The organism is Undibacterium sp. GW821-FHT11B02, assembly GCF_058808955.1.
The window spans coordinates 173,015-230,685 of record NZ_JBXASD010000009.1; the positions used below are offsets into that span (position 1 = coordinate 173,015).

53 protein-coding genes and 1 pseudogene (2 of these 54 running past the window's edge) are annotated in these 57,671 nt (G+C 48.5%); 33 read left to right on the forward strand and 21 right to left on the reverse strand.

The features are described 5' to 3' along the window. Positions 1 to 680: the 5' end (the start) of a hypothetical protein gene (locus AC1RVX_RS19950; RefSeq protein ID WP_493218352.1), read on the reverse strand. It extends 1,126 nt beyond the left edge of the window; the window shows 680 of its 1,806 coding nt (coding positions 1–680); it begins with the start codon at positions 678 to 680; the stop codon falls past the left edge of the window. Between the two features lie 670 nt (positions 681 to 1,350). On the opposite strand from AC1RVX_RS19950, the gene AC1RVX_RS19955 reads away from it, so the two are divergent. Continuing rightward, positions 1,351 to 3,513: a S46 family peptidase gene (locus AC1RVX_RS19955; protein WP_493218353.1), complete on the forward strand. Its 2,163-nt coding sequence runs from the start codon at positions 1,351 to 1,353 to the stop codon at positions 3,511 to 3,513. 155 nt (positions 3,514 to 3,668) lie between these two features. On the opposite strand, the gene AC1RVX_RS19960 is transcribed toward AC1RVX_RS19955, so the two are convergent. Beyond that, positions 3,669 to 4,196: a nuclear transport factor 2 family protein gene (locus AC1RVX_RS19960; protein WP_493218354.1), complete on the reverse strand. Its 528-nt coding sequence runs from the start codon at positions 4,194 to 4,196 to the stop codon at positions 3,669 to 3,671. 276 nt (positions 4,197 to 4,472) lie between these two features. Here AC1RVX_RS19960 and AC1RVX_RS19965 point away from each other — a divergent pair, with 276 nt between their 5' ends. After that, positions 4,473 to 4,601 (forward strand): hypothetical protein, encoded by a 129-nt coding sequence (locus AC1RVX_RS19965; RefSeq protein ID WP_493218479.1) that lies wholly within the window; start codon positions 4,473 to 4,475, stop codon positions 4,599 to 4,601. Here the strand turns inward: AC1RVX_RS19965 and AC1RVX_RS19970 are convergent. The 6 genes from AC1RVX_RS19970 to AC1RVX_RS19995 all read right to left on the reverse strand — a co-directional run bounded on the left by AC1RVX_RS19970 (position 4,570) and on the right by AC1RVX_RS19995 (position 9,720). Further along, entirely contained in the window at positions 4,570 to 4,815 is a 246-nt protein-coding gene (locus AC1RVX_RS19970; RefSeq protein ID WP_493218355.1) for a hypothetical protein, read from the reverse strand. The two genes, AC1RVX_RS19965 and AC1RVX_RS19970, sit on opposite strands and share 32 nt — an antisense overlap. 177 nt (positions 4,816 to 4,992) lie before the next feature. Continuing rightward, complete coding sequence (locus tag AC1RVX_RS19975) at positions 4,993 to 5,628, reverse strand: DsbA family protein (protein WP_493218356.1); 636 nt, start codon at positions 5,626 to 5,628, stop codon at positions 4,993 to 4,995. A gap of 11 nt (positions 5,629 to 5,639) precedes the next feature. Further along, complete coding sequence (locus tag AC1RVX_RS19980; RefSeq protein ID WP_493218357.1) at positions 5,640 to 6,119, reverse strand: GlcG/HbpS family heme-binding protein; 480 nt, start codon at positions 6,117 to 6,119, stop codon at positions 5,640 to 5,642. 110 nt (positions 6,120 to 6,229) lie between these two features. Beyond that, on the reverse strand, positions 6,230 to 7,096 hold the full coding sequence (locus AC1RVX_RS19985; RefSeq protein WP_493218358.1) for an MBL fold metallo-hydrolase: 867 nt from the start codon (positions 7,094 to 7,096) through the stop codon (positions 6,230 to 6,232). Positions 7,097 to 7,664: 568 nt separating this feature from the next. Further along, on the reverse strand, positions 7,665 to 9,062 hold the full coding sequence (locus tag AC1RVX_RS19990) for a sensor histidine kinase (protein WP_493218359.1): 1,398 nt from the start codon (positions 9,060 to 9,062) through the stop codon (positions 7,665 to 7,667). Beyond that, the gene (locus AC1RVX_RS19995) at positions 9,043 to 9,720 is read right to left on the reverse strand and encodes a response regulator (protein ID WP_493218360.1); all 678 of its coding nucleotides are present in this window, start codon (positions 9,718 to 9,720) and stop codon (positions 9,043 to 9,045) included. The genes AC1RVX_RS19990 and AC1RVX_RS19995 overlap by 20 nt, the downstream gene beginning before the upstream one ends. Positions 9,721 to 9,915: 195 nt before the next feature. Here AC1RVX_RS19995 and AC1RVX_RS20000 point away from each other — a divergent pair, with 195 nt between their 5' ends. From AC1RVX_RS20000 to AC1RVX_RS20020, 5 genes are all read left to right on the forward strand, one after another. Further along, positions 9,916 to 11,232, forward strand: coding sequence for a porin (locus AC1RVX_RS20000; protein WP_493218361.1), 1,317 nt, complete (start codon positions 9,916 to 9,918; stop codon positions 11,230 to 11,232). 462 nt (positions 11,233 to 11,694) lie between these two features. Further along, complete coding sequence (locus AC1RVX_RS20005; protein ID WP_493218480.1) at positions 11,695 to 12,690, forward strand: ABC transporter substrate-binding protein; 996 nt, start codon at positions 11,695 to 11,697, stop codon at positions 12,688 to 12,690. Continuing rightward, positions 12,690 to 13,466, forward strand: coding sequence for an ABC transporter ATP-binding protein (locus AC1RVX_RS20010; RefSeq protein ID WP_493218362.1), 777 nt, complete (start codon positions 12,690 to 12,692; stop codon positions 13,464 to 13,466). The genes AC1RVX_RS20005 and AC1RVX_RS20010 overlap by 1 nt, the downstream gene beginning before the upstream one ends. A gap of 31 nt (positions 13,467 to 13,497) precedes the next feature. After that, positions 13,498 to 14,352 (forward strand): ABC transporter permease, encoded by an 855-nt coding sequence (locus AC1RVX_RS20015; RefSeq protein WP_493218363.1) that lies wholly within the window; start codon positions 13,498 to 13,500, stop codon positions 14,350 to 14,352. Between the two features lie 198 nt (positions 14,353 to 14,550). Continuing rightward, entirely contained in the window at positions 14,551 to 15,672 is a 1,122-nt protein-coding gene (locus AC1RVX_RS20020; protein ID WP_493218364.1) for an ABC transporter substrate-binding protein, read from the forward strand. Between the two features lie 115 nt (positions 15,673 to 15,787). Here AC1RVX_RS20020 and AC1RVX_RS20025 read toward each other — a convergent pair whose 3' ends face one another. The 3 genes from AC1RVX_RS20025 to AC1RVX_RS20035 all read right to left on the reverse strand — a co-directional run bounded on the left by AC1RVX_RS20025 (position 15,788) and on the right by AC1RVX_RS20035 (position 17,548). After that, the gene (locus AC1RVX_RS20025; RefSeq protein WP_493218365.1) at positions 15,788 to 16,222 is read right to left on the reverse strand and encodes an EamA family transporter; all 435 of its coding nucleotides are present in this window, start codon (positions 16,220 to 16,222) and stop codon (positions 15,788 to 15,790) included. 94 nt (positions 16,223 to 16,316) lie between these two features. Further along, positions 16,317 to 16,727: a histidine kinase gene (locus AC1RVX_RS20030; RefSeq protein WP_493218366.1), complete on the reverse strand. Its 411-nt coding sequence runs from the start codon at positions 16,725 to 16,727 to the stop codon at positions 16,317 to 16,319. Positions 16,728 to 16,798: 71 nt separating this feature from the next. Then, a complete protein-coding gene (locus tag AC1RVX_RS20035; protein WP_493218481.1) occupies positions 16,799 to 17,548 on the reverse strand; it encodes a COG4705 family protein in 750 nt (249 codons plus the stop codon). Between the two features lie 497 nt (positions 17,549 to 18,045). On the opposite strand from AC1RVX_RS20035, the gene AC1RVX_RS20040 reads away from it, so the two are divergent. The 4 genes from AC1RVX_RS20040 to AC1RVX_RS20055 all read left to right on the forward strand — a co-directional run bounded on the left by AC1RVX_RS20040 (position 18,046) and on the right by AC1RVX_RS20055 (position 24,366). Next, on the forward strand, positions 18,046 to 18,708 hold the full coding sequence (locus AC1RVX_RS20040; RefSeq protein ID WP_493218367.1) for a response regulator: 663 nt from the start codon (positions 18,046 to 18,048) through the stop codon (positions 18,706 to 18,708). After that, positions 18,705 to 20,012, forward strand: coding sequence for an ATP-binding protein (locus AC1RVX_RS20045; protein WP_493218368.1), 1,308 nt, complete (start codon positions 18,705 to 18,707; stop codon positions 20,010 to 20,012). The genes AC1RVX_RS20040 and AC1RVX_RS20045 overlap by 4 nt, the downstream gene beginning before the upstream one ends. Before the next feature lie 74 nt (positions 20,013 to 20,086). Continuing rightward, positions 20,087 to 21,286, forward strand: a complete 1,200-nt coding sequence (locus tag AC1RVX_RS20050; protein WP_493218369.1) for an efflux RND transporter periplasmic adaptor subunit — start codon at positions 20,087 to 20,089, stop codon at positions 21,284 to 21,286. After that, a complete protein-coding gene (locus tag AC1RVX_RS20055; RefSeq protein ID WP_493218370.1) occupies positions 21,283 to 24,366 on the forward strand; it encodes an efflux RND transporter permease subunit in 3,084 nt (1,027 codons plus the stop codon). Before AC1RVX_RS20050 ends, AC1RVX_RS20055 begins: the two co-directional genes overlap by 4 nt. 30 nt (positions 24,367 to 24,396) lie before the next feature. On the opposite strand, the gene AC1RVX_RS20060 is transcribed toward AC1RVX_RS20055, so the two are convergent. Continuing rightward, positions 24,397 to 25,506: a TatD family hydrolase gene (locus AC1RVX_RS20060; protein ID WP_493218371.1), complete on the reverse strand. Its 1,110-nt coding sequence runs from the start codon at positions 25,504 to 25,506 to the stop codon at positions 24,397 to 24,399. An 18-nt stretch (positions 25,507 to 25,524) separates the two neighbouring features. Next, positions 25,525 to 26,913, reverse strand: coding sequence for an alkaline phosphatase family protein (locus AC1RVX_RS20065; protein ID WP_493218372.1), 1,389 nt, complete (start codon positions 26,911 to 26,913; stop codon positions 25,525 to 25,527). Between the two features lie 621 nt (positions 26,914 to 27,534). Here AC1RVX_RS20065 and AC1RVX_RS20070 point away from each other — a divergent pair. From AC1RVX_RS20070 to AC1RVX_RS20090, 5 genes are read left to right on the forward strand one after another with little or no spacing between them, the layout of a single operon-like run. Further along, on the forward strand, positions 27,535 to 28,794 hold the full coding sequence (locus AC1RVX_RS20070; RefSeq protein ID WP_493218373.1) for a 3-dehydroquinate synthase: 1,260 nt from the start codon (positions 27,535 to 27,537) through the stop codon (positions 28,792 to 28,794). A 7-nt stretch (positions 28,795 to 28,801) separates the two neighbouring features. After that, positions 28,802 to 30,010, forward strand: a complete 1,209-nt coding sequence (gene eboE, locus AC1RVX_RS20075; protein ID WP_493218374.1) for a metabolite traffic protein EboE — start codon at positions 28,802 to 28,804, stop codon at positions 30,008 to 30,010. Further along, the gene (locus AC1RVX_RS20080; protein ID WP_493218375.1) at positions 30,007 to 30,978 is read left to right on the forward strand and encodes a UbiA family prenyltransferase; all 972 of its coding nucleotides are present in this window, start codon (positions 30,007 to 30,009) and stop codon (positions 30,976 to 30,978) included. The genes eboE and AC1RVX_RS20080 overlap by 4 nt, the downstream gene beginning before the upstream one ends. 11 nt (positions 30,979 to 30,989) lie before the next feature. Beyond that, positions 30,990 to 31,892 (forward strand): EboA domain-containing protein, encoded by a 903-nt coding sequence (locus AC1RVX_RS20085; RefSeq protein WP_493218376.1) that lies wholly within the window; start codon positions 30,990 to 30,992, stop codon positions 31,890 to 31,892. A gap of 16 nt (positions 31,893 to 31,908) precedes the next feature. Continuing rightward, a complete protein-coding gene (locus AC1RVX_RS20090) occupies positions 31,909 to 32,343 on the forward strand; it encodes a GAF domain-containing protein (RefSeq protein ID WP_493218377.1) in 435 nt (144 codons plus the stop codon). Between the two features lie 33 nt (positions 32,344 to 32,376). On the opposite strand, the gene AC1RVX_RS20095 is transcribed toward AC1RVX_RS20090, so the two are convergent. After that, positions 32,377 to 33,474 carry a hypothetical protein gene (locus tag AC1RVX_RS20095; protein WP_493218378.1) on the reverse strand — a complete coding sequence of 366 codons (1,098 nt, stop codon included), beginning with the start codon at positions 33,472 to 33,474 and terminating at the stop codon, positions 32,377 to 32,379. 382 nt (positions 33,475 to 33,856) lie between these two features. Between AC1RVX_RS20095 and AC1RVX_RS20100 the strand changes: the two genes are divergently transcribed. Further along, entirely contained in the window at positions 33,857 to 34,477 is a 621-nt protein-coding gene (locus AC1RVX_RS20100) for a hypothetical protein (protein ID WP_493218379.1), read from the forward strand. Between the two features lie 48 nt (positions 34,478 to 34,525). Beyond that, the gene (gene aroQ, locus AC1RVX_RS20105) at positions 34,526 to 35,182 is read left to right on the forward strand and encodes a gamma subclass chorismate mutase AroQ (protein ID WP_493218380.1); all 657 of its coding nucleotides are present in this window, start codon (positions 34,526 to 34,528) and stop codon (positions 35,180 to 35,182) included. On the opposite strand, the gene AC1RVX_RS20110 is transcribed toward aroQ, so the two are convergent. Both AC1RVX_RS20110 and AC1RVX_RS20115 read right to left on the reverse strand, forming a co-directional pair. Further along, complete coding sequence (locus AC1RVX_RS20110) at positions 35,163 to 36,773, reverse strand: sensor domain-containing diguanylate cyclase (protein WP_493218381.1); 1,611 nt, start codon at positions 36,771 to 36,773, stop codon at positions 35,163 to 35,165. The genes aroQ and AC1RVX_RS20110 overlap by 20 nt on opposite strands. Positions 36,774 to 37,380: 607 nt before the next feature. Beyond that, the gene (locus AC1RVX_RS20115) at positions 37,381 to 38,316 is read right to left on the reverse strand and encodes a cation diffusion facilitator family transporter (RefSeq protein ID WP_493218382.1); all 936 of its coding nucleotides are present in this window, start codon (positions 38,314 to 38,316) and stop codon (positions 37,381 to 37,383) included. Between the two features lie 159 nt (positions 38,317 to 38,475). On the opposite strand from AC1RVX_RS20115, the gene AC1RVX_RS20120 reads away from it, so the two are divergent. Continuing rightward, entirely contained in the window at positions 38,476 to 38,625 is a 150-nt protein-coding gene (locus AC1RVX_RS20120) for a hypothetical protein (RefSeq protein WP_493218383.1), read from the forward strand. A 213-nt stretch (positions 38,626 to 38,838) separates the two neighbouring features. Here the strand turns inward: AC1RVX_RS20120 and AC1RVX_RS20125 are convergent, their stop codons facing one another. Next, the gene (locus AC1RVX_RS20125; RefSeq protein ID WP_493218384.1) at positions 38,839 to 39,141 is read right to left on the reverse strand and encodes a hypothetical protein; all 303 of its coding nucleotides are present in this window, start codon (positions 39,139 to 39,141) and stop codon (positions 38,839 to 38,841) included. Between the two features lie 269 nt (positions 39,142 to 39,410). Between AC1RVX_RS20125 and AC1RVX_RS20130 the strand changes: the two genes are divergently transcribed. Then, positions 39,411 to 39,776 carry an SHOCT domain-containing protein gene (locus tag AC1RVX_RS20130; protein ID WP_493218385.1) on the forward strand — a complete coding sequence of 122 codons (366 nt, stop codon included), beginning with the start codon at positions 39,411 to 39,413 and terminating at the stop codon, positions 39,774 to 39,776. Positions 39,777 to 39,788: 12 nt separating this feature from the next. Here AC1RVX_RS20130 and AC1RVX_RS20135 read toward each other — a convergent pair whose 3' ends face one another. Next, the gene (locus AC1RVX_RS20135; protein WP_493218386.1) at positions 39,789 to 40,850 is read right to left on the reverse strand and encodes a GlxA family transcriptional regulator; all 1,062 of its coding nucleotides are present in this window, start codon (positions 40,848 to 40,850) and stop codon (positions 39,789 to 39,791) included. Positions 40,851 to 40,889: 39 nt separating this feature from the next. Here AC1RVX_RS20135 and AC1RVX_RS20140 point away from each other — a divergent pair. After that, positions 40,890 to 41,448: pseudogene (locus AC1RVX_RS20140) on the forward strand (LysE family translocator). 82 nt (positions 41,449 to 41,530) lie between these two features. Here AC1RVX_RS20140 and AC1RVX_RS20145 read toward each other — a convergent pair. Both AC1RVX_RS20145 and AC1RVX_RS20150 read right to left on the reverse strand, forming a co-directional pair. Further along, positions 41,531 to 43,075 carry a methyl-accepting chemotaxis protein gene (locus AC1RVX_RS20145; RefSeq protein WP_493218387.1) on the reverse strand — a complete coding sequence of 515 codons (1,545 nt, stop codon included), beginning with the start codon at positions 43,073 to 43,075 and terminating at the stop codon, positions 41,531 to 41,533. 391 nt (positions 43,076 to 43,466) lie between these two features. Continuing rightward, complete coding sequence (locus tag AC1RVX_RS20150; RefSeq protein ID WP_493218388.1) at positions 43,467 to 45,809, reverse strand: putative bifunctional diguanylate cyclase/phosphodiesterase; 2,343 nt, start codon at positions 45,807 to 45,809, stop codon at positions 43,467 to 43,469. Positions 45,810 to 46,208: 399 nt separating this feature from the next. Between AC1RVX_RS20150 and gspG the strand changes: the two genes are divergently transcribed. The 12 genes from gspG (at position 46,209) to AC1RVX_RS20210 (ending at position 57,194) form a co-directional block, all read left to right on the forward strand. Next, entirely contained in the window at positions 46,209 to 46,655 is a 447-nt protein-coding gene (gene gspG / locus AC1RVX_RS20155) for a type II secretion system major pseudopilin GspG (protein WP_493218389.1), read from the forward strand. A 15-nt stretch (positions 46,656 to 46,670) separates the two neighbouring features. Then, positions 46,671 to 47,852 carry a type II secretion system F family protein gene (locus AC1RVX_RS20160; RefSeq protein ID WP_493218390.1) on the forward strand — a complete coding sequence of 394 codons (1,182 nt, stop codon included), beginning with the start codon at positions 46,671 to 46,673 and terminating at the stop codon, positions 47,850 to 47,852. Between the two features lie 86 nt (positions 47,853 to 47,938). Continuing rightward, complete coding sequence (locus tag AC1RVX_RS20165; protein WP_493218482.1) at positions 47,939 to 49,588, forward strand: GspE/PulE family protein; 1,650 nt, start codon at positions 47,939 to 47,941, stop codon at positions 49,586 to 49,588. 31 nt (positions 49,589 to 49,619) lie between these two features. Then, positions 49,620 to 50,231: a hypothetical protein gene (locus tag AC1RVX_RS20170; protein ID WP_493218391.1), complete on the forward strand. Its 612-nt coding sequence runs from the start codon at positions 49,620 to 49,622 to the stop codon at positions 50,229 to 50,231. Further along, positions 50,228 to 50,794 carry a hypothetical protein gene (locus AC1RVX_RS20175; protein WP_493218392.1) on the forward strand — a complete coding sequence of 189 codons (567 nt, stop codon included), beginning with the start codon at positions 50,228 to 50,230 and terminating at the stop codon, positions 50,792 to 50,794. Before AC1RVX_RS20170 ends, AC1RVX_RS20175 begins: the two co-directional genes overlap by 4 nt. Further along, positions 50,791 to 51,330: a hypothetical protein gene (locus tag AC1RVX_RS20180; RefSeq protein ID WP_493218393.1), complete on the forward strand. Its 540-nt coding sequence runs from the start codon at positions 50,791 to 50,793 to the stop codon at positions 51,328 to 51,330. The genes AC1RVX_RS20175 and AC1RVX_RS20180 overlap by 4 nt, the downstream gene beginning before the upstream one ends. After that, positions 51,330 to 51,803 (forward strand): hypothetical protein, encoded by a 474-nt coding sequence (locus tag AC1RVX_RS20185; RefSeq protein ID WP_493218394.1) that lies wholly within the window; start codon positions 51,330 to 51,332, stop codon positions 51,801 to 51,803. Before AC1RVX_RS20180 ends, AC1RVX_RS20185 begins: the two co-directional genes overlap by 1 nt. Continuing rightward, positions 51,800 to 53,674, forward strand: a complete 1,875-nt coding sequence (locus AC1RVX_RS20190; protein WP_493218395.1) for a secretin GspD/PilQ domain-containing protein — start codon at positions 51,800 to 51,802, stop codon at positions 53,672 to 53,674. Before AC1RVX_RS20185 ends, AC1RVX_RS20190 begins: the two co-directional genes overlap by 4 nt. A gap of 1 nt (position 53,675) precedes the next feature. After that, complete coding sequence (locus AC1RVX_RS20195) at positions 53,676 to 54,146, forward strand: type II secretion system protein (RefSeq protein ID WP_493218396.1); 471 nt, start codon at positions 53,676 to 53,678, stop codon at positions 54,144 to 54,146. Beyond that, complete coding sequence (locus tag AC1RVX_RS20200; RefSeq protein WP_493218397.1) at positions 54,121 to 54,528, forward strand: type II secretion system protein; 408 nt, start codon at positions 54,121 to 54,123, stop codon at positions 54,526 to 54,528. Before AC1RVX_RS20195 ends, AC1RVX_RS20200 begins: the two co-directional genes overlap by 26 nt. A 689-nt stretch (positions 54,529 to 55,217) precedes the next feature. Then, positions 55,218 to 56,279 (forward strand): pectate lyase family protein, encoded by a 1,062-nt coding sequence (locus AC1RVX_RS20205; protein ID WP_493218398.1) that lies wholly within the window; start codon positions 55,218 to 55,220, stop codon positions 56,277 to 56,279. A 96-nt stretch (positions 56,280 to 56,375) separates the two neighbouring features. Further along, positions 56,376 to 57,194: a pectate lyase gene (locus AC1RVX_RS20210; RefSeq protein WP_493218399.1), complete on the forward strand. Its 819-nt coding sequence runs from the start codon at positions 56,376 to 56,378 to the stop codon at positions 57,192 to 57,194. A gap of 92 nt (positions 57,195 to 57,286) precedes the next feature. Here AC1RVX_RS20210 and AC1RVX_RS20215 read toward each other — a convergent pair whose 3' ends face one another. Continuing rightward, positions 57,287 to 57,671 carry the 3' portion of a type II secretion system protein gene (locus AC1RVX_RS20215; protein ID WP_493218400.1) on the reverse strand. It continues 182 nt past the right edge of the window, so only the last 385 of its 567 coding nucleotides appear in the window; its start codon lies off the right edge, out of view; the stop codon is at positions 57,287 to 57,289.

The window sequence follows — 57,671 nt, forward strand, 5'->3', positions numbered from 1 at the left end:
GAGACACGGGCGGCCAGTGTGGTGTCCATTGCCGGTTTGGGTGGCAGTGCGATTTTTTTGTTTGCGGCATCAAAGAAAATCGGTTTCTTGCCTTCTTGCGCTTCTACGCGGGCGATTTCGACCAGCTTGCCCGCGCTGTTGTGTATCAGCGATTGCCCCGTTTCAGTTTGTGGTGCTGGCAAGACTTCAAACATTTTACCGTCTTTGCTAGTGATAAGTTGCAGGCCATTAGGTCCCGCCTGTGCACTGCGGATATTCAGTAAAGGTAAAGGAAGGTCAGCTTGATTTTGCGTATAAGTGCGTTTTCCTTGTGCATTTGCACCGGAAACATTGTAGAAAATTGGTGAATTAAAAACCAGGCTCTTGCCACCGCCATAGGTGCTTGGTGCTGGTGAAGTCAGCCACAAAAACATCTGCTCTGACCATTGATAGAAACTACAGTCACCAGTATTCGGAAAGGTGACGCTATTGGCCGGATTGACCGCACCATTCAGTGTCACTGTCCCGCCAAACCAACTGTTGAAAGTTGCTGCTGGTACTGCGCACAAGGGTTTTGCATCTTGCGGCACTACCTGGGCTTGTGCAAGATTGCTCAGCATTGGCGTCATTGCCACCAGCGCATATTTTATGCATGTTGATATGACGCGATTGCGCCGATTTCCTACGACAGATCCGCTCATTGTATTTCTCCCTATTTTGAAAGCAAGATATGTAGTTTTTCTCTTGCTTGTGTTTCACCAAACTACCAAGTACAGACCTAAAACACACGACTAATCAACCTGACAACGTCAGGCGAATTTGATGACTGTATTGCTGAACTACCTGAACGACATCCGGCAGACTGGCCGCAAATGGCTAATTAACTGCTGCAACAGAAAATGGGTAAGAGAACGTGAAAAAGGAGATGTAAAAAAAGCAAATAAAGTTAAATGATAATTTAGCATGCATTTTGAATAAGTGCTTAATAAATATTTAATTATTTGTTTTTTTGCTACGCAGGCTTGCTGGTACACATATAGTCCAAAAACAGGATCGCTAAAATTTGAACGATGTTGTTACTTGCAAGGAAGGTAATGGGCTGAGTACAGGAAGAGAAGGATCGATGGCTATTGGCAGATGTAACGACCCTTGCCAGGGCAGTATTGTGCAAATCCTATTCAGAAGTCGCCACCTGATGTTGAAGACTGTACGATGTTGTTAAAATGAAAAATTGGCTGACAGCGACGGAATCTCTGGAAATAATGAACTTTCTTCTTTATTTTCAGACTAATCAAATCGCGCCCTGGATTGTTGATCTTGGGTTTCGAGGGGGAATTACCTTTAATTTTCACATTTTTCTATAATAATATGATGAAAAAAACACTTACAACACTGGCGGTCATGAGCCTATGCCAGGTCGCCAGCGCAGATGAAGGCATGTGGATGCCGCAACAACTGCCACAAGTCGCCAAACAACTGAAGGCAGACGGTTTGAAACTGGATCCGGCAACGCTGACCAAATTGACGGAATTCCCTATGGGGGCCATCGTCAGCCTGGGTGGTTGTTCCGCGTCCTTTGTGTCACCACAGGGCTTGGTCGCAACCAACCACCACTGTGTCTACAACAGCGTGGCACATAACTCAAAACCAGAACGCAATTTGCTGGCGAATGGCTTCCTGGCAAACAGCCTGGAGGAAGAATTGCCGGCAACGCCTGGCTCGCGCATACTCGTCACTAAAGATGTCAGCAATGTCAGCAGCAAAATCATTGATGCGGCAACGGCCAAGCTGAACGGCAAGGCTCGTGTTGATGCTATTGAAAAGAATTCCAAGGCCATCATCGCAGAATGTGAAAAAGATGCCGGCCATCGCTGCAACGTCTATCCATACTATGGTGGGCTTGAGTATTACCTTATCAAACAATTGGAAATCAAAGATGTGCGTCTGGTCCATGCCCCACCAGAAGGTGTGGGCAAATTTGGTGGCGATACCGACAACTGGATGTGGCCACGTCACACAGGCGATTACGGTTTCTACCGCGCCTATGTCAGCAAAGATGGCAAATCCGCCGATTACAGTAAGGATAATGTGCCTTACGTGCCCAAGCATTTCCTGAAACTGGCCAAAGACAATCTCAAGGAAGGTGATTTCATCATGGTGCTGGGTTACCCAGGACGCACCAACCGCCATCGCCTGCCATCAGAAGTGGCCTACACTTTTGACTGGAACTACCCGACGTTCGTGAAGAGCTCTGGCGACATGCTGGCCATCATCGCCAAGGAAACCGCCAACAACCCGGATGCCAAACTCAAGTATGCCGGTCAGGTTGCGGGTATCAACAACTATTACAAAAACCGTCAGGGCATGCTCGATAGCTATGCTGGCAGCGATATCCTGGCACGCAAAACCAAAGAGCATGAAGAGCTGAAAGCCTGGATCAACAGCAATCCTGCACGCACCAAAGAATTTGCCAGCGATATTGATCAGGTTGAAAAACTGATTGCTGAGCGCGATGCCATGGGCAAGCGTGACTTTTATCTGAGCAATGCTTCACCTCGCTTCCTGGCTACGGCACGTGCCTTGTATCGTTTGTCCAATGAATCGACAAAAGCTGATGCAGAACGCAAAGCCGGTTACCAGGTACGTGATCTGCCTCGCTTCAAAGCAATGGTGGATGCCATCGAGCGTAACTATGATGAAAAAGTCGACAAGGCTTTGGTCTTGTACAACCTGAGCAAATACGCCGCGCAAGCCAAGACTGACCGCAACGCCAATTTTGATGCAGCAATGGGCGTCAAAGATGGCATGTCTGAAGCCGACCTGAAAACCCTGCTGGATACCATGTACGCTGGCAGCAAATTGGGTGATAAAGCTGCACGCAGCCCATGGCTGACCGCCAAGCCAGAAGATTTCAAGGCCAGCAATGACAGTTTCGTCAAGGCAGCCGTTGCCATGTATGACGGCGGTCTGAAACGTGAAGCTGAAGAAGAAGAGTTGATGGGTAAAATCCAGCAAGCTTATGGCAGCTACATGAAAGCAAAAATCGCTTACATGAAGAGCAAAGGGCAGGCAGTCTACCCAGACGCTAACAGCACCTTGCGCGTCACTTTCGGCAAAGTGGCAGGCCGTGACCATGGCACCGCTGATGGCCTGGCATGGAGCGCATTTACCACCGTCAACGGCATCCCGCCAAAAGCAACGGGCACTGGCGAATTCAACGCACCAGCCGCACAATTGGCAGCCATCAAGGCCAAAGACTTCGGCAAGTATGTTGACCCGCAATTGAAAACTGTCCCTGTGAATTATCTGGCGACACTGGATATCACCGGCGGCAATTCAGGTTCTGCTGCTTTGAATGCCAAAGGCGAATTCATCGGCCTGGCATTTGACGGCACCCTCGATTCCATCATTTCCGACTGGGATTACAACAAAGCCAATTCCCGCTCCATACAGGTTGATCTGCGCTATATGCTGTGGCAGATGAAGCATGTGGACAAGGCTGACCGCCTGCTCAAAGAGATGGGCGCGGAGTAATAGCTTAGACTGCTGTACCGTTAAAAAAACCCTGTAAGACTTGAGTCTTGCAGGGGTTTTTATATTCGCCAACTTAATTGGCATTGCTTCCAATTTTTACAGGTATTACAGGATTTGCTTTGCTTGCAAATACAGATAAAGCCGTGAATAAAATATTAAAGCTCATACTTATTCCCCGCCGTTGAGCGAATAGGGTGCGTGTCATAGATCAAGTCCAGATACTTGACTTTGTTGCTGTCTGGCTCAAAGCTGAACAGGTCCATGACCTTGAAGCTGATTAAAGTCCCGTCGCGTACGGTCCAGTCGTATTGAAAATAGGCCGTCGCATGGTGTTTTTTTGTTGTGCTGACAAAGATATCAATTGGGGTGATAAGGTTTTGACTGGAAGCTTCTGCCAGTCTGTCAAAGAAGGCGCACGCATCCATCTCGCCAAGAAACGGGGAAAGAACTTTTCCATCTTGGGTGAACAGGCTTTTGATAGTGTCGTAATCAGCGTCTCCAAGTGCTTGCATATAGGTTTGCAAGATTGAAATGTATTCAGACATTGATGAACTCCTTGGAACGGTTATGGGTATTGGCTTGTTGTGCAGAGCATCCATGGGCGTCAGTTTTTGCTTAAGTAAAAGCGTAGCCTCGCTCGATTCAAACTGTTTTGTCAACAGCGGGATTGTAAACGCAATCAAACATTAGCTACCTCACCAATGAAAGTAATTTTAACCTCCAAGCCCATTCCACTTTCTGGTGAGTTCAGGACGATCGTTGCATTTCGTCGACGGTGGGATGGCTGTTTGGCGATTTGTGGAACATCATCAGGCTGTTCGATTTTTTAGCCTATGCGAGTTTTTTGGTATCGACGGTCCGCAATTTTCAAAACCCTTTCTTTGTTTTTAACAAGATTAATTTATGAGTATCGGTATACTGGATGAAATAAAAAGCCCGCTAATTATTATGATTTTATAATAGTCGGTGGTGGTTCAGCAGGTGCAGTGATGGCTTCGCGTCTTAGTGAAAAAGGCGATCAAAATGTTTTACTCATTGAAGGTGGAAATGCCTATCCTACCCGCCAGTACTCAGCAATTCTGCGGTGAAGCGTTCCAGCTCTTCAGCCAGTGTCCCGCGACTACGGAAATTCCGATTGGCCTTGCCGTACCAATACTCGGCATCTTCCAGATCACCTTCTTGTATGTGCAGAATGCCGTGTAACCACGCCCCGAGCAGCGTGTCATCACTCTGTACCAGATCATGTGCTGCGTTCCAGTGTCCTTGATGCATATGGGCAAGGACATTTTCAAGTTTGTTCATGGAAAGCTCCTGTTGACGGGGACAACGTAAAACAATTCAGACCCCATGATAAAGTCAAAACCGTCGACCCTAGTAGGTTGTACCTTGTACGCATATTTTGCTCGTTTCTACATTTAACAGGATACTGGAATGGCGCAGAGTGTTCTTGTCTTCACATTAAGGCAAGTTGAAAGTGAATCATTTCTCCAGTTCATCCAGTAATTTCTCAACACTACCGAACAGTGTGTCGCCGCGTAACAGCCGGCTTTCGCTACCTTTTGTCACCACCATGTTAGGCACACCTGTAATACCGTACGTTTGCAACAGGTGTTGCGCACGTCGTATGCGTGCATCTGTGACCAGACGCAGTTCTGCATCCCCCGTGGCCAGGCGCACGGCAGCAGCAACCAAACCCATGTCGCGCAATAGCTTTCCCACCACGCTAGCGGCCGTGATGTCCTGCGCATACACATAACGTGCTTCTTGCAAGACCTTCAGTGCTGCCAGTTCGCGTTGCGGTTCTGTCATGGATACAGCCGTTAGTGCCAATGTAACTGTCTCTGAATCGAAGCGGCTGCCATGCTTGCCCAGCACCTGTGCACGATACTCTTCGGTGAAGCGCTGGCCAGTCAGTTTCTCAATGCGGACGTCATTCGCCCATGCGTATTCTGCAAATGCAGCGTCCATGATGCGCCCGTTACTGCCGGCAAACAAGCCAGTGGGAGCAAGCTCCAGTGTCAAGTTGCTTTGCTGACCCAGCTTCTGGATTACGGGCGAAGCGCCATAGCACCAGCCACACAAGGGATCAAATAAATAAGTAAGGATAGTAGGCATAATGTGATGTCCTAAGGTAACAGGCTTTTAGCACCGGCATTGGCGACCACGCCGTCTTCTGCAGGCATTGCCCCACTGGCACCAATTGCACCGATGATTTGGTTGTTGGCAATCAGTGGCACGCCACCTTCAACTGGAAAAGCGCCTGGTATGCCGAGCAGGTTGACTTTATTGTTATTCAAAACCTGATCTTCAATGACTTTGGTGGGGGCCTTAATTCCGTTGGCCGCCTTGGCTTTTCCTATGGCGGCATCCACGGTGCCAATCGGTGCTTGATTTGATCGCTCCAAATAAATCAGGTTGCCGCCAGAATCAACGACAGCAATGGTCAGTTCAAGATGTTTTTTGTGCATTTCGGTCACAGCGGCCTGGGCGACTTTTTTGGCAGCTTCCAGACTGATCGGTGCTCCATAGTTAATTGTTTGGCCCAAAGCACTGCCGCCGCTGAGGGCCAGTGCAACCAGGCTCAAGCTCATCAAAGTGTGTTTCATAGAGTTCATTAAAATATGTTGTGAGGGAATACAACTACTGACCCGATAAAATGTATCGGATGCAGTGCAACGAGGATAATGGAACATCAAGCCTTGTCAGGTTTTTGATGTCACCATTTCATTTCGCCCTTGTTGACCTTAGCGCCGATGTCCAGCGACATGGCACCATCGGTCACTTGTGGGTAAGACTGTTTCATGGCATTGATGAGTGCTGCGCCGTCCGTGCTGGAAGCCAGGTTTTTCTCGAAAGTAAGTAGGTAGTCTTTAGTGAAGGTGAGTGCGCTGGCATCCACCTTGGTGTCGGCACTCATATGGCCGGGAACCACAAGCTCAGGTTTCAGTGCCGACATTTCGTCCAGTTGCGCTACCCAGGCAGCGCGTTCAGCCACTGTTTGACTGTCTGCAGTCCACACATGCATATTGCCGAATACACCGATGTTACCCACGATAGCCTTGATCGCCGGAATCCAGGCATAAGGACGATGCGCCAGCAAGCCCTGGGTGCCATGGATTTCAATGGTCTGGCCTTCTAATGTCAGAACATTGCCTTCCAATACCCGCGGTACTACTGGTTTATGCGGTGCATTTGCACCCATCTTTGGTCCCCAGAATGCGAGTTTTCCCGACATCTTGGCAGTCAGTTTTTCCAGAACGGCAGGCGTAGTCACCACCTCGGCCTGGGGAAAAAATTCTTTCAGCGTTTCTACGCCAAAATAGTAGTCGGGATCAGCTTGACTCACATAGATGGTCGTCAACTGCCTGCCGCTGTCGAGTACATTTGCGGCAATGCGCAGCGCATCTGCGCGAGTGAAGCCTGCATCAATCACTATTGCTTCTTTTTCGCCGTACACCAGCGTGGAGTTAACGTTGAAGCTGCTGCCATTGGCGTTATAGACCTTGACGGTAAGTGGCTGTGCAGCTTGCGTCGAGGAAAAGCTAATTGCCAGAGAAGCGGCGATAACGGTGGTACGGATCATGGTGAACTCCTGTCGGGTGGTTTAAGGAACGTCTTGCAGCGTTACAATGAACTATAGTTGCTAAAATCAAACAGATAAACAGCAAAAATTGCACATTATTGTTTCTTGAATCGAGCAAATAGCGGGCTGACTGCTCTGTGTACGTATTTATTGCGCCTGGCTGGCGACTACTTAGAACCTGTTTTCGATCTTACTGCGCGTGCGCAATTGGAGTCCCTGCGGGGCTCATGTGCTGCTCAAAATGCTCATGTACCAGAGTACATTCCATTTTTTGCGCTGCGTTTTATGCTGCCCTGACCCCGCTGATGCACGCTCGCTACAGATCGAAATCAGGTTCTTAGCGTCACTGCAGATAAGCTTGATCTGCCTGGAGCCATGGTTACGCGTTATGCGTGGGGGAATGGAACGGTGACACTACAGAATTAGCAGGAAGACCTCGATAATGCTTTGATGTGCAGTAGTTTCGCTTTGATCTATGATAGTTGGGTGATTGGAAGAGGGTAATTTGTCAGATCAAACTCAGCATTGTTTGTCAAAATTCTCTTGAGCACAAAATCGCCTGAATGAATCAGAAATCAGCAAGCTTGCCAATGAAAGTAATTTTCACCTCCAAGCCCGTTCCACTTTCCGGTACGCTTAAGACTATCGTTGCGTTTAACATGTCACAAATTTCTTTTACGATAGATAAGCCTAGTCCCGAGCTGTTTGGTTTGTTTTCGTTCAGTCGATAAAAACGTTCAAATACTTTTTGACGCTCTGACACTGGAATACCTGGCCCATTGTCGGTGACTGACAGCAATACGGATGCCTCCAAATTTTGCAAGGATATCGTCACCATTCCACCATCCGCTATATGGGCAATCGCATTGTCGACCAGATTGGATACCAGTTCACGCAGTAATGACCGTGGTGCATTGATGATAAAATCATCAAGCGTATCTATACCCAGATCAATATTTTTTTGCTGCGCGAGCGGTGCTAATTCTTCTATGACACCTTTAATGACTTCGGAAAATTGAGTAGGAATTTTAAAGCTATTGATATGTCGATTTTGTTCAATAGATGCAAGAACCAATAATTGATTAATGACTTTTGTACCTTGTACTATCGTCTTTTGAATCGCAGCAAAAATTTCTTTTTGTGATTGATCAAGTTTGTCGTTTCTATTTCCAAAATTGATTTGGGACGTGATGATGGCAAAAGATGTTCTTAGTTGATGCGCGGTGTTGGCAACGAATTGCTCATAAGATGTTAAGGTTTTATCCAACCTGGCGACATAGTCGTTCATGGCGAAAATGACAGGGCTCAACTCTACAGGAGCATTTTCTGCATCAAGCTTTTCCAAAGATCCTGGTTGGCGCTTGAGAAGCTTTTCACTAAATTCAATTAAAGGTTTCAATGTCCATCTGAATGCAATGAATAAGCCTATGAGGACTATCGATAAAAGAAGCAGATGATCTCTCATCGTCAATAAAAACAAATCTTTCTTGAATGCGTCGTGACTACGTAGTGTTTGTGCCACCTGTGTAATTGCATAGTCGTTATTGGATGTACTTGGAAGCGCATGCGCATAGGCAATCACTCTTACTGGTTCACCCCGTATCGTTGTCAGGAAATATTTTTCCTGTTCGATTTGCAAACTTGAATGATAGTTGGCCAGCTCTTCGTCGCCAGAAATAAGCACGCCATTTTTGCTGCGTACTGAGTAAAAAACCAGATCTTTATATTTGCTGGCAAATAACTCAAAAGCTGCCGGAGGAACGCTTATTTCGTAGGCGCCATCCACAATAACCAGTTGCTCTGAAATGATCTTGGCGGAACCTTTTAGCAACTGCTCTTGCACCAGGGTGGCAATCAGGTCGGTACTATTGTAAGTAACGATCAGATCGATAGCTGAGATTAATAATGTAGGTAAAAACACCCACAATGCCAATCTGCCTTTCAGGCTATTGATTCGTGGCAACATAGGTCAGCATATATCCTAATCCACGCAGCGTAATAATTTGTGCGCCAGAATTTTCTATTTTTTTTCTTAACCTGACAATGTAAATTTCCAGTGCTTTGGGGGAAACAGTATCGTTCAACGTAAATAATCCGTCAGCCAGTTCTTTTTTGGATACGGTTTTTCCGGATTTTCGTATCAATGCCTCAAGTACTGCGTGCTCTCTTGGCGTCAGATTGATGGCGACCTGATGATTGCTAAAGATTTTTGAATTGCTATCGTAACTCAATGCACCGCATGTAGTTACGGGATTTGTTTTGCCACTTGCCCTTCTTAAAAGTGAACGCAAGCGGGCTTCCAATTCCTGAATATCAAAAGGCTTTGCCAGATAATCGTCGGCACCCAGATTCAGGTTTTCTATGATATCGCCCAAAGAATCCAGGGCACTGATGATTAAGACCGGGACGTCGTTATTTTTATGCCTGATGCTCTTTAATACGGTTTGTCCTTTAATACCTGGCAGCGTCAGGTCCAGAAGAATTGCGTCGTAGCTTTGTGTGATCAACAAATGAGATGCTTCTTCACCCGTGAATGCTTGTTCAACGGCATAGCCTGATTGCGTTAATAAACGCGTCAGCCATGACGATAGCTCGCGATTGTCGTCCACCAAGAGTAGTTTCATAGCTGTAAGAGTAAATCATTTTGTGTATTGCCAAACGAATCCGTTCACGTCATTTTATTTGCCGTTTCATTTTTTCCACAAGGCTTCTATTGAAGGCAAGTAGAAGGCTAGTGCCTACTATATTTGCCTGTGTAGGCTCACTCAGTCAGTCAATAGATACGTGAGATACAACTTTATAAATCTGGAGACATACAAATGAAAAAAAACCTCATGGCTCTTGCCATTCTAGGTGCATTGGCAGGAACAACTCAAGCGCAATCGGTACAAGATTTGCAACAAGCACTGGCTCAGGCTCAAAAAGCCGCCGCAGATGCACAAAAAGCCGCGCAACAAGCCCAGGAGGCTTTGGCACAAATTCAACAAGCCACAGTTGCCGCTAACCAGGCAGTAGAAGCAACAAAGAGTTCCGCATCAGTCAGCCAGCCAGCGGGTGAAGGCTTGGTGTACAAGAATGGTGGGGATATGATCAGGCTGTATGGCTTGATTGATTTAAGCCTTAGCAATAAAAGCAACGCCGATAAAACAGGTAACAGCCAGAACGATATGTCAGTTGCCTGGTTCAGTGGCAATCGTTGGGGCATCGAAGGCGAGCATGCTCTCAAGGATACTGATGGTCTAAAAGCCATATTCAAATTGGAAAGTGAATATGAATTGCCAACAGGTAATATGGATACGCCGGGCGTTCTGTTCAATCGCGATGCCTGGCTGGGGATACAGAGTGAGTCACTGGGTAAGTTCACCCTGGGACGTCAAAACACACTGGCACGTGAATTCTCTAAAATCTACGGTGACCCATATGGCAGTTCTGGCGTGACCCTGGAAGAGGGCGGCTACTCCAATAATAACAACTTTAAACAACTTATTTTTTATTCAGGTAGTGCGACAGGCACGCGTTACGACAAAGGTATCGTCTGGAAAAAAGAATTTGGCAATATCGTTGCTGGCGTAGGTTATCAGGTAGGTGGTATTCCTGGCGATACTACAACAGGCACAACCAAATCCTTGGGGCTTGCCTATAACGGTGGCGATATCAATGCTTCAGGATTTTACAACTCAGCGAACGTAAACGGTTACACACACAGTTCGTATTCCGTTGGTGGAAATTATCAATTTGGTATTGTTCGCTTGAATGCTGGCTATATCAGTTACAAGGCGGATCAACCTGTTGCGATCGGCAATCGTAGCGATAAAGCCTATACGCTTTCAGCCAAATTCACACCTGCCGGGAAGTTTGACTATGAATTGGGCTGGCAAACCATGAATGCAGATAACGCTGCCGTCAATGGCAGTGGCTACGTACTCAATGCTTATGCCAATACTAGCGGCGCCACCAAAACTGCAACAGGTAAACGCAAGACATGGTATGGCTCTGCGTTCTATCACTTTGACAAACGGACCGAATTGTATTTTGCACTCGATCGTCTGAATACAGATGGTACCTATCTGGCTTCGCAAGCGAACGGATTTACATCGCAAAATGAATATGCTGTCGGGATGCGGTTCAAGTTCTAAAAAATCTGTCATTGCTGGCAAAAGCGTTATTCTGTAACGCTTTTGCCAGTCAGAACTCATTTTATCAAGCGAACGAGATACATTTGACTCATGTGTAGTCAAGTGAGTGCAATCCTTTGTCGCCTTTGTTTGTGCGTGCAATGGCGTTTTGCACTGCATCTAAATCGCTTATATAACTGACGCAAAATTGTCACAGCAAGGTTATCGCTATAGGAAACCTGGCTTGCAGGGGGCGTTGGCTGACAACATGTCTGAAACCCCAACTACACCATCAGCGACGAAGACAGTACTTTTCGTACGCAGCCAGGATGGTTTTGCGTAAGCCCTATTTTAGTCCCTTTTGATGAAATAGCTTATATAAAGGGAAACCTGAAATTTGAGCTATTTTTTTAAATGAAAGCTAATTGAAGGAATAATGGCAGCACAATACAAAAGCAGTTAAATATAAAAATGGAGACAATGATGAAATCAAGATGTAAGCCTCTGGCTATAGCATTGCTATTGGCAACCAGCCTTAATACCTATGCCGCCGAAAAAATCACTATCATGGTTGGTGGGATAGAAAAGCAAATTTATTTGCCTGCAAAGCTAGCGGAACAGTTGGGATATTTGAAAGAAACCGGTCTGGAGATCGAGCTTTTGAGTGAACCGGCTGGTGTTAATGCAGAAACCGAAATGTTGTCCGGTGCAGCGCAAGGCGTGGTTGGTTTTTACGACCACACTATTGACTTGCAGGCACGCGGGAAATTGGTGCAGTCAGTTGTGCAATTCAGTCAGGCACCAGGTGAAGTTATTCTGGTTTCCAAGGCTGCCGCTAAAGACATTAAATCCCCTGCTGATTTTAAAGGAAAAACCTTGGGCGTAACAGGACTTGGTTCTTCCACCAACTTTTTGACGCAGTATCTGGCTGCCAAAGCGGGTGTCAAAAATAGTGAATTTACAACGCTGCCAGTAGGTGCAGGATCGACTTTTATTGCCGCAATGGGCCAAAACAAGATCGATGCAGGTATGACGACAGAGCCAACCATATCCCGACTGACATCCATTGGTGCTGCAACTATTCTTGTCGACTTGCGTACAGCCAAGGAAACTGAAGCAGCACTTGGTGGAACCTATCCGGCAGCCTGCCTTTACATGCCTTCTGCCTGGGTCAGCACGCACAAGGAACAAGTCCAAAAAATTGTGACTGCTTTCGTCAAAACCCTGAAATACATCAAGACACATAGCGCCAAGGAAATCGCCGAAAAAATGCCGGCGGACTATTATGCTTCAAACAAGCAATTGTATATTGATGCACTTGACGGTAGCAAACTGATGTTCACGCCTGACGGCATGATGCCTGAAAACGGACCGGCTACCGTATTGAAAGTGTTGAACGGCTTTGACAAGGCAGTGCAGGGTAAGTCCATTAATTTGGCTAACACATTTACTACTGAGTTTGTGAAAGCTGCCAAATAATGAAAAATGTTGCGATAGAATTGAATAATGTCAGCAGAAAATTTATCAGCCCTGCGGGCAAGGTTACATTAGCTCTGCGTGATTTCAGCCTGACCGTGAATGAAGGGGATTTTTGCGCAATCGTCGGACCGACCGGCTGCGGAAAATCTACTACATTGGGGATGATCACCGGGTTGAATCCGCCATCATCAGGTAGTGTCAAGGTATTTGGCAAACCTGTGACGGGAATCGATCCTAACATAGGTTTTGTTTTCCAGGCGGACGCGGTATTCCCTTGGAAAAATGTGATTGATAACGTAGCAATAGGTCCTGTTTTCCGGGGTAAAGACCCAAAAATTGCCAAAGATATGGCTGCAGAATGGGTGCGTCGGGTTGGCTTATCCGGTTTTGAGTACCATTATCCTCATCAACTGTCTGGCGGGATGAGAAAGCGCGTCGCCTTAGCACAAACCTTTATTAATGAACCCAAAATTTTATTGATGGACGAGCCTTTTTCGGCGCTTGATGTGCAGACCCGTGCACTGATGCAGGAAGAGTTACTTGGCCTGTGGTCAGAGAAAAAGGCTTCAGTCGTATTCGTTACCCATGATATTGAAGAAGCAATTGCATTGGCGGATCGTGTCATCGTTTTGTCCAAAGGTCCTGGGTCAGTCAAGAGCAGTTACGAAATCCCTTTGACTCGCCCGCGAGACGTATCGGAAGCCCGCTATACCGATGAGTTTATCCATCTGTCCAAACAGATCTGGTCCGATTTAAAAGACGAAGTCCAAATTTGAAGCGGAACCTATCATTATGAATACAGCAATCATGAAACAAAATTCGTTACCGTCTGAAATTGGGGAAGAAGAGCGTAAGGCCATCGCTCGTGCCGTGAATCACCGGCGTCTTGTGATTTTCCTGCGCATAGCTGTGGCCGTAGTTACCTTGATTGGATGGGAACTGGCGGTCAACTGGGGTCTTATTGATGCTTTCTTTTTTTCCAAGCCATCAGCTATCTATGAGCAATTGGTTACATGGCTAACCGAAGGAACTGCGCAGGGGCCTTTGTGGAGAGAGTTACTGGTCACCATGGAAGAAACCGTATTGGGTTTCCTGGTAGGTAGCCTGTTGGGTATTTTCTTTGGCATTGCACTGGGACGTAATAAGTTGGCTGCAGACGTATTTAGCATATACATCAAAGTTGCCAACGCTATTCCACGCGTAGTTCTTGGCTCTATTTTTATCATCATGTTTGGCCTGGGAATGGGATCCAAGGTAGCTTTGGCAGTCGTGATGGTATTTTTCGTGGTATTTGGTAACGCTTTTCAAGGCGTTCGTGAAGCCGACAAAAACCTGATTGCCAATGCCTACATTCTGGGTGCCAACAAACGTAAAGTAACATTTTCGGTGGTGTTTCCATCTGCGCTGACCTGGATATTGGCCAGCTTGCACGTTAGTTTTGGTTTTGCTTTAGTCGGTGCCGTCGTTGGTGAGTTTCTTGGTGCCAGACACGGTATAGGTTTATTGATCGCGACAGCACAAGGTACTTTCAATGCAGCGGGCGTATTTGCAGCAATGATCGTATTGGCAGTAGTTGCTTTGGCCGCAGAATATGCGTTGACTGCAATAGAAAATAAATTATTGAAATGGAGACCCGCGCAATTTGTAGAGCAGGGCATGTAGTTATCTGTTTAAAAGAGTGTCGCCAAGTTACAGGCCCGCTTTTGCGGGCTTTTTTTTCATGCTACTGCGAAGTCAAGATGGACAGATGTTATCGCAGATTTGGTGAAGTAATAAGGTCTGACGAGCGAGGTTGATTTCACCGCACCCCCTACGTCACGGCTTACAAAATAAAAACATATATAACAGGAGATAGCAGCAATGAAATATCTATTCATATTCACATTTTTGACTTTGATCAATTTGGCTGAAGCAAGCGAAAAAAAGGCCGTTCCGGAAAAAATTCTGATTGGTCAGTCTGTTGAATTGTCAGGAGAGGCGACGGGAAAAGAAAACCGGGAAGGGGCACTAGCCTATTTTAATTGGGTCAATTCTCAGGGTGGTGTTTACGGCAGGCAGATTGAGCTCAGGAGCTATGATGACAAGCGGAAGCCAGAAATCACCAAAGCAAACACAGAAAAACTGATCAAAGAAGATCATGCATTGGCTTTATTTGGTTATCGCAGTACACCGACAGTAGAGGCGGTACTACCAATGCTGACTTCAGAAAAAATACCTATGATTGCCCCTTTTTCTGGAGCGCAGACCTTACATCATCCATTCAATCCCTATTTATTTCATTTGCGGGCCAGTTACCAGGATGAAACGATCCAAATGGTGGAATCATTATTGCCCCTTGAAATAAAACAGATTGCGATTTTGTATCAAGACGACCCGTTTGGAAAAGATGGCCTGGCTGGTTTCGAAAAAAACTTGGCATTGCACAATTTAAAAGCAATGGTGATAGCTAAATATGACAGGAAAGATTTGAAAATAGACGAGGCTGTCAATGAGATTACGGCAAGTAACCCGCAAGCAGTGTTAATGGCGTGTACGCCGTCTGTATGCGCAGATTTCGTAAAGAAAATTCATAAAAGAGGTCTGTATCCGCGATTTTTAATGTTGTCAAATGTCAGTTCTGACAGTTTCTTCAAATCACTGAGCGATGACGGACGCGGAGTCGGCGTGATGCAAGTCATGCCTTACCCAAAAGATATTAGTGCGATGGCTGTCAGGGAATTTCAACATGTATTGAAAGGGATGGATAGCCCTCCGCCAGTTTCTTACGCTACCCTGGAAGGTTTTTTAGCCGCAAAATTATTGACGGAAGCATTGCGTCGTGCTGGGCCATCAGTTACCCGGGAAAAGCTGTTGGCTGCGTTGAACAGCATGCGCAATTTTGACCTTGGAGGTGTCAAGGTGTCTTATACTCAAAATATGCATGACGGTTCAAAATTTGTCGAGTTGACTGTTATCGGTAAAAATGGAGCAATCCAAAGGTAGTTTCGGCGCGCATGGCATGTGTCGCGATACTGATATAAACAACGCCAAAACAACTCCAAATCAACGCCATTTCAAATGATGAAATGGCGTTAAGACATGATGTATTTTTGTCGCATCAGCGTTTGAATGCCAATACAAGGACCCCACCCGCAACCATGGCAATTCCCAGCCACTCTTGCAGCGATGGCCGTTCTTCAAGAAAAACAAAAGCGAATATGGCGACAAACACCAGGCTCATTTTATCGACAGGGGCGACTTTGGATGCGTCACCAATCTGTAATGCACGGAAATAGCAAACCCACGACGCACCTGTTGCCAAAGCTGACAAGATCAGAAATATCCAGGTTTTGGCAGGGAGTGTGTTCAGGTTCTTCATTTTTCCAGTGAACCAGACGAAACCGATCAAGACGAGCAGAATGATGGCGGTTCTGATTAAAGTCGCAAAATCCGAGTCAACGTTCCGTATGCCGATTTTTGCAAAAATTGCCGTGAAGGCAGCAAATATCGCCGACAGGCATGCCCAATAAAACCAGCCATTTGAAGAATTCATTTTGATCTCAAGTAAAAAACGATACGTTAATATACACCTAAGACAAGTGAAGCAGACTCGCGCTGGTAGTCAGTAGATTTTGCTGTTTTTCCTGTTATTTACCCGCAATTGCATTCACCTTATCAAACTCATTCAGCACATCGTTGATTGTCTGTTTGCAGAGTGCCGGATTGGGACTGTCCGCACGTAAGGCAGCCAGGGCCTTGTCGATAGACTTATCGATCACATGCCAGTCCGAAGCGGCGCGTGGCTTTAAACCAGCTTCTGCTTCGTCCCAGCTCACTTCCAGGTCCTTGATACGTTTTTTTGCAGCGGCAAGCTCACCTTTGTTGATCAATACTGAAGTGTCTTGGGCAATGACACGGAACTTGCTGAGGTCGCCGAGTTTACTGCTTGCTGCTTCAGCCGTGCCGATCATGGAAACCATGGCAGGGAAACAGCCTGAACCCAGTACTGCGACTACACTGAAGGCCAGCATAATCTGTTTTATTTTCTGTCTTTTCATTTGATTTACCTTGTTAGTCATGGTGAGTAATAGTAAGTTGAGTAAGTTGAGTAAGTATGAATAATTGAGGATTAGTCCTGAGTCATGTCTGGTACCTGATTGTCTTTTCGCAGACTTACGATAAACACTAAAATCGCGATGACACTCAGGAAAACGGCGCTGGTGCTGATGGTTCCCCAGCCGATGCCGCCATATTCCGATGATTGTGACAACAGGTCGCCAAGCGCAGCACCCAAAGGGCGGGTAAGAATATAAGCCAGCCAGAAAGCCAGAACGGAATTTAGTCCCGAACGGCACGCCACGTAAATGATTGCGATCATTCCAGTGAATAATCCCACACCAAGTCTGAAGCCAAGACTGAGTTCTTCCGTTGCAAGATCACCCGCTGCCGTTCCCAGGGCAAATGTCAACAGAATAGCGGCCCAATAGAATAATTCACGGCGTCGTGTCACAATCGTGCGAATGGAAAGTGTACGTTCACACCAGTACCATGCACCAAATATGAATGCTAACGATATGCAGAACACGAAAGTGCTGAGATACAGACTAACACCAAGGCCATCTGTCAAGACGTCAGTTATCTGGGTGCCGACAATACTTAACAGCACAACCGTCAGCCAATATACCCAGGGTATATAGCGATTCAGCCGGATTTGCAAGATGAGCGCTAGCGCAAGAAAACTTGCCATGATAGTACCGGTAATGGCAATTCCCAGACCTGCATGTACGGCCAGATAATCGGCAGCGGTTTCCCCCACAGTGGTAGAAAGTATTTTGATTATCCAGAAATAAAGACTTATTTCTGGAACCTTGTTAAGCATCGGAGATGGTTTTTTTTGTTGAAATGAGTTCATTCAGCGTCTTTCTTTTCAAAACATGTCTGTCTGTTAGCTGGTTCAAACAGTGGAAATTTGTGTGAAACTGGCAGCAGCCCGAACACCCTTGCCAACTGCTGTTATTGTTTGAATGTGTCTCTTCATTTAATTGGTAACAGGTCCTAGCATACGGGTATAAAAATTAAGAAATCATTAATAGGTGGACTTGCGTAAAACCGCCCCAGCTGCGTTGCAGCTCCCGCATTCGGCAAAATAAAGTACTGTCTTCGTCGCCGACCGGAGCTGAATTTGCATCTCGGTCCTATTTGTGAAACGGGTTTCAGTGACAACGAATTATGATATTTATCTGGTAAGTCAAACTTTAAGACTAGTTTAAGAATGCATCAGCTAGACTGAAGGAACATCTGAGTGGCGTGGCTTTTCAGCAAAAGAATTGCAAATGATGATATGGCGGCTGGCCCAGTGCTAAAGAAAGGTATCGTGTGAGAGTGTTATTGGTAGAAGATGATCCTATGATCGGCGAAAATATAGAGGAGGCATTGCGAGGCGAAAATTATGCTGTGGATTGGGTACGTGACGGTCACGGCGCTGAATTGGCCTTTGGGACCCAAAGTTACGATCTGATGTTGCTGGATTTGGGATTGCCCAAAAAAAATGGTCTCGATGTGTTACATCAGTACCGCAAGCAAGGTGGTGATGTGCCCGTTTTGATTATTACTGCGCGAGATGCAAAAGCAAGCAGAATTGAAGGTCTTGATGCCGGTGCAGACGACTACCTGATCAAACCATTTGACATAGATGAACTCATGGCACGTATACGTGCTGTTTTGCGACGTCATCGCGGACATATTCATTCCATCATAACGCATGCCGGTGTCACCATGAATCTCGCAACCCATGAGGTCACATTGGACGGATTGACTGTCCATCTTTCGGCGCGTGAATTTTCTGTATTGCGCGCATTACTTGATTCTGGCAGTAATGTCGTTTCAAAAGCGCAACTGGAAGATAAGATTTATGGCTGGGGCGACGAAATTGAAAGTAACGCTATTGACGTATATATCCATCATCTTCGCAAGAAATTAGGTGCGGATTTCATCAAAAATGTCAGAGGTGTCGGATACAAACTGGCTGCGGAAAAATGAAAACAATCCGTACTCAATTAATGCTGGGTCTGTTGGCAGGAGCGTTGATTTGCACCCTGATTGCTGGCTTTGCCATTTATCACTTGGCAGACAATGAATCAAGTGAACAATCTGATCGGCAACTGAAACAAATAGCAGCGGCCTTGCCTTTGCAACTGGTAGCAAATCAATTGTTACCGGCGACGGAAGATCTGGATGACCAGATTGCCGTACAGGTATGGGATCAGGATGGTCGGAAAATTTACTTTTCCCAAATAAATATGCGCATGCCGTTTCAAAAGGGGATAGGGCATCAAAGTGTGTCTTTCGACGGTGAAATCTTCAGGGTATACACTGAAGCCAAGTCTGATCGTCTGGTTCAGATTTCTCAACCGGTTTCAGTACGGCATAAATTTGCAGTGCATATGGCATTGCGTATTTTGTCTCCTTTAGTGATATTACTACTTGCCCTGGTTGTTTTGATTTATTTCGTCGTAGGCAGAGCTTTGGCTCCACTGGATAAAGTGGCAGATGCGGTTGCCATACGCTCCCCTAATGCCTTGCAAGTGATTGATCTGGCTGGCTTGCCAGAAGATTTATTACCCATAGTCGCTGCCTTGAACCGGCTGCTTGTCAGGATCGAAACGGCAATGTCCGCGCAGCGTGTTTTTGTGGCAGATGCGGCCCATGAATTAAGGTCTCCCTTGACTGCACTCAAGTTGCAATTGCAATTGGCTGAGCGTTCTTCGACGGATGAATTGCGCACAGCGGCATTTGTAAAGCTGCATGACAGACTGGATCGTTCCAGTCACCTGGTTCACCAATTACTGACACTGGCGCGACATGAGCCGGATCAGGCTACGCGTGCATTCGCCGTGTGCGACCTTCATCTGCTGGCTCAACAATCGGTTATTGATCATTCTGCTTATGCAGACAGTAAATCGATTGATCTGGGATTGGCCAGCGATTCCATGTCAGTTCAGATTCAGGGAAATGCCGATGGCTTAAGTGTCATGCTGAGCAATCTGGTTGACAATGCTTTGCGTTATACCCAGCAGGATGGAAAAGTCGATGTATTTGCAGGTATTGAAAATGGGCGGCCGGTTTTACGCGTTAGCGACAATGGGCCAGGAATTCCTGAGGAGGAACGTGAGAGAGTGTTTGACCGATTTTACCGCCCGGATGGAAATACTGATTGGGGTTGCGGCCTGGGGATGTCTATTGTAAAAAGTGTCGCTGATTTGCATGCGGCAGAAATTCAGTTGAAGACCAATCAAGCCTCCCGGGGATTGGTTATCACTATACGCCTTAACAAAGCTGTTTAGGCAAGCGGGATTGATGAGACAAATATACCTTCCCGCCGTGTCATTGAAATAAGCGCCAAGATTCAGGATATGTCATGTTAAAAAGAAAAAGACAATTATTATTTGCGATTGTGGCAGGAGTGATTCTTCTGACGACCATCGGTCAACGCTACATATGGGGGAATACTGCAGGAAAGACCGTTACTCAAAAGCCGCCACCTATCGTGACAGTCACAATCACTCAGCGCGTTGATTTACCGATAGAGTTTTCTGGGCAGGGGCATCTGGTTACGTTGAATCAGGTCGATGTACGTCCACAGATTACCGGCATCATCCGCAGTGTGGATTTTCACGAAGGTGAGCAGGTACGGGCCGGGCAGCTCTTGTTTACATTGGATGCCAGCGATGCGAACGCACAGATCAATCGCTATGATGCGCAGGCTGCACAAATAAGAGCATTATTGACAGATGCACAGCGGGATTACATGCGTTCCAGGGAACTGGTCAAGTCAGGGTTCATATCTGACAGCACTTTGACCAGTGCAAAAAGTAAAGTGGATGCATTGCAGGCGCAATTAGCTGCTGCAATCGCCGAGAAAGACAGTGCAAAAATACAGGCCGGTTATACACGTATCACAGCGCCGGTTTCTGGTTTAGCGGGAGGCGTTAGTATCCATCCTGGCAGCCTGGCGCAGACTTCTGCCATTACACCTTTGGTGACACTGGTGCAGATGGATCCGATTGCAATGGAATTCAATCTTCCTGAGCAGGCACTTCAGGCAATTCTGATGGCGCGCGAACAGGGCAAGGTCGGCGCAACGCTGGAAACACAGGATCAGCAGAAGGTGGAAGGTTATATTAGTTTTGTGAACAATACCGTAAACCAGGATACCGGCACGATCAGCCTGAAAGCCAGCTTTGCCAATACGGCTCATCGGCTCTGGCCAGGTGGTTTCGCAAGGGTTACCTTGCATGCTGGCGTCAGCAAAGCTGCGGTGGTTTTGGCCCCTCAAGCCGTACTGGAGGGACCCGCCGGACGGTTTGTTTATCTGCTTGACGAGAATAACAAGGTGAGAGTAAAGGCCGTGAATCTATTGCGCCTGCAAGATGGAAAAGCCGTACTCGAAGGTTTATCAGGTGGCGAAAGAGTGGTACTTGAAGGCGGACAAAATTTGTCTGAAGGGGCTTTGGTGGAGATAGATAAAGCAAATTCGCAAATACGTCCACTTGACGATGAAACCGGCAGCAAGACGGTCAATATGCCGGTCAATCATGTAGCTGGTAAGTCAAAATGAATAGCTACGAATTTTTTATTGAAAGACCTATCGCCACCATGTTGCTGTGGTTAAGCATTATCGTAGCTGGTGTTGCGTGTTGGTTGAAATTGCCTATTGCTGCTTTGCCAAATTATGATACGCCGACTATACAGGTCGTTGCGCGATTGTCCGGTGCCAGCCCTGAAACCATGTCGACTTCAGTTGCAACTCCACTTGAAAAACAATTTTCGGCCATCCCTGGTCTGTTGGCAACAACCTCAACCAGCATACAGGGCGAGACACAAATCACGCTGGAATTTGATCCTGGCAGAGCAATTGACGCGGCCGCCGGTGACGTGCAGGCAGCATTGTTTCGGGCAAGTCGTTCGCTGCCTGCAGAAATGTCTACGCCACCATCGTACCGCAAAGTTAATCCGGCAGACGCCCCCGTATTATTGATAGGCCTAAGTTCACCGTCAATGAAATTGACTGATCTGAACGGTTTTTCAGACAATCTGATTGTGCCTGCGCTTTCCACATTGAACGGTGTGGCGCAGGTTAACGTCACCGGGCAAAAACGCTATGCCGTCAGGGTAGAAATCCAGCCAGACAAATTGGCGGCTGTGAACCTGACTTTGCCGGAAGTCACAACGGCACTTAAAGCCGCAAACTCAAACGCGCCAACGGGACAATTTGACGGCAAACGCCAGATGATGATGCTGAATGTACCTGGTGGCTTGATGAAAGCAACTGACTTTGCCAATGTCATCATCGCTAGCAGGAACGGGCAAGCAATTCGATTACGCGACGTGGCGGACGTTCAGGATAGTATAGAAAATATCCAGAATACCAGTGCGATCAATGGCATCAATTCCATCCTGTTGACGATACAACGGCAACCTGGGGCTAATACAGTGGCCACTGTGGATGCGATCAAAAATATTCTACCCATGCTGCAAGCGCAATTGCCAGCATCGGTCAAAGTATCGCTACTTTCGGACCGGTCGATTTCCATCCGCAATGCCGTACACGATGTCAATCTGACGATGTTGCTGACTATCGCACTGGTTGTGATGGTGATCTTGTTGTTTTTGCGCCGCCTGGCTGCAACGTTGATACCATCGATCAGCCTGCCTATTTCATTGTTAGCTACGTTTGGGCTCATGTATGCACTTGGATTGAGTCTCGATAACATTTCACTCATGGGCCTCACCATTGCAGTTGGCCTGGTTGTTGATGATGCTATCGTCGTTCTTGAAAATATCATGCGTCATATCGAAGATGGCATGACACCAGCTTTGGCTGCGAGACAGGGGGTACGTGAAGTAGGTTTTACCGTCATTTCCATTTCGGTTTCACTGATTGCGGTATTCATCCCCATCTTTTTTATGCCGGGAGTGACTGGTTTGTTGTTCCATGAATTTGCTGTCGTTGTTTCACTTTCCATTCTTGTTTCTGCCGCGGTCGCGTTAACACTGATTCCTTTAATGGTACCTATGTTGATTAAAGCTACACCGGGGCATGATCAGGTTCCTGGCTGGAGTCGTGTTTTTGAAACTATTTTTGACCGCACCCTCGCTGCTTATGGGCGAGGGCTGGAATGGGCTCTGACGTATCGCGCAATAGTGTTGCTTGGTGGTTTGTCCACCGTCATATTGACTGGTGTATTGTATATAGCCGCACCAAAAGGATTTTTTCCGCAAGAAGACATAGGTCAGATTTCAGTCAATGTCGATACGCCACAGGATATGGCGTATGACGCGCGGCTGTTAATCAACCAGCAACTTGAAACTATACTTTTGCATGACACTTCCATCAGTGATGTTGTGTCGAAAGTCGATCATGATACAACTGCTTTCACCGTCACGCTGAAGGAAAAAGGCAGCCGGCCACCGATGGCAGAGGTATTGACACAGCTACGTAAAAAAACAGGGTTCTTGCCAGGTATTAAGGTCTTTTTTAGTCCAGTACAAAATCTGCGCATTGGGGGGCGAGGATCGAAAAGTAGCTTCCAATACACATTGGAATCAGTTAGCCCTGGGGAATTGGATGTTTGGGCAGACAAATTGATTGCTGCCTTAAAAAAGTCGGATGTGTTTGTCGGCCTGGCATCCGATGCACAAAAAGATGGCTTACAGGCTAAATTGCTGATTGACCGTGACAAGGCATCGCTGCTGGGTGTGGACATGAATGTCATCAAGAATACTTTGTACACCGCATTCGGGACGCAACAAGTATCAACCATTTATGCCCCGGAAGACAGCTATCAGGTCATCATGGAAATGGCGCTGGAAAACCGCCGTGATGAAACCAGCCTGAATCAAGTGTATGTCAGAAGTAACACGGGGGCACTTATTCCTGTCAGTGCATTGGCGCGTGTTGAGCGTGCCAAGGGCACAATGGCCATCAATCACCAGGGGCAGTTGCCAGCGGTAACCGTTACCTTTGATTTGGTACCTGGTAAATCACTGTCCGACGCTGCCGTTGCGATTGATGCAGCGCGCCAGGAAATACATCTGCCCACATTTGTGTTTGGTGAGTTTGCCGGTCAGGCTGCCCTGTTTCAGCAGGCGCAAAGCACGCAGCTATGGCTGATTTTAATTGCTGTGGCTGTCATTTATGTCGTATTGGGCATGCTGTATGAAAGCTGGATTCATCCTGTGACAATATTGCTCGGAATTCCTTCCGCAGCAGTAGGGGCACTGCTTGCTTTGCGCATTACAGGTCTGGAACTGACTTTTATTGCCATGATAGGTATTTTGCTACTCATCGGTGTTGTCAAGAAAAATGCCATCATGATGATAGATTTTGCTCTTGATGCGCAACGAACATCAGGCTTGACACCTGTCGATGCCATTCGTCAGGCCTGCCTGTTGCGCTTTCGTCCAATCATGATGACTACGTTTTGTGCCATCATGGGGGCACTGCCGATTGCCCTGGGCTTGGGAGCAGGGGCAGAATTGCGTCAGCCGCTAGGGGTATCAATTGTTGGTGGTTTACTGTTTTCTCAATTGATTACCTTGTTCATTACGCCAGTACTTTATGTCTGTTTTGACAGGGCAACAGATGGGGCTAAAGCTGAAGGTTTGGTGAAAGTTGTCACAAATGGATCAGACTAGCTTTTCCTGTACGGTTTATTATCTGGAATCTCAACGGATAATGTCAGGATTAAGCGTCTCTTCATCTACCCTGGGTGTCTGGCCGCGCAGCACAGAATTGCCGCTGTACAGGGTGCGCTGATCTATTTTGGCTGGCTGGCACCAGTGGGCTTCCTGCATTTCCTGGTTCAGGCCATACACGGACAAGGCATTTGCATAAACAACCTGATGGATGACGTCGGCTGCAATGCCACGGCTAGCCATCAGGCGGGCTGATTTGGGTACAGCCAGCGGGTCGGATACACCCCAGTCGCAGGCAGAATTGACGATGATGCGGTCCGGACCATACTGCTTGACGATATCGGCCAACCTTTCATTCCCCATCTTGGTGGATGGGTAGATGGTGAAGGCACACCAGTAGCCACGATCCAGCACCTCTTGTACGGTTTCTTCATTGTTATGGTCAATGACGCAGCGTGCCGGATCAAAGCCGCATTCTTCCAGCACATCCATGGTACGCGTGGTGCCACGTTTTTTATCGCGATGCGGCGTGTGTATCATGATGGGTAATTCAAATTCTATCGCCATGGCAATCTGCGCGCGAAGGGCTTTGTCTTCGAGTTCGGTCTGTTCATCGTAACCAATTTCACCCAGCGCTACCACGCCTTCTTTGCCCAGATATCGCGGCATGATATCCAGCACGGCTTCAGCCAGAGCAGGGTTGTTGGCTTCCTTGGGATTGAGACCTATTGCGCAATAATGGCGAATACCAAATTGACCTGCACGAAAGCGCTCGAAGCCGGTGATGGTGGAAAAATAATCGATAAAACTGCCCACATTGGTACGCAACTGCCCCAGCCAGAAAGCCGGTTCGATGACAGCGACGATGCCAGCCTTGGCCATGGCTTCATAATCGTCAGTGGTGCGGGCTATCATATGGGCATGCGGGTCTATCATCATGCCATTACCGCCGCTGGCCAGTTGCCGGAAGGCTGCTTGTCCCTGTTGTAATTGCCCGGCCTGGGCAAGCAGGTTTTGTAGCATTTGTGGCGTGATGGTGCCGTTGCAGCAGGGGCAGGTCACTGCGCGGTCAGAAAACATTTCATCGACGATGGTACTGTCGGCGACGAAATTACCTGGATATTTGCCGTTGTCATTCATTTGCCTGCTCCTTGTACTTTACTGATTTTCTTTAAATATGATGTTCAGGGCGATGTCCTTGATATCAGCCGCGTGGACTTTATCCTTGTCATCTGCCAGCGGTCGATCAAGTATGAGCAAGGGGCCATCTGCAGCAGCATCCACCGGTCTGCCGTGGGAACCCTGTACCAGGCTGGCATCCAGGCCGATGACATTCATCAGGCTGCGGAAACCCAGCATGCGCTTGCCCAGACGCCAGGCCACCGCCAGTTTTGGAAAGCGGATATTGGCATCGACAAATAGCTCTGCCGGGTCATAGCCGGGCTTGCGGTGTATTTCTACCGTGCGTGCAAAGTCAGGGGCCAGTGCATCGTCTTGCCAATAATAATAAGTGAACCAGGAACGCTTGTCCGCCATCACCACCAGCTCGCCCGAACGAGGATGATCAAGACCCATCTCTGCCCTTTCACTACCGGCCCAGATGCCTTCGACACCGGCGACACTGCTTAACAGCTTGCGTACCGGCGCGATCAATTCAGGGCGCGCAATATACACATGGGCAAACTGATGGTCAGCTACGGCATAGGCGCTGGAAGCAATGGGGTCCAGCAATTCGGCACCATCTTCTTCGCGCACTACCAGATAACCGGCCTCGCGCAAGATACGGTTCAGATGCACTGGCCGGTCAACCGCAGTGATGCCATATTCGGACAAGATCATGATACGACGCCCAGCCTGTTGTGCATGGGCGATCAGGTCACCGGCCACTTCATCGATATCACGCAGGGATTGTTGTATTGCCGGGTTACTCAGGTCAGGGCCATGTCGTTGCAAGTCATAGTCAAGATGCGGCAGGTAGACCATCGTCAGGGTAGGATCTTTTTCGCTGATTGCCAACTTGGCGGCGTCAGCAATCCAGCGACTTGATTTGATTGTGGTGGCGGGCCCCCAGAACTGGAACAGCGGGAAGGCGCCTAACTTTCTGGTCAGTTCATCACGCCAGCCAGGCGGCGTCGTGTAACAGTCGGGCAGCTTGCGGCCATCGGCCTTGTAGATGGGGCGGGGGGTGATGCCATAGTCATGGCTGGATGCCATGTTGTACCACCAAAACAAATTGGCACAGGTGAACTTGGGGTCGCGTGCTTTACCTGCTTCCCAGATTTTTTCACCAGCCACCAGTTTGTTGGATTGCCGCCAAAACCAGATTTCTGCCAGATCACGGAACAGCCAGCCGTTACCGACTATGCCATGTTGCTGTGGTGCCAAACCTGTCATCAGTGTCGCCTGCACAGTGCAGGTAACAGCCGGGCTCACGGTTTGCAGTGGCTGCAATTTACCGCTGGCAGCGAAGGCCGACAAACGTGGGGTCAGTTCCCCCAACAGGTTGGGGGTAAGCCCAACGATATTCAAGATCAACAAGCTTTGCATGCGTCTGGCCTTGCCTATTCATACTGCGATGAAGTTGTGAAATGCATCAAATTTTGGCCATAGCAAAGAGAATTAGTGCATAACCTTACAGATACATTGTTTCCTTATTATTAATTTAATTGGTGCTTTGTGCAACAGATTATTGCTGGAAAATCTTTCCTGAAGATAAATGTTGTGTAAAAAAGATATTTTTCAAAAGATATCTTAAAGCTATTGCTTATTTTGCACTAATATTTCAATATTGGTAACATAGAACGTTTCCGTTCCAACTATCAGTTGTCGGGTGTTGCCGCCAGAATTGCTGATGGAATTCGAATGACACAGGCTCGTGTTGTTTTCGAAATTGGGTGATCACTAGTGTCGTGTACCGTAGTGGCAGGACAGCAATTGATGGGAACACTCTCCGGTTTGAATGAAGGTGCTACCGCTGGGTTCCAGCTTCCAATTGCTTGTCACTCACTAAATAAAGGCGAGGGCAAGGTATTTCCCGGACACACTTTACTGATCGGGGAAGTTTATAAATTTGCAAATGAATGCATATCAGTTTTATAATCATTTCCAGCATGAAGCTTGCAAGCACGACAGAAAACTGGAAGTGGTGCCCCATGGAGAGGACTTATCGTGAAATTGGCTGAACTGAGCAGATTGCCTGATCTGGATGTGACTGCGCCAACTGCTTTGCGGGGAGCTTGGCAACAGCAGCATGTACGCGTTGATTATTCCTTCCCGGTGGTATCCACCCGCGATGCCTTTGATATTGCCAATCCTGATTTCCGCGCCGTGCTGAGCTTGCGCGAACCCCTGCGGCGTCATCGTTTTGCCATCTTCCTGGATGAAGGTGTTGCCAAAGCCATGCCTGGTTTAGTTGAGCAGATCCATGCCTATCTGCGCTTTCACCATGAATCGATGGAATTGGTTGGTGACATTTTCATGATGCCAGGTGGGGAAGCATGCAAGAATGACCCGGCTCTGGTGGAGAAGCTTTTGCAGGCTTTGTCGGAGCGGGCAATAGACAGACATTCATACTCCGTCGCCATCGGCGGCGGGGCCGTGCTGGATGCCGTGGGTTATGCCTCTGCGATTTTCCATCGTGGTGTGCGGCACATACGCTTCCCGACCACAGTGCTGGCGCAGGATGATAGCGGTGTTGGCGTAAAAAATGCTGTCAACTGGCAGGGGCAAAAAAATCTGATTGGCACTTTTTCGCCGCCCTGGGCAGTCGTTAATGACGCATGTTTTATCGATATCCTGCCTGTCCGTGAAAAACGGGCAGGGCTGGCAGAGGCGGTCAAGGTCGCACTGATACGCGATCACGCATTTTTCCTGATGATGGAAAAGCAGCTACCTGCATTGGCTGCATTTGACAGTCATGTCCTCAATACTGTGATCGCCCGTTCAGCCAACTTGCATATGCACCAGATTGCCCATGGTGGTGATCCGTTTGAAAGCGGTTCTGCCAGACCGCTTGATTACGGTCATTGGGTCGCACACAAACTTGAACGCCTGACAGCGCATGCGCTGTCTCACGGCGAGGCGGTTGCCATTGGCCTGGCGCTGGATGCACGCTATTCCTGCCTGGCAGGTTTACTGCCTGCAGATGAAGATGCGCGTATATACAGCTTGCTGACACAGTTGGGCTTCGACTTGTGGCATCCACAATTGCTTTCGCAGGATGCGCAGGGTGAATTGCTGGTACTGCAAGGCTTGAAAGAATTCCGTGAGCATCTGGGTGGTGAGTTGACCATCACCCTGCTGGCCGCCATAGGCAGCGGCGTGGAAGTGCATGAGATGGATGCAGAGTTGGTGCGTGCCGCGATAGACTGGCTGCAATGCCTGCATGGCGATTCAGTAACCAATCTACAGCCAGTCACGGCTATCTGAGGCTGAAATGCAATTATCCCTGCCTCCGCAAAACGTGCATTTGACTTACTGCACGAATATTCATGCGGGTGAAAGCTGGGATGAAGTGGTTGCTAGCCTGGATGAAACCATTCCTGCGCTAAGGAAAAAACTGGAACAACACGACGATCAGGCTTTTGGCATAGGTTTACGATTATCTGCACAGGCGGCAGACAGCCTCATCATTCCGGCAAAGCTGGATGAATTTAAAGCGCAACTTGCGCGTCTGGGTGCCTACGTTTTCACCATCAATGCCTTTCCTTATGGACCTTTTCATACGATCAGGGTGAAAGAGCAAGTCTATCTGCCCGACTGGCGTGACGACGAGCGTTTGCGTTATACCAGGCAATGCGCACATATCCTGGCAGCGCTTTTGCCGGATGGTATGGAAGGCAGTATTTCCACCGTCCCTGGTGCCTATAAAGCTGAAGCACAAACAGCGGATGCGCAATCGCAGATTGTCAGCCAATTAATCGCAGCAGTGGCCATGCTGGCGCAACTGGAACAAGATACTGGCAAATGCATCGCCCTGGCGCTGGAGCCTGAACCCTGCTGTTTTCTGGAAACCCTGGCCGAAACCACGGCATTTTTTAGTCAGCAACTGTGGGCTACCGACAGCATCATCAGGCTGGCAGATTTATGTGTCAGTACAGAAGCAGAAGCCAGCCATCTCATGCGTCGTCATCTGGGTGTCTGCTATGACGTTTGCCATGCTGCTGTCGAGTTTGAAGATCCAGTGAACGCAATGCAGACATTAAAAGCCTTTGGCATACGCATCCCCAAGATTCAGTTGTCCTGTGCCTTGCGCATTCCTGCAATGCACGCCGACATGCTGGCTGAATTACAGCGCTTTGATGATGGCGTATATCTGCATCAGGTGGTCGTCCAGAGTCAAACTGGTTTGCAACGCTATACCGACCTACCAGCTGCTTTTACAGCGTATCAGTTGGGCAAGGCAGACGGTGAATGGCGCATCCATTGTCATGTACCGATATTTTGGGACAGTGATGATCAGCTGGGTTCAACCCGGGCAGATTTGCTTGCGACATTGCAAGCTTTGCGCAAACAAGGTTTTTCCAATCACCTTGAAGTGGAAACTTATACCTGGGACGTATTGCCCGCCCATTTAAAGAACGAATCCAAAGCACATGCCATTGCACATGAATTGGCATTTATCATGAAAGAACTGCGGACATGAATACAATAGCGATGAACAACAGCCGCATGGGTATTTATTTGCGTCTGGGCAGAGTATCCAATCTGCCTACGGTGTGGACCAATGTGCTGGCCGGGGCGATTGTCGCCAGCAGCATCACTGGCCGTCCTTTATCCACCTTGCATACCTTATTGGTGATGCTGGCGATCTCTGCTTTTTATTGCGCCGGTATGTATCTGAACGACGCTTTTGACAGGGAAATTGATGCTCGTGAAAGACCGGGGCGGCCAATCCCATCAGGCCAGATCAGTGCCCGTGCCGTATTTGCCATCGGCTTTGTATTGCAGCTTGCAGGCATTGCCATACTCAGTTATTACGGCACTTGGGCTATCGCCTGTGGCTGCGCATTGGCCGCAACTATATTGCTGTACAACGTCTGGCACAAGGGCAATCCTTTAAGCCCGCTGATTATGGGTCTGTGCCGCGCGCTTGTTTATTTCGCGGCGGCTGCCAGCGCCATGGTCATCACCGGCAATATGGCGGATGAAAACCTGTTCCAGGCAGGCAGTACCATGCCTTTGACCAATACTGTACTGGTGAATACCACGGTCGTACTGGCAGCTCTGGCCATTTGGGCGCACGTAGTTGGCCTGACTTACGCAGCAAAGCAAGAAAGCCTGAATCGTCTTGGCAGTCTGTGGCCCTTGCTGATTTTGGCCCTGCCTGTGATTTTGTATGGTAGCCGTTCGGTCACCAGTTGGGGGGACGACGGCTTGCCTTTGCTGATGTTGCTGGCGCTGATTATCGCTGACATTATCGCGGTGCGTTTGTTGATCACACGCCATATTGCCGGTGCTGTACCCAAGGCAGTGGCGCAATTGATTGCTGCAACATCCTTGCTCGATGCCCTGGTGATAGCAATAGCCGGTGGTGGTATTGCTGCTGTGGCGTTTTGCCTGTGCGCCTTTGTCATGACCAGGGTGCTGCAACGTGTGATACCTGGAACTTGAAAAGCGTGATCATGAAACAACCCTCAAAAGAAGAAATGCGGGCCTGGCCACAAACAGAGAAAGCTCTGGTGCAGCTTGACGCCTGGATAGCATCGCGCAATACACCAGAAGCCTTGCTCTGGTTCAGACAGCAATGCCAGCAAATCAGCACAGCAAAACTGGAACGCGATGTCTACCGTGCCATGGGCATGGCAGCACGTAAAATGGGGAAGGTTGATTTGAATTTGAGCAGCGATGAACTTGCACAGGCAAACCAGCTACGCCCCGGTTTCGATCCATCGTGCTGGAGTATGGATATCGCAGCGAGGGTAGCCTTCATACTCGCCAGCTATACTGGTGATGAAACGCAATTCGCCAGACAGTTGGGCAGCATTGCTGACAGTGCTGAAATCAATGAGCTGATTGCTCTGTACTCTGGCTTTCCACTGTATCCCGCTGCCATCGCGATAGAACACCGCGCACGCGAAGCCATACGTTCCAGCATGCGTCCCATTTTTGAAGCCATGGCGCATCGCAATCCCTATCCCATGGAAGTATTTGATGAAGCGGCCTGGAACCAGATGGTGGTCAAGTGCTTTTTTCTTGATAGCCCCTTATGGCCAGTGCAGGGCTTGGAACAAAGAAATAATCCGGCATTGGCTGCCATCTTACTGGATCTGGCACATGAACGCTGGGCGGCAGGTCGTGCCATTAACCCTGAACTATGGCGTTGCGTGACACCGCATGCAGATGCTGTTGGACAATCTGATTTACTGCGCGTACTGGAGCAGGGCAGGGATATCGAACGACTGGCAATCGCAAAGAGCTTGCCAGAACACGCCAGTAAGCTGCACAGCATCTGTGAGCAACAGCAACTGATAGTGCGTGCTGCAGATATCAGTTGGCAACAATTGCTGGAAGATACTCATCACTGATCAAAAGGAGAACACCATGTATGAAAAAAACGCCGAACACCAGCAATGGCTGGAAGACAGTATCGCCAAACTGGATGCCGCTGCAGGCACCATCCACATACAGCGTGGTCAAGACTTGTACCTGAGTGCAGCCCTGCGCATACCCGAACCGGTAATTGCCATTGTGGCCCACGTCAGTCACGGCAAGGGTATGGCTGGTGCTGCGCAACTGAGTAAGGCACCAGTACAAACCTGTAATCTGCAAGACGACAAAAGTGGCAATATACGTCCAGGTGCCAAGGCAGTTGGGGCGCAGGCTGCGATTGCCATTCCCTTGCTTAACAAGGCGGGTGATGTCATGGCAGTGGTTGGTTTTGCCTGGCAAAAAGAAGGTGACCCGGCGGAGTGGGTAGCACAAGCACCATTCCCTGATAAACTGGCCGAACTGACAGCGCGTCTGCAAACTGCCTGATTATAGAACTTACCCCTATTGATGAAATGAGTTCTAGTTTTCAGGCAGGCTTAATTTGCGCACAAAGCCTTCCAGTGCCACGGTTTCCCCAGTCGCATTGGCAATGGGGCGACCGGGCAAACCCATGCCTTCACTAATGAACACGACATTACCCATGACACATAGATTCGAAGGTGTGTCCAGATGCTCTGCCAGGCAGTGAATGGTTTGGCTGGCCAGATCAAAGCATAACAGGCGTCCTGAATAGCGCTTGAAACCACCATGCCAGGGTATTTGCGGTATATCAGCTACTGGCATGGGCTGCAAAAAGTCTTCGCATAATTCCAGCACCAATAATTGCCCCCGGTCGGTAAAAGCCATCCCCGTAGACAGTGTCAGCCCCTCTATCACCGTATTGACTTCGCCAGTGTCCAGATCCAGCCGGACTATCTTGCTGACGCCTTTTTCAAAATGTATACCGGTTTTTTCAACGTCGCCCTGCAACTCACCGGAGAACAAGGAAATCAATACAGGTTGGCTTGTGGTATTTTGCTTCCAGCTTTGATCCAGAATCACGGTCACAGGTACTGCACGCTGGCCGCCAGACAAATCTGGCAGCGCGCCGACCACTGCTTCTGGTTTGCCATCGATGAATTCTATAGCCTGATTGGTGTCTGGTTTTACCGTCAGCCAGCTTTGCCTCTGCGAGTGATAGCACAAGGCATTCAAATTACCGTGGCTATGGAACAAGGGGCGGGGAGGTAAAACCGATAAATCCATGATGCGTGAGCCGGATACATAATCAGTTTGACTCAACAGCCAGCGACCGCCACCGTATGCCACATCAGCAAGACCAAAAATTTCATCCCGGCACATACGTGCCTGCATATTCATGGAACGAAAACCAGTAGCCAGCACTTCTGAGATGGCGTAAGCCACGGCACCATCGGACCTGAACTGCAGTTTGAACTGCAATAAACGCCCAGAAAACGGTTGCTCGGTATCACCGGTACCAGCCTCCACCAGCAGCAAGCTGCCATCCTCTTTCAGCTTGATCCCACGCGGATTGTTTAGCCCACGCAAGACTACGTTCGAGGCGCAGATGCTGCGTTTGGGCTGTTGTTCTACAACGATAGGACGCAGATTTTCCATGGTTGGAGATCGATGTGTGAATGAAGGGCATCAATCTGTCTGATTGATAATCAAGTGTTTCATAAAAGACAAACATGGTCAATATAACATTTTTTATTGAATGGTCTTTTGTGAGTGGGAATATCAATTGACTGCAAATGGAGGGGCGAACTGCCGCTTGATCAGATAAAGTCTATGGCTAGAGAAAATCGATTTCTCAGATACAGGACGACATATTACCGCAGGGTTTGCGGTGCTTGACAAATATACAAAAAAGCTCGTATTGTTTGGTCTTGAATCTGCCTGACGACACATCAAGTTTTATATCACCGCTCCAGTTGAGACGAGCAACGATGCTTAAACACGAAGTGATAGGGCCATCATCCAACCACAAGGACATGTCATGACCGACTTTACACTTAAGATTCAATTTTCAAAAGCCGATACAGCAAGTTTGAATCAACAGGGTTATCTGGTGGCGATGGTAAAGGGTGAGCAAACAACAAGCACCGTGAATCAAGTCCCCATGTGGGTGACGTTTGCACCGTTTGAAAATAACCTTGTTACGTGGGATTCAGTCTACGGATTATTTGGGTCACCTGACACAACAGGTGGTAATGCACCGATCACGGCATATTCTTCAGTATTTCCTGCAGAGGCAGGCGCCATTTATCCATTTCAGCATAATACTTTCGGCGCACCAGAAGCGTCTGCTGAGCCAAATACATACAATGTACAAAATGCGGATGGACGCAAGCTTACTTTTGGTTTGCTGCAATCAATCACGGCGAATGGTGCCTCATACAATGCACAACCCACGAGTGCAACCGTGGTTGAAGCCAATATGAACATTCAATTGCTTCCAAGCGATGTCGTATCAATCTTTATGTTCAACATAGTGCAAAACGGTGTCGTCGTAGTTACCAATGAAACTGCTTTGTTGGACGTTAACATGAAGGGGAATCCGCAACAGACAATTCACTTTGATGGGCAGCAGTTTGTGGTTGGGGCTTTGCCACAATAGCAGACGGTGCATCACTGGCAAAATTTATGTAAGGAATGTGGTCAACTAATGATTTTTTTAAGAAGCATAAAATTTTTCCTGGCCATGTTGATCATGGCGGTGTTGGCAGGGTGTGCAACTCAGAGTGCTACTGCCCCAGACCAGAGTGACAAGGGAGCAAACTCTTCAAAGGTTGAACTTGGATATGGGCGGCAAGCAGCCGATCCTGATTTGGTTCGTTTGCTGCTTTTGATGCAGCAACGCCTGAATCTGGCAGAAGACGTCGCCATGTTTAAGTGGAACACCAAAACAGCCGTTGACGACCCTGTCCGTGAACAGCAAATCCTTGATGCGTTGGCCAGGCAGGCACCGCAATATGGTCTTGCTCCAAAGTCTGCCCAAGATTTTTTTGCTGCACAGATCGTGGCTGGCAAGATGATACAGTCAGCCCTGTTTATTGAATGGGTAAGCAGGCATCAAGCTCCATTTAGCAATTCACCGGATTTGAAAACAGAAATCCGGCCTGCACTTGATCAGCTAACGATAGATCTACTGACGGCCCTTGCCAGAACACAGTCGTTGCTAAGTAATCGGTTTGGGCAACATGCCATTGAGATCGCCGCTGCTGAAACAAATGTACGCGCTGGTATAAAGAATTCAGTGCCAGCGTACGCTTTGGCATGGCAGAAGGCTTTGACTGGATTGATCAAGATTGCACAGCCATAGCGTCGAGCTTACCGCTCGCATCTTGCCCAGCATGGTTACTTCCAGCGTATACGCAGTTTCGTCCTTTCGATTTTGCACGGTAAAGCGCCTTGTCGGCTGCTTCGATCAGTTCATGCGCTTGATTGTTTTCTCTGACCGGCACGAAAGCGTCGATGCCGGCACTGACGGTGACTACGCCGGTCGAATTGCCAGCGTGTTGAAGTTCCAGTTGGTAAATCGCCTGGCGTATATTTTCTGCTACCTTCATGGCACCTGCAACATCGGTGCCAGGTAATAAGATTGCCAACTCTTCGCCACCGTACCTTGCACTAAGGTCTCCTGGTCGGTGCTTGCCAGCGGCAACCACCTTACTGATTGCGCGCAGACATTCGTCACCGGCAGCATGCCCATAGATATCGTTATACTGTTTGAAGTAATCAACATCGATCATGATCAATGCCAGGGAACTGGCATTGCGCATTGCCCGGCTAAATTCATCTTTTAAGGCAATATCGAATTGGCGGCGGTTAGCAAGACCTGTTAGCCCATCCTGCATGGCTAATTTTTCCAATGTCCGGTTTAATTGTTCTAGTGATTGGCGCGTCTTGACCAGTTCAGCTTCTGCCTGCACGCGTAAATTGATTTGCATGATAAGTCGTGAGCCGATTAAAGCCAGGCCGAATACCAGGCAGCCTACGCCAATGGCATGGACAATAGCATCCGATTTCCACTCTGCCAGAACTTCATCTTTAGACAGAGCGGCAGATACTACCAATGGATATTGCGCCAATTGGCGGTAACTGTTGATACGGGTGATGCCATCCTGGCCGGAGGTAAAAGTCTGCGTACCCACTTTTGCGCTGGGGAGATATTCACGAAACAGCGGAAATTGCGAAATATTTCTACCAAGGGATTTCTCTTCGAAAGGGCGTCTCAGCAAAATGGCACCATCAGTCAGTGCGACAAAAATTGCCCCATTTTCGCCAATATCAAATTGCTCGTAAAATTTCTTGAAATAACTCATGTTGATCGTCGCCAATACAACTCCGGCAAAGCTGCCATCGTTATTATTGAAGCGGCGTGAAACTGTAATTATCCATTCACCTGTGGATTTGCTCTTGATCGGTGGTCCAATGTGCACACCGCGATCCGTATGCTCACGATGATAAATAAAATATTCACGGTCAGAATTATTCGCAGTCTTATTCAGCGTTGCCTGCGAATTGCTAACCCAGCGACCATTCTGGTCGTACACAAAAAGGCCATGAAGCTGTGGTAATTCCTGAACGCGCTTGATTAGCAAAGAATGAAAACGATCTATATTCGATTCTGTGACACCGTCCACTTCCAGTCGCTCTACCAAACCAACCAGTACGGTGTCCGCCCCCTTGATCGTATCGTAGGCATGCTGCCCAATCGAGCGTGCCAGATTTGATGCAGCTATCTCAGTTTCGGCCAGTTGTACCTCCCGTGCCCTCCAGGTGACCCAGCCCTGAACCAGGATAAGAGAGGCGCAGACCAGAATCACAAAACTGGTGGCAAGTGCGGTGACAGGAAATTTTCTGGGAGGAGGGTCAGTAAGACCAGTATTGATGGCAGCCATAGTCGTCATGAAATGAACCCCTCTGTCTGGTAGTGATTCAACCTGAAGCAGGAAGCGTACTGTGTCTGAAGAAAAACAAAGATATTAATAATTATAGGGTATATTAGTAAAAAAATATGATTTTATTGTTAAGTACGATGAAAATATTTCCTGCCAGTATTAAAAATAGGACTTACACATAATTGACCCAGCAAGGTTGTCACTTTTAGGAAACCTCCCTTGCAAGGGAGGTTCGTTATGTCGGCAGGCAACATGTGCCTGCAACCCCGACTGTACCGTCAGCGACGCAGACAATACTTTATACAAGGTCTTAGTAAATGCGGGAGCTGTAACGCTTTAGGGCGGTTTTGCGTGAGTCCTGTTGAGGATGTTTGGAAAATTTTTGTGTTATACGGGATCAGCAACTTTGGTGATACCAGACTCTTGTTGTTGGTAACGTGGTTAAATACCTGTTTTATGTTGCTGAAATGAGGAACAGGCTGTTAAGTCAGTCGCTCTGATCGCCGTGAGTTATTTTGATTCCTGTGCTGACGCGTGTCGTGAGGCTGCGCAGAGATTTCTTGGTTTTATTTTCCAGTTGCAAGGTTAAAACGACCGGCTTCTAGCCGATGGTTGTTCAGTCATGATCTGTATCAGCAGATTTCCACGGGTCAATATGGGTCATCAAATTGAGGACACGATGCCTTTGCAGTACGCTTTGTCGCGCCGCAACTGCAATGTCATGGCCCGCTTCAACGGTGAGGTGTGCGTCAACTTCAATGTGGACATCAACGACAATCATATCCCCCATTTTGCGGGTGCGTATATCGTGTACGTTGCGCACCCCGGGGGTATTGATCAAAGTCTGGCGTATGGCTGCCACTTCTTCCTCATCTGCAGCACGATCCATTAAATCATGCAACGCTTCCCAGCCGAATTCCCAGCCCATTTTGCTGATCATTAAGCCGACAAATAACGCGGCAATCGGATCGAGTATAGGGTAGCCAGCCAGATTGCCGATAATGCCAAGGCCTACAACGAAGGAGGATGCTGCGTCAGAACGGGCATGCCAGGCATTGGCCAGCAGCATGCCAGATTTGACTTTTGTTGCAATCGCCAGCATGTAGCGAAACAGTAACTCTTTAGATATCAAGGCAGCGATCGCTACCCATAATGCAGCAATGTGGACTTCGGGTATGGTGGCAGGTGACCTTAGTTTTTGTACTGCGGACCACAGCATTCCCACTCCAACCACCAATAGCAGCATTCCCAATGCGAGGGAAGCCGCATTTTCAAAGCGCTGATGGCCGTATGGATGGTCTTCATCGGCTCCTTTTTTACTTTGATGGCTGGCAAGCAGTACCACAAAATCAGCTACCAGGTCAGATAGCGAATGTATACCGTCAGCAATCAATCCCTGCGACTTGGCCATAATGCCAACCACAATCTGACCTATGCTGAGCAAAAGGTTCACGACCACACTGGTCCAGGTACTTCGTCTGGCGGCAGCTGCTTTTTCTGCCACCGTGTGTTCCAGGTCTTCGTGGTCTTCGATAAAATCTTGAGGAATCATTGCTGGCTTTCTTGTGGATGGCTGGCGTTATAGATTTACGTGGGCGCGATTAGAACAGCTACATCACACGCGTGTCAATCATAGCCAGCGACATGCAGGTCAGAATCATTGTTGCGCCAGTAAAGCAATTTATGAACAGTCACCTCGACCGCAGTAGGTATGCCTGCCGATTTGGCGGCTGTTTCGTTTGTTCCGCTGATGATAGTGCTGGTGATGCCAATTTGTGTTGTCTTTAGCGTGCTGGACGCATTTCTATGCAGATTTGTTTTGCAGTTTTTCTTCGATGGCGACCCGGCCTGGCAGAAGTGATGAGCGTATCTTCGCCCGGCTGAATTTGCTATTGTGGTTACTGATGTGATTGGTGATTTAGCGAGCTAATCTTTCATGCACACATCATGGAGGTTTGTGCACGATGTCACAAACTTGTAAGGATTTTGCTTTACACTGTGGCAAACATCTCCTCGGTGTTGAAGCTTTTTTAAGCAGCCTTTGGGCTGCTTTTTTCTTTATGGGAAATGCATGTTAGTCGTTAGTGATGTAGTAGTTGCACATCGTGATCAAGCCATTCAGTTTGTCAGCGTCTTTTCTGGTAAGCAGTATATCTCTTACTTCGATAATCTGGGTACGGCTGGGAATGATTTCTGTGGGGCTTCGGCACATCCAGTCAATTAATATGGAGGTGATCTTCTTTCGTCCCAGTTTGGCAACTTCCTTACGTGTAGGGACGTAAGTTTGAAAAGTCTTATCTTTTTGTTTGGCGGCCCAATTTTGGGCGGCCAGCAGATTTTCATCTGGTACACCGAAACGGTCATGTAAGTACTGCATACGCTATGCTCCGTAGATGTTAGGCAGAAGCGGAGAAGGTATTTTAGATATAATACCTAAAAGAGCTTTAATAATTCTCTTTATCCATATTGTAACCCCATATCTTCAGGCATTCCTTTTTTGTCATGCAGGATTGTTGAGCATTCAAAAAATAGTGGAAGTGGAAATAATGATTAGAGTGTGTATGAAGATTGCAATACAATAAGTGGCCGCCATATTTTTGAAGGTCGGTCTGCCCTGATAATTATTTCGCCATTTTTAATACATCAATGAAAAAAATTATACCCTTGATTTCTGCAGTTGCTTTTTTGCTGTCAGCCTGTGTCGGTGCGCCGAAAGTTGATTTTGCAAACATTGATAGTGCGTGTGCACAACAATGCTCGGCCAATCATACTACCTGCATGAGCGGTTTCAAATTGTTTCCACTGGCAAACGAGGCATCCTGCAAAACCGCAATGGAAACTTGTGCGCAAACCTGCCCGACAAAGATTGAGTCCGCAAACTCGGTCAAGGCAAAACCTGCGCCGACATCAACTGCCGAAAAATTGAAAGAAATTGATGCGCTTCTCAAAGACGGCTTGATAAGCAAGGCTGAATACGAAACAAAGAGGCAGGAAATACTCAAAGCGATGTAGAGCATGAATGCTTTAAGGCTGGTGAAAATGAAGAGCTAGGTTTTTTCTAAATTCTGCCGGTGGCTCTCCAAATCGCTTGCGGAAGATTTTCCCTAAATAGCTAACGTCGGAGATGCCAGCTTCATCTGCTATAGATGCAAGGCTGTGACTGGAGTTGAGCAGGCGCCACTTCACATGTTGCAATCGTACTTCGTTCCAATAATTTTTCGCTGTCATGCCATGGCTTATCAAGAACTGACGGTCCAGTTGCCGCCGACTGATACCGACCATGTTAGCAAGTTCTTCTGTTGTCCTGCTTGCACTAAGCAGGGTGCGCATCAGGGCGATGGCTCGACCTACATGGCGTCCTGCACTTGCTTCATAATCCAGTGATCGCAGTTGGTGGCTGCTATTGCGTGCCTCGTCCACCAGCATGTCAGCCAGACCTTTCAAGGCCCTCGTACGACCGCAGACACGCGCCAGCATTTCTACGGCAAGGTCTATCGCCGCAGTGCCACCGGCACAGGATATTCGGTCACCATCAAAGCAGTACATCTGATTGCTCATGATTTCTATGCGGGGGAAGGATGCACGAAATTCGGTTTCGTGTCTCCAATGTAGTGCGATTTTGTGGCCTGACAGCAGACCACACTCTGCCAGCATGAAACATGCGTTGTCGATGCAGACAAGTTTTACACCGTGTCCCGCAGCCAGGCGCAGGATATTTTTGTAATGTGGGGCCAGCGCCTGCGTCGCTTTGGCGTTTCTTCCTCCAAATACGACCAGATAATCGAAATCCGGATAGTTAATTTCTGACGGCGTAACCTGGATTTGCACGGCGATTCCACTGCTTGACTCAACATATCCAGGATCAAGACCCAGGATATGCCATGTGCAATAGCGTTGACGGCTGTAGTCGGCTTCGTCTGCAGTAAATCGCAGTTTATCCAGAAATCCGCCGAAGGGTAACATCGCAAATTCTGGCAATGGCAATAGCAAAACGCGAATGTCTGCCACCTGTGCTTGAGTGTGCATATTTGATATGTCCAAAAATCGTCTTAAAATGTCTAAATAATACCATTGTTGATCAAGCATATTCTTTACACTGTGTCGGTAACGAACAGGAGAAATCATATGGCCTTGCACACTTGGATTATTTACGCGATAGCGGTGTTGGGCCTGTCGATTACACCGGGGCCGAATGGATTGCTCGCCATGACACATGGTACACTGTATGGAGCAAAGAAGGCTATCTATACAGTTGCGGGGGGCGTGACAGGCTTCATCTAATGCATTGCTGGTACTTAAATTAGCTGGAGGTGTTTACCTGGTCTGGCTTGGCATTCAATTATGGCGTGCGCCGGGACTTCATCTGGCACCCAAGGGAAATGTGGAAGTATCGCATGGGGGCAATTTGTTCCGCCGGGGGTTGCTAACTGCAATAGCGAACCCGAAGGTCTTGCTGTTTTATGGCGCCTTCCTGCCACAGTTTATTGATCTGCAGCGGGCGCTGTTCCCACAGTTTGTCGTCATGACTGCAACTTTTGCTGCCATTGAGTTTCTGGTCGAATATTTTCTCGCAAGATTGGCACATCGCGTCCGCCCGTGGCTTGAAAGAGGAGGGAAGCGTTTCAACCGCACTTGTGGCACATTGTTTGTTTTTATCGGTGCCGCCTTACCGTTGATAAGGTAAGGAGCACAGTATTGCGTACCAGTGGTGTAGTTTTCAATTCATAGTGAGTTTAAATCAGTATTAGACATACTTGTGTATCGCCTTAAACCCGCAGCAAATGCATGCTTTGCCGCGTCCTGAAGACCGACACTGCATTCATCAGTTCACCAGATTGTTCGTTCAGGCTGGCTGCTGCGGCGGCCATTTGTTCTACCAGTGCGGCGTTTTGCTGGGTAGTTTGATCCATCAGGGTGATGGCTTCGCCAACTTGTGCAACGCCAGCCGATTGTTCTGAACTGGATGCGGTGATTTCAGCGACGATTTGGCTGACTTTGCGGATGGAGCCAACCACTTCGTTCATGGTGGTGCCAGCCAGGTCCACCAACTGGGATCCTTTTTCTACTGATTCGACGCTGGTGCTGATCAGGGATTTGATTTCTTTGGCGGCGTCTGCGCTACGTCCGGCGAGGGATCTTACTTCAGTGGCGACGACGGCAAAGCCACGTCCCTGTTCGCCAGCTCTGGCAGCTTCTACTGCTGCGTTCAGGGCCAGGATATTGGTCTGGAAGGCAATGCCATCGATCACACCTATGATGTCCTGTATTTTTTTAGAAGATTCATTGATGCCGCGCATGGTACCGACTACCTGTTCAACCACGGAGCCACCGCGTGTGGCCACTTCAGATGCTTGCGCTGCCAGTTGATTGGCCAGTCTGGCATTGTCGGCATTTTGATTGACGGTAGAGTTGAGCTCTTCCATTGAAGCCGCTGTTTCTTCCAGTGAACTGGCCTGGCTTTCTGTACGGTTGCTCAAATCCATGCTGCCGGATGCAATTTCGTTAGTGGCCTGGGCGATGCCGGTGGCCGAGCTTCTTACGCCGTTGACCAGTGATTCCAGCGAGGTCTGCATTTGTTGCAACACGCCCATCAGGCTGCTGTCGCTGGCGCTGTTGTCTATGCTCTGGGACAAATTGCCTTTGGCAATATTCGCCAGCGCTTCTCTGGCCTGGACCGGGTCGCCGCCGAGTTCTTTGTGCAAGGTTTTTTGGCAAAAGAAGTTTAAGAAGACAGCAACCAGGCTTGCCAGTACAGCCAGACAGATAGACAAGGTGATGGCAAAGCTGACCTTATTGTTGACGTTGATATGCTCTTGCGCAGAGCGTTTGCCTGCTTCGTCACGTTGCTTCAATAATTCAGCCCGCAAATTTCTCCAGGCTGGTGTTTCTTCCGCATTGAGGACGACCGTAGCGTCACCTTTTTCTTTAAGAATGGCAACGATCTTTTCTTGTGTCTGGGCGTGAATCGCCCTCAGTTTGGGCAGTTCGGCCAGGTTTTGTGTGGTGCCATTCACAGCAGATACTTTTAGTGCTTGTTCAAATGCCTTGTCGTAGGCCACTTGTGCTGCCAGAAAATTGTCCACTCCCTTCTTGTTGCTAGGGTCCAGCACCACATTTCTGAGTGCCTGGCCCATTTGCAGGCCCTGGGCATACATTTCAGAGATGTTCCTTTCCAGTGCCTGCTCAGTCGAAATGTAATTGTCAAACTGTGTGCGTGTTGATAGTAAGGAGGTAATTGAAGTGGCTAAACCTATGGCAAACAGTAATGCAGGTATGGTAGAGCACAAAACTATTTTGGCCGAAAATTTCATACGTTCTCCTTGGATTTGCCGGTGATCGGCTGGCAATGGCGCAGATTGAAGGGGATTCAGGAATGGATATAGGGGTGATTGGTGTCAGTAGTTTACTTGCCATTCTTTATTAATGGGTGTTTGTTACGGATGAGTGTAACAAATTGCGTATGCCGGCTCGTGAAATATTTTTGTGTGTTAGCTGTTGTCGGTCCAATCACAGGCGACGATGAGCAGGCAACAGAATGTGGCTGGCAGCCTACGGCGCTCAGCAGAATTCTTGCGCTGCGGTTTCCTGTAAACAGAAAGTTTTTTTAGCGTACTTTTCTACCTGTAGCCAGCTGCTGTGAAGGTGGTTTCATTGAAGTCTGTGTAGTGGCAGGGATAGCCACCCGGTCAAACGCAGTCACCGTCAGGCATACACGTCGGCAAGCCTGGGCATGAATTGATACAGGCGTATCAATTCATGCAGTGGCTGCGGGCGGCACATCACAAAGCCTTGTATCAGGGTATCGCCAAACTGACGCAGAAAAGCGAGTTGGCTATCGGTTTCCACGCCTTCTGCAATGATATTGAGGCGCAGGTTGCGCCCCAGTTCTATGATGGTGCGGACGATGGCGCGGTCTTCTGCCTGGTCTGGCAAGCCACTGACGAATGAACGGTCTATCTTCATGGAGGAGATAGGTAGATTTTTCAGACGTGACAGCGATGAATAACCCATGCCAAAATCGTCGAGGCTGATGCCAAAACCCAGTTGTCGCAGGCTGTGCATGATGGGTATCACACGATCCGGTTGTTGCATCAGCATGCTCTCCGTCAGTTCCAGGCACAGGTGACGCGACGCAATGCCGGACTGTTCGACCACGGCGCTGAGTTCTGCCGGCAAGGTGTTACTGGTAAATTCGGATGGCGCCATATTGACATGCACCTTTAAATCACGGAAGCCAGCCTTGTGCAAAATGGCCAGGTCATGGCATGCCTGTTTGACCACCCAACTGCCAATCTGCACGATAAGGTGGCTTTGTTCTGCAATAGGAATGAAGATATCTGGCCTGACCATCTCACCATTCAAACGCCGCCAGCGCAGTAACGCTTCTACCGCGACGATGTGGCGATTGCCGTCGAAGATGGGCTGGTATTCGAGAAACAGACTCTGATTCGTCATGGCCTGATACAGTTCCACTTCCATGGTCAGGCGTTGCGCCAGATCAGACTGTTGCATTGCCAGCGTCTGTGTGGTGCTGGTGGAGAAAAAACTAAGGGCATTGCGACCGGTTTTTTTGATGCGGTACATGGCTGTATCAGCACTGCGCAGTAAATCAGGGCTGTTCATGCCGTTTTCAGGAAAAATGCTGATCCCTATACTGGCCGAGATGGCGACTTCATGATGGTTGAATAATACCGGCACCTGCGCTGCATCCAGTACTTTTTTTGCCAGCGTGTCCAGTTGCTTTATAAATGGCGTGGATGAGTTGTTTGGGTGTAGCAAGATGGCAAATTCATCTCCTCCCAGTCGCCCCACCAGATCGCGGCCTGACACCAGTGACTGCAAGCGTTGAGAAAAATCCTTCAAAACAACGTTACCCGCCTCATGACCAAATGCATCATTCACCGGTTTGAAGCGATCAAGATCGATAAAAATCAAACCGAAAGGGCTGTTGTCTGCACTATTGTCCAGGCAGGTTTTATCCAGCATGCGGTAAAAATGGCTGCGATTGGCCAGCTCGGTCAAGCCATCTATTTGCGCCAACTGGCGTATGGTTTCTTGCTGTTCCAGCCTTTGTGCTGTTTGGGCGATCAGGGCACCAATACTGGCCGAAACGGTAGGGAGTTGTGCTTCGCGCTGGCGTGACAGGCGGCTGTAAAATTCCAGTACGCCAGGGCTGTGGCGATCACCTTCGTCGGTGACATAAGCAACCGGAAAGACATAGCCTGAACGCAGCTTACATTGACTGGCGCTGCTGTTACGTAAAAATTCTTGGTCACTTTGCATGTCTTCAACCCAGCGTGCTTCACCTCGTTGCCATACCTGGCCGACCAGACCGTCGCCGGGTGTCATGTGCATGCTGAGACTTTCCTGCGTAAAGCTGCTCAACGCATTCTGGGCGCTGTGCCAGTAATGTTGGCAACTGAGTTTTTGCTGTTCCTGTTTGTCGGTTTCCAGTGCCCAGTAGGCTCCCCATTCCCAACCCAGGTTTTCGCAGACCAGTTGTATCAGTTTGGTAACAGCACTGCCAAGGGTGTCCGTGCCTACAAATAATCTGGTCGATTCAAAACTTAATCTCTCGCGCATTGCTGAGTGTTTGCTGGCTGTGATATCCAGCAAGACGCCAGCGATCAGGCCTGGCTGAAAAATTGCGCCTGGCATGGTCACCAGGCGCAACCAGCGCATACCATGGGTTTCACTGATGACACGAATGTCGCACTCGATCGGGCTATTCTTCACTGGCACTGTATTCAATGCCTGGATCAGCGTACTCAAATCTTCCAGGACTGCATGGCTGAAGCAGTGTTCCAGATTCGCATGCCAGCCTGCAACTACCCAGAGCAAACCGGCGGCATGCTGAGAAAGCACCAGTTCGCCGCTTGCAGTATCGAGCCACCAGCGGCCAAAAGATGCTGCATCCTCGATAGGATCATGATGGCAGGAATTTGCCAGAATTTCGTTCAGTGCGGGTGTGATGTGGCGTCCAGGCATGAAGATGGGCTCGGATTGCGGTGGGGAGACAAATTCATGCATGTCGTAAAGATTCATGGTTGCTCTCATAAGTGGTATTTTCATGCAGCAATTTTTATACCATTCACATCTCATTGGTATTTTGATCGAAAACACCTGTCATCTCTGCTTTTTCTGGTACGTGTTGCAGGGTAATGCGCATGCAGGGCCATGCACCATGAAGTGACACTCGTGCTTCATGGCGCTTGAAGACTGCACTAAAGTTGCGCCTGATTTTCTTGTGCAGGTGCACATAATTTAATGTCAATTGATATCCACAAAAGAAAATTTGCATAGTAAAATGAAACTGGTCAGACCGAAATTTAATTCGGTCTGGCCAATAATATTGCATTTTGATGCGCATATTTCTGTATTGATAAGGAAGGCCCAGGCAATGAAATCCATGGTATTTCATTGCCTTAATTTTAAGAGTGGTTCATGCAAATGAGAAATGATTCACGTAATACCAGATGGAATTCATCACCTATTTCAGGCTTTACGCTACTGGAATTGCTGGTAGTGATCGCCATTATCGGTTTGCTGAGTGCATATGTAGGTCCCAAGTATTTTTCCAAAGTGGGTGAGTCCAGGCAGAAAGTGGCCAAGGCGCAGATAGAGTCTTTCAGCAAGGCTTTGGACAATTACAGGCTGGATGTCGGGCGCTACCCAACTGCAGATGTCGGGCTCAATGCATTATTGGTCCGACCAGTTGGTGTTGCCCGCTGGAACGGACCTTATCTGCAAAAAGCGGTACCTGTGGACCCATGGGGCAATGGGTATATTTATCGCATCCCCGGGCGCAATGGCAAGGAATATGATCTGTCCTCGCTTGGTGAGGATGGCCGCGTCGGCGGTGCCGGCGAAGCTGCAGATGTTACCAACTGATCGCTGAGGCCCGGCATGCGTTACGCTGTTCGCGCAGTAGGCCGTGATAATCGTGTCCAAACGCTGGAACTGGAAGCAATGGATGCCGACGGTGCATCAAGTGCTGCCGTTGCAAGACATATGACGGTATTGGATGTAAAGCCATTATCGGCGCAGGTACAAAAGCGTGGCAAAAATTTTTCACTGGTTTTGTTTACGCAAGAGTTATTGGCGCTGCTGCAAGCAGGATTGGGTTTGATCGAGAGCCTGGAAGCCCTGGGTGAGAAAGATGCGCAAAGTGAGACAGCAAGCGTCGTGGCTCGTTTGCTGGTGCGTATGCGGGATGGCTTGCGATTTTCTGTCGCAGCCGCTGCTGAACCGGAACATTTTCCACCCTTGTTCATTGGTATTGTTAAAGCCGCAGAACGTACCAGTGATTTACCACAGGCCTTGTCGCGCTACATTGAATATCAGGTGCGTATCAATGGCATTCGGAACCGCATCGTCAGTGCTGCAATTTATCCGGCGATATTGTTGGTGGTCGGTGGTGTAGTCAGCATGTTTTTGCTGGGGTATGTTGTTCCCCGGTTCTCTGTGGTGTACCAGGGTAGTGGCCGGGAACTGCCGCTGATGTCGCAATGGCTGATTGCCTGGGGGACAGCGGTGGCTGCACATGGCAAGTTGTTGCTGATGGCAGCCGTAGGCGTCATCTTCGGTGTACTTGCCTGGTGGCGCCGGCTAAGGCGTTCAGGGCGGTTGATGTCGATGTTGACACGTTTGCCAGGAGTGTCACAGCGCGTGAATATTCTTGAACTAGCACGCTTGTACCTGACTTTGGGCATGTTGCTGGAAGGCGGTATCGCCGTGGTCAATGCGCTGGAAATGGTAAGTGGCACGTTGTCTGCACACAGAGCCAGGGCTCTGGTGACAGCGCGCCACAGTATAGTTCAGGGCGGTAATTTTTCTGATGCATTTGAAAAAAATGGCCTGACCACTCCGATCGCCTTGCGCATGTTGCGAGTGGGTGAGCATACGGGGCAACTGGGTTTGATGCTGACACGGGCTGCACTTTTTTATGATGCTGAAACAACAATTTGGATAGAGAAATTCAGTAAAACCTTTGAGCCGGTCTTGATGGCACTGATAGGTATCGTGATTGGTTTGATTGTTGTGTTGTTGTATATGCCTATTTTTGATCTGGCAGGTACTTTGCAATAAATGGATAGCAGGTTTGATCGCAGTATGGGCCTGCTGAATAAACGCAGGGGCATAGTCCGCAGCCAGGAAAGGAGCTTGTCAGTATGATGGATACCGTGCGTACGGCGCATCTCAATTCGCGGCATTCAGGGGGAAGCTTTTTTATAGAACTTGAGGCACTGACACAACTTGAACCACGTGTTTTGTTAGCGCAGACCTCAGCCTTGTTTCGTTTGGCGGTGATTGATATGGCAGGCATGCTTGCCTATGAGCCTGCATTTGAATGTTTGCCGCTGGCACGGGCTCAGGTAAGGCAATGTGTGTTACTGCGCAATGCGCTGGGACTGACGGCAGTGGTCTGCGATCCGTATGATCAAAATCTGCAAATCTGGCTGGAAACGCTGGCCGCTGCGCCACTGCAATGGCGACTTGCTTTGCCAGGAGAGGTGCATGCTTACCTGGCCAAGCAGGAAGAATCGGTGCGTTCCGTTGATGTGCTGATTCATGACCAGCAAGTTGATGGCGAGCATAAGAATTTGCTGGAAAATCTCAGTTATGCCGCCTTGAGCGATGCTGCCAGCCCGGCGGTCAAGCTGGTTAATTCCACGCTATACGACGCTTTGAAGACGGGCGTGTCTGACATCCATTTTGAATCGACACCAAATGGCATGCTGACGAAATATCGGATAGACGGGGTGCTGGATCAGGCCGCGCAAGTGACGGGCAGGGCGCTGGCTGAGCAGGCTGTGTCCCGCATCAAAGTATTGGCAGAGCTGGATATCTCCGAGCGCCGGGTGCCGCAGGACGGCAGTTTCAGGGTAGAGGCGCAAGGGCGTGAGATTGATTTGCGGGTATCTATCATGCCCAGTGTGCACGGCGAAGATGCCGTGATACGGATACTCGACAAGCAAGCCATGGTCAATGTGCATGGTGGACTGACACTGGATGCATCGGGTTTTGCCGATGATCACCTGACCACCATACGTCGTCTGGTGGCGGAACCCTATGGCATGGTGCTGGTGACTGGGCCGACCGGATCTGGCAAGACCACGACTTTGTATGGCGCGATGACAGAAATCAATACGGGCCGGGCAAAAATCATCACGATAGAAGACCCGGTTGAATATCATTTATCAGGCATCTTGCAGATACCTGTGAATGACAAAAAAGGCTTGTCGTTTGCGCGTGGTCTGCGTTCGATATTGCGTCACGACCCCGACATTATTATGGTCGGCGAAATTCGTGACCAGGAAACTGGTGAAATAGCCGTGCAGTCGGCATTGACCGGGCATCTGGTTTTGTCCACCGTGCATGCGAATAGCGTGTTTGATGTGTTTGGTCGCTTTGCACATATGGGGATAGATCCCTATTCTTTTGTTTCTTCGCTCAATGGCGTCATTGCACAACGTCTGGTCAGACTCAATTGTAATTACTGCAGCACCAGTTATGAGCCAGATGACGAGGAATTGTTGCGCAGTGGACTGGAACGCCAGGCGGTGAAAGATTACATTTTCAGACGAGGAACAGGTTGCGGCGATTGCCGTGGAACGGGTTATCGCGGACGCCGTGCTGTGGCTGAAATATTGACACTAGATGATGCCTTGGCCGAATTGGTGATAGAGCGCAGACCCTTGCGGCAGATTAAGGAAATGGCGCGAGCCAGCGGCATGCGCAGCTTATTTGAAGATGCATTGAAGTTGGTAGCCAATGGTCAAACTACATTAGAAGAGGTTAAGCGTGTCACTTTGGCGGGTTGAAAAAAATTATTTGAACATTGGTGGTCAGGAGATGTGGCTCAGTCGCGCTGATGGCAGTTCGCCGCACAAGCTGGCTGCAAAGCCGGGGGATTGGCAAGCCTTGCGTGAAGAACTGCCCGGATTGCTGACCGCAAAGGCCGCCTTGATTGTTGTTGTAGCCGATTGCTGGGTACGCTATTTCTTGTTGGATCTGCCTGATGAAATCGTCAGTTTGAATGATTCTTTCTTGCTGTTGAATGCCCGTTTTGAAAATTTGTATGGACAGCCAGCGACAGACTGGATAATACAGGCCGACTGGCACAAAGGTGAGCCGATGCTGGCTTGTGCATTGCCGCGCAGTTTGTTGCAGGCCGTTGAGATTTATGCGCTGCGCAGTCTGGAGCCGCAACTGGTGGCGATTTGGCGGCAGCAATGTGTCAGTCTTCCTCTTACCGGTGCCTGGTGTTTTGTACAGGATGGCATCAGTATCTTGTTGTATTGGCAGCAGGGTGTGTTAAGGCTGGTACGTCAGCTGCGTTGTGAAGATGTAGATGCCTTGTTGTCGTTAGAGTTACTCCGAATGGGAGAGCAATTGCCGGTCGAGAAATTTTGGACCGGCGATGCCAGGCCGCCGCATTGGCTACCACGGGAGTCAATCGCATGAAACCTCTGCAAATCAATTTTGCAGATAAGAATAATCCTTGGCGCTGGGACAGTCAGCGTCGTGGCGTACAGGCATTTCTTGTATTGATTTTGTTGACATTATGTGTGCTTGTTCTGGCCTGGCGTGATTGGCAACATCTACGGACTGATCTTGTGCGCCTGGAAGAGAAACGCATGCAAACACAATCCGAACAAGGGCGGGTGACTGGTGCTGATCAGGCACATCAGCAACTTGGCAATAACGAGGTTCTGTTGTTGCGTCAGTCAGAATATTTGCGAAAATTGCGCTGGGAAGAAATTTTTCAGGCATTTGAAGCCGTGCCAGGCGCGAGGCTGGATGCATTTGAACCGGATTTAACGCGCGGCATAGTCAGGGTGCAGGCGCACGTCGTTGATGTTGTTGCCATGCAGATGTATCTACGTGAATTGCAGAAGAGTCCTGTCTTTTTGAGAGTAAGCCTGTTGCGCCACGAAACGCAGGAAGTACGTTTGAATTTTCAATTTGAGGTCGTTCTTGCGGATCCATATCGCATGCCCGAAGCGCAGGAAAAGGAGTCACCTTGAATCGACTTTCTGCTTTGCGCTGGTACCTTGACATCTTTGTGCTGCGGTATGGTTTGTGGCCTTTTCCCGGAGTGGCAATATTGTTGCTGGTATTGTTATTGTGGCTGGTATGGTTACCGGTGCAGGAGGCAGGTGTGCAGTCAGAGTTGCAGGAGCTCTCGATGCAACCGGAAAGTGCAAGCGAAAGAAAATCTGCTCAAACCGCAAACGCCTTGAATTTGCCTTTGGAGTCCACTGCGAATGATGGCGTGCAAAGTATTTTACGCATAGCGAAGGAACAGGGGTTGGCGATCATGCAGGCAGACTACAAGCGACATGAAAATGGGCATATAGGTCGTTGGCAACTGCAACTGCCTGTTACCGCCAGCTACCCGCAGATACGCGGTTTTTTACGGGCAACACGTGATATTCCCGGTCTGTCCATGGATGAGTTGAATCTGCGTGGTACTGACGTTGGTGTTGAGGCCCGTCTGTCGTTTTCCATCTGGTTTGAAGTGGAAAAGCCGGTCGAGACACTGGCTGAGGGCGGCACCTGATGTCAAAGCGACTGGTACTGATGCTGACGATACTGGCAGGAGTTGGTTTGCTGATTCTGTTGGACCGGCCACCCCCGTCAATTGTTGCGGAGGTCGAGCCAAGTCAGCCATTAAAGCGTACACCAGCCAGCAAGCTTGAAGTAAGCATGGAAAAACAGTCCGCTGTTGAAAGTGCACCAGTCCCCGACTTGTTTGCCGATCATACGGTCCCGGTAATGAATCGGCTGCCCCAAAGCGCTCCTGCAGAGGGAAAAGATAGTGGAGTGGAACAGGAATTCAGTTTGCTTGGTTTTAAAGAAGAAAATGGCAGACGTGAAGCTTTTTTGATGAGAAATGGTGAAGTGTTAATCGCCCATTCTGGGGTGATGTTTGAAAAGCGTTATCGCGTAATGGACTTGCAGCAAGACAGCGTACATATCAGGGACAATCAGTCTGGTCAGGAAATCCGGATCGGCTTCAGGGTGAATCAATGAAACGAATTGCAAGAAATGCGTTGTTGGTATGCGGCTTGCTGGGTCTTGCGGCATGCGCAACCACTGCTCAGACAAAACCAACGGAAATTCGTGCTTTGCTGGAGGCTGGCAAACTGGAGGAAGGCATAGTGCAACTGGAAGAATTGTTGAAGCAAACGCCAAACCATATTGAAGCCCGTGTTTTGCTGGTCAATGCCCGACGCCAATTGGCGACTCAATTATTGAACCTGGCCGCACAAGCGACACGACGCGAAGCATGGGATGAGGCGCAGTCTGCCTACCGACAGGCAGCTGCCCTTGGTGAGGTGGAGCAGGCCATGCTGGGTGTACGCACATTGGCTGCCAGTCAATACCAATCCAGATTATTGAAGAGCGTGAACGAATTATGGGATGCTGGAAAACCTGACGAGGCACGCAAGGAGCTGCATGCCTTTCTCACCGAGTTTCCGCGGCATGCCAAAGGCTTGCAGCTACAGCGAAAAATCGGTGAGCCTGAAGCGCACATGCAAAACGCAGTGTTGAGTACGGCATTTCAAAAACGTTTGAGCTTGCAATTTCGTGAAGCTCCGGTGCGGGCTGTGCTGGAAGCCATGTCGCATTCGTCAGGTATCAATTTCACATTGGACAGGGATGTGCCTTCCGATTTGCGGGTCAATCTGGATTTGCGGGATACCACGGTAGAGTTGGCATTGCGTAACTTGCTGATGAGCGTGCAACTGGAACAGCGCATCGTTGATGAACGCACTGTCTTGATTTATCCCAGTGATCAGGCCAAACAGCGCAATTATCAGCAGTTGAACATACGCAGCTTTAAAATTGCCAATGCCGAGGCCAAGCTGGTAGCGAATAGCCTGAGGACATTGCTGAAAACACGTGATCTGGTCGTGGATGAAAAACTGAATATGCTGGTGATACGCGACACGCCCGAAACCATACGCATGGCCGCCAAATTGGTGGCGCTGCATGATGTGGCCGAACCGGAGGTGATGCTGGAAGTGGAGATACTGGAAGTGCAGCGTAGTGACCTTGAAGCATTGGGTGTGAAATGGCCTGGAAATATTGGTTTGAGCCCACTCGCTAAATCGAACTTGAATGAAGATGGCAGCATCAACAGCGGTGCTTTCACATTGAATGATTTAATGCATATCAATTCGCGCAGCGTGTTGGCAACCGTGGACGCGATGAAATTATCTGCCACGGTTAATCGTGAAAATGTCAGCGTGCTGGCGAATCCGCGCATACGCATCAAGAGCAGGGAAAAAGCGCAGATCAAGGTGGGTGAGCGGGTGCCCAGTATATCTTCCAATGTCACTGCGACCGGGGTGACATCGCAATCGGTGAATTACCTTGACGTAGGCCTGAAGCTGGAAGCCGAGCCTGTGGTGTATCTTGATGATGAGATTTCCATCAAGCTGAATCTGGAAGTCAGCAGTATTCTGGGCACTATTTTTGACAGCAATAATCAGCCATATGGCTATCGCATTGGCGCCCGCAATGCAATCACGGTCTTGCGTCTGCGCGATGGTGAAAACCAGGTGCTGGCCGGACTGATCAGTGATAACGACAAGCACACTGTCAATGCAGTGCCCGGTCTGGGGGAGTTGCCAGTGCTGGATCGTTTGTTTGGCAATCGTGGCACAGAAAGAACCAAGACAGAAATTGTCTTGTCCATTACACCCAGGGTTATTCGTAATCAGCCGCTGGGGGCATCGGGCGATATCGAATTTGATGCCGGCACAGATGCCAGTTTGCGTGGACGTGACGGTTTGCCAGGTCAGCAGCCGGCGATGTTGCAACAACAGCCTGCGTCAGTTCAGCCAACTCAGCCAGCAATGCAGTATCCGCCTGCCGGCGAGAAGGTTGGTGGCTGACGTGCGCAGCAAAGGTTTTACCCTGATAGAACTGATGGTGACACTGGTTATCGTCTCTTTGCTAGCGGCGATTGCCTTGCCGGTCGCGCAAGTGGCGGTGCAGCGCCAGAAAGAGCAGGAACTGCGCCTGGCACTGCGTGAAATCCGCAATGCACTGGATGACTATAAACGCACCAGCGCTGAGGGGCGTATTTTAACGGCGCCAGACAGCAGCGGTTACCCACCGAATTTGCTGCAATTAGTGAAAGGGGTCACAGATCAGCGCAGTGCCAGGCCAAAGAAAATATTTTTCTTGCGTCGCATTCCGCGTGATCCATTTTGTGAAGACAGCAGTTTGCCAGACGAACAAACCTGGGGGCTGCGTTCATATCAAAGCGAGGCAGACAAACCCATGTCGGGTGATGATGTCTACGATATACATTCTAATTCTGAACTGGTCGGACTGAATGGCATTCCCTATCTGCGTTGGTAAAGACGAGGGGAGGTGCGCTGGCAAGCGCGGCTTTACCCTGATTGAATTGCTGGTGGTGCTGGCAATACTGTCATTGCTGCTGACCATTGCAGTACCACGCTATTTTCATAGCATCCAACAATCCAAAGAGACAGTACTTAAAAAAAACCTGCATGTGACACGTGAAGTCATCGACAAGTTTTATGGTGATACGGGGCGTTATCCGCAATCGCTGGATGAACTTGTTGAAAGAAGGTATTTGCGATCCCTGCCTGTGGATCCTGTTACAGATAGCAGTGCTACCTGGGTGCTCATCGCGCCAGAAAAGGGTGGTGGCATTTACGACATTCAAAGTGGTGCGCAAGGTATGACACGAGATGGCTTGCCGTTCAACCAGCTGTAAATAAGTCTGCGCATAACATTGCTTTTAATTTAATTCCTACACTTTTATTTTAAATATTGGCCTGACCAAATATTTAATACCTTCCCTGTATCCATAAGAATTTAGCTTACATAACTATATTGGTCCATCCAATAATATTATTGGATGGATCAAATTTAATATTGGCTGGACCAATTGTTGTTTTTTTGCTTTATTTCTAAGATATTTTTTCACGCAAGGATACTTAAATATTAAACATGTTTGTTAAAAATAAGAGATTTTAGTTCAATAGTTAAAATCAAATATTGGTTAATTTTTAGAGGATTTAACTTATTTTAGAGTTTAAATAGATGGAGTTAATTTTTTTGTTAATTCCAATAAAATTAACTTGAATGCTTTAAAAGAAAGATTATTTTTATTTTGGTTATACCCCTGTCATGAACTTGATTGACAGGTACTTATATTCACGCGCATTCTCGATTTGGATCGGAAAAACGTTAAAAATCTTTAAATACTCACCCGGGAGTGGTCTTAAACGATGCTCAGTATGAGGGTATGTGAAGAAATTGAAGCGGCATGTCTGGTCTCTCCCATGCAGGGAAATAATGCTGCCAAACGAGCAGCGAGCGCTTATCTTTTTGTCGCACCACGGATGATCGCTTGCCCTGGACATGGTCAAATCATGAATCAATATAAATGGAGACAAAAAAATGAAGGTGAATTTTCTGAAAGTGACATTGTTGGCAGCGGGCATTGCAGCTGGCGTACAAGCGATTGCTGGACCGGTAGGTTATGGCGCAGCCACAACTGGTGGCGGTAGCAAGACGCCGATATCGGTTGCAACCATGGCTGCCATGCAGGCGGAGATTGACAAGTATTCTGGCAGTGGCGGTTTGGTTCTTAGCTATACCGGCAAATTTGACTACTCCACCATCACTGATGTGTGCGCGCAATGGAAAAAACCGGCGCAAATAGTCGAGATTAAAAACAAAAGTGATGTCACGATCAAAGGTACTGGTGACTCAAGTGCCAATTTTGGTATTCATGTTGTTGGCAATGCGCATAATGTCATCGTGCAAAACATGACCATAGGTTTGTTGCAGGGAGGGGAAATGGCAGATTCCATTTCGATAGAAGGTAATTCTACTGGCAAACCCAGCAATGTCTGGATAGATCACAATACAATTTTTGCCTCACTGACGATGTGTCCGGGTGCTGGTGATGCTTCCTTTGATGGTGGCATTGACATGAAAAAAGGGGCAAACAATATCACTGTCTCTTATAACTACGTGTATGACTATCAAAAAGTGGCGTTGAATGGCTACAGTGACAGCGATACTCTGAATGCTGCTTCAAGAACCACTTATCACAACAATCGCTTCGAAAACGTCAAATCGCGTTTGCCATTGCTGCGTTATGGCAAAGCACATCTGTTCAATAATTACTTCGGTAATGTCCATACCTCCGGCATCAATCCGCGTATGGGTGCTCAGGTTCTGGTTGAATCAAATTATTTTGAAAATGTTGCCAATCCTGTGACGTCTCGTGACAGTAGTGCTCTGGGCTATTGGGAGTTAAAAGACAATTTTGTCGGCAGTGGCATTACCTGGACTGCACCAGACAGTACTTCCAAGCCTTATGCCAATGCGACAGACTGGACAACCACTAAGGCGTATGGTGCTACCGGTTATTCCTATACAGCCGCTGCTGCAGCTGGTGTGAAAGCCAAGGCAATTGCAACTGCTGGTGCGCGCACCAATCTCGCTCAATAAGCAGGGCTGAGCAATCCTGGTTTGCCGATCCGGGCGGCTGATTGATGGTGCTCGGGTCGCGCATTTGATTACCTTATTGAAAGTGAGATGATACAAATGAAAAAGTTACATGGTGTACTCTTTGCATTTTTTGGATTTGCTTTTGCTGTTGGTGCGTACGCAGCACCGGCTAAAAGACCTGTACCTGCCTGCACCAAATTATCTGTTTCGTCGACAACGACGGTTCCGGCAAATACGGTTTTTGATGGCCTGGTCAAATATGGCAAGATGGTTTGTCTGGTTGGCACCGGCAAGAGCATGGCTGGCGATCAAAGTGAAACTCAAATCCCGCATTTCGCTCTGGAAGAAGGGGCGACACTGAAGAATGTTGTTATCGGCGATCCTGACTTTGGATCTGGTCGCAACTTGAAGGCAGGCGGTGCAGATGGTGTGCACTGTAGTGGTAACTGCAGAATCGAAAATGTGTATTGGGGAGATGTCGGCGAGGATGCGGCAACACTCAAAGGCCCTGGCACAATGACTGTTACTGGCGGCGCAGCATACAAGGCGGCGGATAAAATTTTCCAGAATAATGGTAAAGGCGGGAAAATCGTGATCACCAATTTTTATGCAGAAGAAGGCGGGAAGCTGTATCGGTCTTGCGGTAATTGCAGCGCATCAAAACAAAGCGCACGTTATGCCGATATCAGCAATGTGACAGTCTTCAATGTCGGTCATCCTGTGCTCGTCAACAGCAGCTTTAACAGTAGCAAGCTGCCGGGCCTGAAAGATGCCTTTGATGTTGCCACAATCAAGGATCTGAACTCCAATATCACGCCTGTTTGTAGTGGTAGTATCGGTACCGTTTCCGGGAACGAACCGAAGGACGATACAAACGCAGCTAACGTAGCACGCTCCTGTAAAGTGTCAAAGTAATTGATGAGCAATTGTTGAGCAATTGTTGAGTAATTGTTGGAATGGAGACGCCATCAATAATTGATGGCGTCTTTCTACAGAATGAGTTCTAATCAGTCGCGCTGAGGTTTTTCGCTGTCTTTACAATTGGCACCACATGCCATGACATAAGCAAAAATCCAGTCGCAATAGCGTTTTTGACCGTTAAGATAAGTAAAGTCGCCTTGGGGGAAGCTGCGTTTAATACTTGGTGCACATGATGCACTTTTAATTCCCATAATTCCTCCTCCAGGCGCGGCAACCACTTGCCAGTCCAGTTTGCCGGTAATCGGATCGGGGTAGAGTTGCCTGATATAGCGCTTTACACCTGCCTGCCTGGGGTCGCGCAACAAATCTTCAAGACGTGAAGGGGCGCGATTGGCGTTTCCTGCCGGCGTATTCAATTCATATTCGAGTATGGCTTTGATGTATTGCTTGCCGACTACCAGCAATTCTTCT

Coding starts and splice junctions, on each gene's coding strand:
- AC1RVX_RS20210 (WP_493218399.1), top strand. CDS start 56,376: ATGAAAAAGTTACATGGTGTACTCTTTGCATTTTTTGGATTTGCTTTT.
- AC1RVX_RS19955 (WP_493218353.1), top strand. CDS start 1,351: ATGAAAAAAACACTTACAACACTGGCGGTCATGAGCCTATGCCAGGTC.
- AC1RVX_RS20050 (WP_493218369.1), top strand. CDS start 20,087: ATGTTAAAAAGAAAAAGACAATTATTATTTGCGATTGTGGCAGGAGTG.
- AC1RVX_RS20035 (WP_493218481.1), bottom strand. CDS start 17,548: ATGCTTAACAAGGTTCCAGAAATAAGTCTTTATTTCTGGATAATCAAA.
- AC1RVX_RS20165 (WP_493218482.1), top strand. CDS start 47,939: ATGGATACCGTGCGTACGGCGCATCTCAATTCGCGGCATTCAGGGGGA.
- AC1RVX_RS20200 (WP_493218397.1), top strand. CDS start 54,121: ATGGCATTCCCTATCTGCGTTGGTAAAGACGAGGGGAGGTGCGCTGGC.
- AC1RVX_RS20060 (WP_493218371.1), bottom strand. CDS start 25,506: ATGAATGACAACGGCAAATATCCAGGTAATTTCGTCGCCGACAGTACC.
- AC1RVX_RS19980 (WP_493218357.1), bottom strand. CDS start 6,119: ATGAAACACACTTTGATGAGCTTGAGCCTGGTTGCACTGGCCCTCAGC.
- AC1RVX_RS20205 (WP_493218398.1), top strand. CDS start 55,218: ATGAAGGTGAATTTTCTGAAAGTGACATTGTTGGCAGCGGGCATTGCA.
- AC1RVX_RS20015 (WP_493218363.1), top strand. CDS start 13,498: ATGAAACAAAATTCGTTACCGTCTGAAATTGGGGAAGAAGAGCGTAAG.
- AC1RVX_RS20010 (WP_493218362.1), top strand. CDS start 12,690: ATGAAAAATGTTGCGATAGAATTGAATAATGTCAGCAGAAAATTTATC.
- aroQ (WP_493218380.1), top strand. CDS start 34,526: ATGATTTTTTTAAGAAGCATAAAATTTTTCCTGGCCATGTTGATCATG.
- AC1RVX_RS20065 (WP_493218372.1), bottom strand. CDS start 26,913: ATGCAAAGCTTGTTGATCTTGAATATCGTTGGGCTTACCCCCAACCTG.
- AC1RVX_RS20185 (WP_493218394.1), top strand. CDS start 51,330: ATGTCAAAGCGACTGGTACTGATGCTGACGATACTGGCAGGAGTTGGT.
- AC1RVX_RS20045 (WP_493218368.1), top strand. CDS start 18,705: ATGAAAACAATCCGTACTCAATTAATGCTGGGTCTGTTGGCAGGAGCG.
- AC1RVX_RS20030 (WP_493218366.1), bottom strand. CDS start 16,727: ATGAAAAGACAGAAAATAAAACAGATTATGCTGGCCTTCAGTGTAGTC.
- gspG (WP_493218389.1), top strand. CDS start 46,209: ATGCAAATGAGAAATGATTCACGTAATACCAGATGGAATTCATCACCT.
- AC1RVX_RS20085 (WP_493218376.1), top strand. CDS start 30,990: ATGAAACAACCCTCAAAAGAAGAAATGCGGGCCTGGCCACAAACAGAG.
- AC1RVX_RS20170 (WP_493218391.1), top strand. CDS start 49,620: ATGTGGCTCAGTCGCGCTGATGGCAGTTCGCCGCACAAGCTGGCTGCA.
- AC1RVX_RS20005 (WP_493218480.1), top strand. CDS start 11,695: ATGAAATCAAGATGTAAGCCTCTGGCTATAGCATTGCTATTGGCAACC.
- AC1RVX_RS19975 (WP_493218356.1), bottom strand. CDS start 5,628: ATGCCTACTATCCTTACTTATTTATTTGATCCCTTGTGTGGCTGGTGC.
- AC1RVX_RS20120 (WP_493218383.1), top strand. CDS start 38,476: ATGCCTGCCGATTTGGCGGCTGTTTCGTTTGTTCCGCTGATGATAGTG.
- eboE (WP_493218374.1), top strand. CDS start 28,802: ATGCAATTATCCCTGCCTCCGCAAAACGTGCATTTGACTTACTGCACG.
- AC1RVX_RS20150 (WP_493218388.1), bottom strand. CDS start 45,809: ATGAATCTTTACGACATGCATGAATTTGTCTCCCCACCGCAATCCGAG.
- AC1RVX_RS20055 (WP_493218370.1), top strand. CDS start 21,283: ATGAATAGCTACGAATTTTTTATTGAAAGACCTATCGCCACCATGTTG.
- AC1RVX_RS20000 (WP_493218361.1), top strand. CDS start 9,916: ATGAAAAAAAACCTCATGGCTCTTGCCATTCTAGGTGCATTGGCAGGA.
- AC1RVX_RS19995 (WP_493218360.1), bottom strand. CDS start 9,720: ATGAAACTACTCTTGGTGGACGACAATCGCGAGCTATCGTCATGGCTG.
- AC1RVX_RS20115 (WP_493218382.1), bottom strand. CDS start 38,316: ATGATTCCTCAAGATTTTATCGAAGACCACGAAGACCTGGAACACACG.
- AC1RVX_RS20080 (WP_493218375.1), top strand. CDS start 30,007: ATGAATACAATAGCGATGAACAACAGCCGCATGGGTATTTATTTGCGT.
- AC1RVX_RS20095 (WP_493218378.1), bottom strand. CDS start 33,474: ATGGAAAATCTGCGTCCTATCGTTGTAGAACAACAGCCCAAACGCAGC.
- AC1RVX_RS20135 (WP_493218386.1), bottom strand. CDS start 40,850: ATGCTTGATCAACAATGGTATTATTTAGACATTTTAAGACGATTTTTG.
- AC1RVX_RS19985 (WP_493218358.1), bottom strand. CDS start 7,096: ATGATCCGTACCACCGTTATCGCCGCTTCTCTGGCAATTAGCTTTTCC.
- AC1RVX_RS20110 (WP_493218381.1), bottom strand. CDS start 36,773: ATGACGACTATGGCTGCCATCAATACTGGTCTTACTGACCCTCCTCCC.
- AC1RVX_RS19970 (WP_493218355.1), bottom strand. CDS start 4,815: ATGAACAAACTTGAAAATGTCCTTGCCCATATGCATCAAGGACACTGG.
- AC1RVX_RS20130 (WP_493218385.1), top strand. CDS start 39,411: ATGAAAAAAATTATACCCTTGATTTCTGCAGTTGCTTTTTTGCTGTCA.
- AC1RVX_RS20190 (WP_493218395.1), top strand. CDS start 51,800: ATGAAACGAATTGCAAGAAATGCGTTGTTGGTATGCGGCTTGCTGGGT.
- AC1RVX_RS20160 (WP_493218390.1), top strand. CDS start 46,671: ATGCGTTACGCTGTTCGCGCAGTAGGCCGTGATAATCGTGTCCAAACG.
- AC1RVX_RS19990 (WP_493218359.1), bottom strand. CDS start 9,062: ATGTTGCCACGAATCAATAGCCTGAAAGGCAGATTGGCATTGTGGGTG.
- AC1RVX_RS20025 (WP_493218365.1), bottom strand. CDS start 16,222: ATGAATTCTTCAAATGGCTGGTTTTATTGGGCATGCCTGTCGGCGATA.
- AC1RVX_RS20020 (WP_493218364.1), top strand. CDS start 14,551: ATGAAATATCTATTCATATTCACATTTTTGACTTTGATCAATTTGGCT.
- AC1RVX_RS20125 (WP_493218384.1), bottom strand. CDS start 39,141: ATGCAGTACTTACATGACCGTTTCGGTGTACCAGATGAAAATCTGCTG.
- AC1RVX_RS20175 (WP_493218392.1), top strand. CDS start 50,228: ATGAAACCTCTGCAAATCAATTTTGCAGATAAGAATAATCCTTGGCGC.
- AC1RVX_RS20090 (WP_493218377.1), top strand. CDS start 31,909: ATGTATGAAAAAAACGCCGAACACCAGCAATGGCTGGAAGACAGTATC.
- AC1RVX_RS20100 (WP_493218379.1), top strand. CDS start 33,857: ATGACCGACTTTACACTTAAGATTCAATTTTCAAAAGCCGATACAGCA.
- AC1RVX_RS20145 (WP_493218387.1), bottom strand. CDS start 43,075: ATGAAATTTTCGGCCAAAATAGTTTTGTGCTCTACCATACCTGCATTA.